At 64.7% G+C, this 41,451-nt stretch carries 30 protein-coding genes and 2 pseudogenes; 4 read left to right on the forward strand and 28 right to left on the reverse strand.

Annotated elements, in window-relative coordinates:
• On the reverse strand, positions 1 to 2,331 hold a 2,331-nt coding region (locus E3T49_RS12310; protein WP_241972811.1), incomplete at its 3' end, for a N,N-dimethylformamidase beta subunit family domain-containing protein.
• A gap of 1,153 nt (positions 2,332 to 3,484) precedes the next feature.
• On the opposite strand from E3T49_RS12310, the gene E3T49_RS12315 reads away from it, so the two are divergent.
• On the forward strand, positions 3,485 to 3,808 hold the full coding sequence (locus tag E3T49_RS12315) for a hypothetical protein (RefSeq protein ID WP_241972812.1): 324 nt from the start codon (positions 3,485 to 3,487) through the stop codon (positions 3,806 to 3,808).
• A gap of 265 nt (positions 3,809 to 4,073) precedes the next feature.
• Here the strand turns inward: E3T49_RS12315 and E3T49_RS12320 are convergent, their stop codons facing one another.
• Positions 4,074 to 5,483, reverse strand: a complete 1,410-nt coding sequence (locus tag E3T49_RS12320) for an IS3 family transposase (protein WP_420898554.1) — start codon at positions 5,481 to 5,483, stop codon at positions 4,074 to 4,076.
• A 154-nt stretch (positions 5,484 to 5,637) separates the two neighbouring features.
• Here E3T49_RS12320 and E3T49_RS16395 point away from each other — a divergent pair.
• Positions 5,638 to 5,814 (forward strand): annotated as a pseudogene (locus tag E3T49_RS16395) (tyrosine-type recombinase/integrase); the annotation flags it as partial.
• A 416-nt stretch (positions 5,815 to 6,230) separates the two neighbouring features.
• Here E3T49_RS16395 and E3T49_RS12330 read toward each other — a convergent pair.
• The 26 genes and pseudogenes from E3T49_RS12330 to E3T49_RS12465 all read right to left on the reverse strand — a co-directional run bounded on the left by E3T49_RS12330 (position 6,231) and on the right by E3T49_RS12465 (position 39,187).
• Entirely contained in the window at positions 6,231 to 6,476 is a 246-nt protein-coding gene (locus E3T49_RS12330; RefSeq protein ID WP_134425206.1) for a helix-turn-helix domain-containing protein, read from the reverse strand.
• Positions 6,477 to 6,595: 119 nt separating this feature from the next.
• A pseudogene (locus E3T49_RS12335) lies at positions 6,596 to 7,739 on the reverse strand (IS3 family transposase).
• 185 nt (positions 7,740 to 7,924) lie between these two features.
• A complete protein-coding gene (locus E3T49_RS12340; RefSeq protein ID WP_166785537.1) occupies positions 7,925 to 9,088 on the reverse strand; it encodes an acyltransferase family protein in 1,164 nt (387 codons plus the stop codon).
• Between the two features lie 929 nt (positions 9,089 to 10,017).
• Complete coding sequence (locus E3T49_RS12350) at positions 10,018 to 11,322, reverse strand: lipopolysaccharide biosynthesis protein (protein WP_134425208.1); 1,305 nt, start codon at positions 11,320 to 11,322, stop codon at positions 10,018 to 10,020.
• On the reverse strand, positions 11,319 to 12,461 hold the full coding sequence (gene wecB, locus E3T49_RS12355; protein WP_134425209.1) for a non-hydrolyzing UDP-N-acetylglucosamine 2-epimerase: 1,143 nt from the start codon (positions 12,459 to 12,461) through the stop codon (positions 11,319 to 11,321). The genes E3T49_RS12350 and wecB overlap by 4 nt, the downstream gene beginning before the upstream one ends.
• Positions 12,458 to 13,555, reverse strand: coding sequence for a polysaccharide biosynthesis C-terminal domain-containing protein (locus E3T49_RS12360; RefSeq protein ID WP_134425210.1), 1,098 nt, complete (start codon positions 13,553 to 13,555; stop codon positions 12,458 to 12,460). The genes wecB and E3T49_RS12360 overlap by 4 nt, the downstream gene beginning before the upstream one ends.
• Before the next feature lie 3 nt (positions 13,556 to 13,558).
• A complete protein-coding gene (locus E3T49_RS12365) occupies positions 13,559 to 14,590 on the reverse strand; it encodes a polysaccharide biosynthesis protein (RefSeq protein ID WP_420898555.1) in 1,032 nt (343 codons plus the stop codon).
• A 4-nt stretch (positions 14,591 to 14,594) separates the two neighbouring features.
• Entirely contained in the window at positions 14,595 to 15,842 is a 1,248-nt protein-coding gene (locus E3T49_RS12370) for a glycosyltransferase family 4 protein (protein ID WP_166785538.1), read from the reverse strand.
• Positions 15,839 to 16,549, reverse strand: a complete 711-nt coding sequence (locus E3T49_RS12375; protein WP_134425213.1) for an HAD family hydrolase — start codon at positions 16,547 to 16,549, stop codon at positions 15,839 to 15,841. Before E3T49_RS12375 ends, E3T49_RS12370 begins: the two co-directional genes overlap by 4 nt.
• On the reverse strand, positions 16,540 to 17,520 hold the full coding sequence (locus tag E3T49_RS12380) for an ATP-grasp domain-containing protein (protein ID WP_166785540.1): 981 nt from the start codon (positions 17,518 to 17,520) through the stop codon (positions 16,540 to 16,542). Before E3T49_RS12380 ends, E3T49_RS12375 begins: the two co-directional genes overlap by 10 nt.
• Complete coding sequence (locus E3T49_RS12385) at positions 17,507 to 18,145, reverse strand: sugar transferase (RefSeq protein WP_134425215.1); 639 nt, start codon at positions 18,143 to 18,145, stop codon at positions 17,507 to 17,509. The genes E3T49_RS12380 and E3T49_RS12385 overlap by 14 nt, the downstream gene beginning before the upstream one ends.
• Positions 18,142 to 19,278, reverse strand: coding sequence for a DegT/DnrJ/EryC1/StrS family aminotransferase (locus E3T49_RS12390; protein ID WP_134425216.1), 1,137 nt, complete (start codon positions 19,276 to 19,278; stop codon positions 18,142 to 18,144). Before E3T49_RS12390 ends, E3T49_RS12385 begins: the two co-directional genes overlap by 4 nt.
• Positions 19,275 to 21,122 carry a polysaccharide biosynthesis protein gene (locus E3T49_RS12395; RefSeq protein WP_338145430.1) on the reverse strand — a complete coding sequence of 616 codons (1,848 nt, stop codon included), beginning with the start codon at positions 21,120 to 21,122 and terminating at the stop codon, positions 19,275 to 19,277. The genes E3T49_RS12390 and E3T49_RS12395 overlap by 4 nt, the downstream gene beginning before the upstream one ends.
• The gene (locus E3T49_RS12400; RefSeq protein WP_134425217.1) at positions 21,119 to 22,105 is read right to left on the reverse strand and encodes a hypothetical protein; all 987 of its coding nucleotides are present in this window, start codon (positions 22,103 to 22,105) and stop codon (positions 21,119 to 21,121) included. The genes E3T49_RS12395 and E3T49_RS12400 overlap by 4 nt, the downstream gene beginning before the upstream one ends.
• A gap of 8 nt (positions 22,106 to 22,113) precedes the next feature.
• Positions 22,114 to 22,719: an arsenate reductase/protein-tyrosine-phosphatase family protein gene (locus tag E3T49_RS12405; protein WP_134425218.1), complete on the reverse strand. Its 606-nt coding sequence runs from the start codon at positions 22,717 to 22,719 to the stop codon at positions 22,114 to 22,116.
• Complete coding sequence (locus tag E3T49_RS12410; RefSeq protein ID WP_134425219.1) at positions 22,719 to 24,161, reverse strand: tyrosine-protein kinase domain-containing protein; 1,443 nt, start codon at positions 24,159 to 24,161, stop codon at positions 22,719 to 22,721. Before E3T49_RS12410 ends, E3T49_RS12405 begins: the two co-directional genes overlap by 1 nt.
• Positions 24,162 to 24,769: 608 nt before the next feature.
• A complete protein-coding gene (locus tag E3T49_RS12420; RefSeq protein WP_134425221.1) occupies positions 24,770 to 27,040 on the reverse strand; it encodes a sensor histidine kinase in 2,271 nt (756 codons plus the stop codon).
• A 17-nt stretch (positions 27,041 to 27,057) separates the two neighbouring features.
• Positions 27,058 to 27,711, reverse strand: a complete 654-nt coding sequence (locus tag E3T49_RS12425) for a response regulator (protein ID WP_134425222.1) — start codon at positions 27,709 to 27,711, stop codon at positions 27,058 to 27,060.
• Between the two features lie 260 nt (positions 27,712 to 27,971).
• Positions 27,972 to 28,601, reverse strand: a complete 630-nt coding sequence (locus tag E3T49_RS12430) for a thymidine kinase (protein WP_134425223.1) — start codon at positions 28,599 to 28,601, stop codon at positions 27,972 to 27,974.
• Between the two features lie 75 nt (positions 28,602 to 28,676).
• Positions 28,677 to 30,077, reverse strand: coding sequence for a hypothetical protein (locus E3T49_RS12435; protein WP_134425224.1), 1,401 nt, complete (start codon positions 30,075 to 30,077; stop codon positions 28,677 to 28,679).
• Positions 30,074 to 31,426 (reverse strand): sensor histidine kinase, encoded by a 1,353-nt coding sequence (locus E3T49_RS12440; protein WP_134425225.1) that lies wholly within the window; start codon positions 31,424 to 31,426, stop codon positions 30,074 to 30,076. The genes E3T49_RS12435 and E3T49_RS12440 overlap by 4 nt, the downstream gene beginning before the upstream one ends.
• Positions 31,427 to 31,962: 536 nt before the next feature.
• A complete protein-coding gene (locus tag E3T49_RS12445; protein ID WP_134425226.1) occupies positions 31,963 to 33,432 on the reverse strand; it encodes a malate:quinone oxidoreductase in 1,470 nt (489 codons plus the stop codon).
• Between the two features lie 88 nt (positions 33,433 to 33,520).
• Positions 33,521 to 33,973 (reverse strand): DUF1801 domain-containing protein, encoded by a 453-nt coding sequence (locus E3T49_RS12450; RefSeq protein ID WP_134425227.1) that lies wholly within the window; start codon positions 33,971 to 33,973, stop codon positions 33,521 to 33,523.
• On the reverse strand, positions 33,970 to 36,471 hold the full coding sequence (locus tag E3T49_RS12455) for a putative bifunctional diguanylate cyclase/phosphodiesterase (RefSeq protein WP_134425228.1): 2,502 nt from the start codon (positions 36,469 to 36,471) through the stop codon (positions 33,970 to 33,972). Before E3T49_RS12455 ends, E3T49_RS12450 begins: the two co-directional genes overlap by 4 nt.
• Before the next feature lie 88 nt (positions 36,472 to 36,559).
• Positions 36,560 to 37,621 (reverse strand): aspartate-semialdehyde dehydrogenase, encoded by a 1,062-nt coding sequence (locus tag E3T49_RS12460; protein WP_241972813.1) that lies wholly within the window; start codon positions 37,619 to 37,621, stop codon positions 36,560 to 36,562.
• Positions 37,622 to 37,849: 228 nt separating this feature from the next.
• Positions 37,850 to 39,187, reverse strand: coding sequence for an aspartate kinase (locus E3T49_RS12465; RefSeq protein ID WP_134425230.1), 1,338 nt, complete (start codon positions 39,185 to 39,187; stop codon positions 37,850 to 37,852).
• A 202-nt stretch (positions 39,188 to 39,389) separates the two neighbouring features.
• Here E3T49_RS12465 and E3T49_RS12470 point away from each other — a divergent pair, with 202 nt between their 5' ends.
• On the forward strand, positions 39,390 to 40,052 hold the full coding sequence (locus tag E3T49_RS12470; RefSeq protein ID WP_134425231.1) for a TetR/AcrR family transcriptional regulator: 663 nt from the start codon (positions 39,390 to 39,392) through the stop codon (positions 40,050 to 40,052).
• A 70-nt stretch (positions 40,053 to 40,122) separates the two neighbouring features.
• On the forward strand, positions 40,123 to 41,121 hold the full coding sequence (locus E3T49_RS12475; protein WP_134425232.1) for a DUF5692 family protein: 999 nt from the start codon (positions 40,123 to 40,125) through the stop codon (positions 41,119 to 41,121).
• Positions 41,122 to 41,451 lie beyond the last annotated feature (330 nt).

Genomic DNA, 41,451 nt, shown 5'->3' on the forward strand with positions numbered 1-41,451 from the left:
AATAGAGGATGCGAGCACGGCCTGATCAAATACCGCTGACAACACAGTAGTGACAGGCGCGCCGCTCGCCCCAGAAGCAGGGCTTGTCGAGACCACCACAGGGGCAGCCAGGACGCTGGGAACACTGTCGGCAGGCATGAAGACGACGTCCACCCAATAGTTTTCCGCACGGACGCTATCGACAGGGAAGGCACTCGCCGCCGAGTACGTGTACAGCCCGTTTCCGGATGTCGGGGTGTTGCGCGCCGCATGGAGTGGCGCACTATCGACATTGGCATTCCCCGCAGGCATCGGAGAGGGGTGGGCATACATATATCCCGGGGTATGCGCGTAGTGGCCCTTCGGCGCGAAATATGACACCACGTGTGTCGTGTTCGCTTCGATTGCAACAGGGGTGGAAAAAGTGACGGTTTGCCAGCCGAATTCCGTTTCCCCTGAGAATTCCGCCGTCGCTAGTCGCTGGCCTGTCGCCGTCCACAGGCTTCCGGAGTGCGTGCCCGTATTGTTTGTCGATTTGAAGAAGCGGACGCCGGTCACGGTTCCGGCCTTGTCCGAGGAGAACCTCAGTCCCAGCTCGACGCTGGCGGTGTCACCCGAATCAGCGATGTCCGGAGCGACATTGGTGCCCCAGATCGAGCAGGGACAGGAGATGTTCACGCTGGCCCCGGCGTCGGGAGTCTCCAGGTTTCCGCTGTCGTCAACGGCGCGGGTTTTGATGCTCGCGGAAGGGCTGCCGTGCGCAATCCAACTCAAAGTCCATTTGTTTCTTCCCGTGGCTGGGCGCCAGGTCGCGCCGCCGTCGGTAGAGACTTCGACACCGGCGACGACGCCTGCAGCGTCGGCCGCCGTGCCGGTGACGGTGACTTTCGTCCCATCGGCCAGAGATTGACCGTTCAGCCCGGACGTGATTACGGACGTCGGAGCCGTTCCATCCGTCGACTTCGCGGCCGCTACCAGCCCCGTCGTCAACGCGGCCGGCTGAGCCCCCATATCTGCCAATAGGTTAACCGTGGCCTGCTTCATGTTCCGGTCGGGCGCCCGGCCTGTCGTGTAGCCATCGAGACCGTACGACCACTGAACAGTGCCAGCCCCAAACACCAGGGCACCACTAGCTGCGCGGTACATCGTCAGATTGTGGGTGACCCTCCCAGGTGCCACGTTGGATCCGTAGTCGGTGAACACCTCGCGGGAATCAATCGTGGTGGACGACAACTTGAATGCCCCAGCGGGTCTGAAGCCATTATCGGCATCCACATCCCATTCATACCCGAGGGTGTCCAGACCGGGGCCCAAAATCAAGGACTGGTTACCCGTTAGGGCAGCCGCGTCGGTGTTTCGCCAGAGCCTCATGTTCGCGTACTCGGCGGGAACCCTGATGTCGGTGGACCCCGCATTCACCAGAAAGAACTGCCCGGTCAGCGAGTTCTCCGGATTGCCACCCCCGCCGGCAGTTCCGAACCTCGGGTCGCGCCAAGTCCCTGTCCACGACACGGGGTCGGTGGGGGCGTTGAAGTGAGTGTCCTTGTAACAGACGAGCGTGCGGTTTGCTGTCAATGATTCGTCAGCGCTCGGTTCCCATCGCGTTTTCCAGAACATTTCGTTTCCGCTAAAGAACGCTAGACTCACTCCGGCGTCCCGAGCCGTCTCGACGTTGGTCCGCTGCGAGCCGGCCCAGTACTCGTCATGGCCGGTCGACAAGAATACCTTGTGGTTGAGCAGAAGCGGGCCCCGAATGGACGTGTCCACCCCGCTCAGGTACGTCACGTCGTATCCGTTAGCCTCCAGGAATCTGATCATTGGAAGCTCGGAAGCCATGAGCCAGTTGGGCGATGCCGCATCATGGTTGAACGGTCGATTGTACGAGACCTTGAAAGCCGCCCGGGGTGCCTCTGCGGGTACCGCTGAGGGACAGTCAACCGCGCAGACGTATAGGCTGTTGCCGCCATAGTCGTTGTAAGCCTGCCACGTCTGATCAGACGTTTGAAAAACGATACTGCTCGTGCTCGCGTCATTTCGCACAACGAATGGGATTAAACTTCCCCCTCCTGTGTCCTCACGCACCAGGTGGGCAATATAGACACCCGACACGGCAGTTTCCGGGACAGCCCATGACGCTGATACCGCCCAGTTCCCGCAGTCGATCAATCCGGTGTCGGAAAAAGTCAGACAAGAGGGCTGCTCTTGTGGCAACGGCACTGAGGGAAGTACCGCGGGAGCGATTTTTCGTGCGCCATTTCCTTGGTAGTACCCAAGGCGCAAAATGTCGATGTGGTACGAGACAGCAGGCGTCAGAATCTTGAACTCTACGGTTTCGCCCACATTGACGCTCATCGCCGTCGCAAACCCCTGGATGCTCGGGTCACCCGATCCGGATTCCCCCCAGTCGCTCTCTGGCGTGCCAGGTAGTAGGTTCTCGCAGGCGATGGTGTTCGAAGACGGAGGCGCGCAAGGGGCCGTTTCAGCCGAGGCCCGGGCATCGAAAGAAACTACGCTGAACCCCACCAAAGATAATGCGATGAGAGCGCACACGATGGACCGAAATGCCGAGTGACGGCTCGCGACTATGGGCGCAGACGCACCGAGGCCCCGCTTGAGCTGGTCCCGGGCCGTTCGCCCTCGGGCGGATTTCGCGCGCGGGTGATTCTTCGTAGCACTTTCTGCGCGGTCAACAGGCGCGCCGGACAAGAAAATCTTCATTAGGGCATTCCGTCCAATAACGACTTGTCAATCTCGGGTGTCATATGGGGCGAATCGGGTGCTCTTGAGACGGCGAGGACGTCGATGCAGAGACGCACGAGTCATGTCCTCATTTATGAGGACAAGATACCCGGACGAAACTCGCTGGCACCCCCCACTTCGGGGCGGCATTCGGCGTACGATCCAATGGCCCCCTGGTGCGGGTACGCAGACGCATCGCGCAGGTAGAGCCGGTTCTGGATGCTTTCGGGCCCCTGCCGGCGAGGCGGCCTGAAATTCGGGGCCTAATGTCGTGGTAGTCGCCGGTGACAGCGACCGCGTCTTCCTCGTGCGTCCATTTCGATCAAGCGTCGGTACGAGACCCTTGCGGTTCCCATGGGGTTCGGCGAAAACGATCCGATCGCGCTCAACTCAGCCGAGGCCGCTCCGTGAGCCGTAGGTAAGCGTGAGCTGCTGGAGGGCGCCAATTTCCGCGAGCGCGTCGGTCAGGCCATGTCGGCGAGTCCGGCGGTGACGGCGCTCACTGAAATTCCCCACTCGGGGTCGCTCCCGCACATAGAAGCGGGCCTTTCTCGAAACTGATGGTCACGCCGACCACACACCAGCTTCAAGAAAGGCCCTGCTCCTATGCTTTCAGAGGAGGACGACGTGGACATCCACGCGCTCAAACGGCAAGGGATGACGATCAGTGAGATCGCCCGCCGCACCAACTACGACCGCAAGACCATCCGCGCCGCCCCGGACCCGTGCGACGCGTTCATCGCCGACGTCACAGCCCGCCTCACCGATGACCCGCACTTCTGGTGCGGCGACGCTGCTGGACGAGCTGGTCCCGCTGGGTCTCGAAGGGTCGTATCAGACCCTGACTCGTCAGATCCGGGACCGGGGCTTGCGGCCGGCCTGCACCGCCTGCGCGTACGTGACCAAGCGGCCCAACGCGATCATCGAGTACCCGCCCGGCGAGGAGACCCAGTTCGACTGGGTCGGGCTGCCCGACGCCCCGGCGGACTGGGCGTTCCCGACGAAACGCGCCTACGTGTTCGTCGGGTCGCTCGCGCACTCGGGAGTTTGGCGGGCGGTAATCTCCCCGCCGAGGGGCCATAGTGGCTGACGTGCAGTGCGGTGGTGTCCACTGCTGCGGGGGTGCTCTTGGGGCCGGGGTGGTTCGGGTTGGGCGATAGCTGCACTACCTCGTGGGAGCCGCGGCAGACGCGAGAGCAGGGGGTAGCGTCCCGTTCGGTCTTTGCTGCGTGCGCTTCGGCTTCCGTGGGGTACTGCGTGATGGCGGTGAGTCCGCAGCGGGTGATGAGTGCGAACCGTCCGGAGCCGTCGATGCGTGCGCTGAATTTGTCAAGGTGAATGAGGCCAGCGTGAGTTTAGGCGGCTAGTTTTGGCTCTTCTTCTTGAGCGGCTGGTTTGTTGATCCAGGCCGCGTCGGGGGTGGCGAGGATCTTCGGGTCCGCAGCGGTGCTGAAGCGTTCCGGGTTCCGGGCCCGCGCTGTGGCAAGGGTCGCCGCCCGCTCGGCGGCCTTGCCGGCGGCGAGGCCATAGTGGACGTCAGCGGGGGCGTTGAGCCCGATGCCGTTGTGCCGGTGGCTGTGGTTGTGGTTGTAACCCTCGACGAAGGTGTCCATGAACCGGCGGGCGTCGCCGACGCTGCCGAAGCGTTCCGGGAACACCGGGGCGAACTTGAGCGTCTTGAACCACGCCTCCGAGTATGGGTTGTCGTTGCTGACCCGGGGTCGGGAGTGCGACTTGGTGACCTCGAGATCCGAAAGCAGAACGGCGACGGTCTTGCTCGTCATCGACGTGCCCCGGTCGGCGTGGACGACCTGCGGGGTGCCATGGATGCCGAAGGTCTCCGTCATCATCTCCGCGGCGAGGACCGCGGACTCGGCCGGATGGACCTTCACGCCGACGATGTAGCGGGAGTAAATATCGATCATCACGTAGGCATCGAAGTACTTGCCCTTGATCGGGCCAGGCAATTTCGTGATGTCCCACGTATAAACCTGGCCGGGTGCGGTGGCGACCAGTTCCGGGATGGCGCGGGCCGGGTGGCGGGCCAGTCGACGGCGTTCCTTGACCTGTTGGTTCTCGGCCAACACCCGGTAGATCGTTGAGATCGACGCCAAATACACGCCCTCGTCCAGGAACTGCGCGTAGATCTGGATCGGCGGCAAGTCCACGAACCGGGCCGAGTTCACCACGGCCAGAATCCGGGCCCGCTCGAGGACATCGAGCCGATTCGCCGGCACCACCACAGGCCGGGCCACCTGCGTGCGGGGCGTCCGGGTCGCGGTCGCCCGCGGTAACCCGACCAGGGTGGCGGCCGTCCGTGTCGGAATGCCGCGCGTGTGCGGTGTTTCGTCCCGCGAGCTCTTCGAAAGAATTTCGAGTAGCTCGTGCATTTTTGACATGATCTCCAACGCCACCCCCGTCGTTTCCAGGCGCCGTTCGGTCAACTCCAGTTGGCGGCGGAGCCGGGCGATCTCGGCCTGCTCGGGCGTGAGCCGGCCGATCTTCTCCCCGGGTTTCTTGCCCTGCAGCACCCCGGCGTCGCGCAGTTTTCGCCACTCCGTGATCTGCGAGGAGTAGATGCCCTGCTCCCGCAAATACGCGCCGCCTCCGTTGCGGGAGATGGCGTCCTCGTAGGCGGCGAGGCGATCGAGTTTCTGCTTCGGGGTGAACGACCGCCGGGGCGTGGGGCCGCCCGCGCGGGGGCCGGGACTGCTGTTGTTCATGGGACTATCGTCGCGCACGGCGATCAACGATGGGCTGGACATGGTGGGACTTCCTGATTCTCGAGGACTTGCTCTGAGCTACTGGCCTCAACTCACCCTGACACGTAGGGCGGGGCTGGCTCATGTGCGCTTGCCTGACTCGCGGCGGGGCTGTTTCGTCTCGGCAATAACTAAGTGCATGGCCGCTGACAAGACCTTCCAGCGCGTGACGATTCACGACCTGAGACACACGGCGGCGAGCTTGGCTCTTTCAGCCGGCGCAAACGTCAAAGCGGTCCAGAGAATGCTCGGCCATGCGTCGGCGGCCATGACGCTCGACACCTATGCGGACCTGTTCGACGACGACCTAGACGCGGTAGCAATGGCACTCGATTGGCGAGTAGCGCTTGTTGGTAGCGGTAGTCCGGCGAGTTGGTGTGTAACCTCGGGACATCGTGGACAGTGGATCTCATCACTTCGTGGACGCTGGGTCTCATGGCTTCGTGCACCACTTGCCTGGACTGGCGCTACCATCTGGTGCTACTTGCCAACTCGATCAGGCTAAGAAAGTTTCGGGTGTTGTCAAACCGTTGTCAGGCGAGGCATCCGGGCAATGAAAAACCCCCCACTTCCCAGTGAAACAAAGGGAAGCAAGGGGGTTTCTGTGGCGGTACCGGTGGGATTTGAACTCTAATTCGACCTGCGGACTAGTCCTGCTCTCCCCCAACTTCCCGGTATTTACGCGGTTCTTCAATCACATTGACCTCTATGAAATCGGACCGTTTGTTCCGGCCTATTGTCAAACCGTTGTCACGCTTTATACACAGTGCGCAAAGCACCAGGAGTGAGTCCCCACGGGTTCGGCGGAGGCGTTGGCAGATTGGTGGTGTTCGTTTGCACGTACGCCTGGAGTGCGGCACGCGGGAAGGTGAGCGTGTGACCTTGCTTGAGGAATGCGATCGTCCGCTGATGCACCAGGCGTCGAAGCTTGGTCGGCTCGATCTTCAGGTACGCGGCTGCCTGCTCAAGCGTGTTGATGTCTTCAAGTTCGCTCACGGGATCACTCTAGACGGCCTCGCACGCGTGCTTGGAGCGTGCGAGACTCCGCGCATGGAAGACCTCGACACACCTAACGGGACTGCCCCGAGTTCAGTTGACTCAAAGGGTTAGTGGTTTCAGGCGGCCTTGATGGCCACGTTTATTGTCTCAAACTCGATCGGGGTGAGCTTGCCGAGGCGGCGTTGCCGGCGCTTGCGGTGGTAGGTGCGCTCGATCCAGATCACCATCGCCAGGCGCAGTTCCTCCCGGGTTGACCACCGCTGCGGTCGAGGACGTTCTTCTGCAGCAGGGCGAAGAACGACTCCATCGCGGCGTTGTCACCGCATGCGCCGACGCGGCCCATCGACCCGGTGATGCCGTTGTTCTTCAGCACCCGCAGGAACGCGTTGGAACGGAACTGCGAGCCTCTGTCGGAGTGCAGGATCGTGCCGTCGATGGTGCGCTGGCCGATCGCGTTCCGGGCGGCCGCGACGGCCAGGGACGCCTTCATCCTGGAGTCGATCGAGTACCCGACGATCTTGTTCGAGTAGACGTCTTTGATCGCGCAGAGGTAGATCTTGCCCTCGTCGGTTCGGTGTTCGGTGATGTCGGTGAGCCAGAGCTGGTTCGGGCGTGTCGCGGTGAACTTCCGCTTGACATGGTCGTCGTGGACGAGAGGGCCGGCCTTGCGCGTGAGGCCGCGTTTCTTGGCGAACACGGACCAGAGCCGTTGCTCGGAGCACAGCCGCCAGACCCGGTTCTCACCCGCGGCGAGGCCGGCCTGGCCGAGCTCGTCGGAGATGAACCGGTAGCCGAACGCGGGGTCGTCCCGGTGGATGGCCCAGGCAGCGTTGGTGAGGTGGGCATCGTCCCAATCGCGCTGGGAGATGGGGTCGCGCTTCAACTGGTAGAACGCCTGTTTGGAGAAGCGCGACACCCGGCAGGTCACCGTGACGGGCACACAGTCGACGGCCAGTTCACGGACCAGCGGGTACATCATTTTGGGTTGACGTCCCGGGACAGATAGGCGACAGCACGGCGCATGACCTCGGCTTCCTGCTCGAGCAGCCGGATGCGCTTCTTGGCATCCCGCAGCTCGACGGATTCCTTCTCGGTCAGGCCCGGCTTCACGCCTTCCTCGACGTCGGCTTTCTTCAGCCAGTTCGCCAGGCAGGACTCCGAGATCCCGAAGTCCTTCGCAATCTGATTCAGCGGCGCTTCGTGCTTCCGGGCGACCGCGACAACATCGTGGCGGAACTCGGGTGGGTAGGGCTTGGGCATGATGACATCCTTCCAGCGAAGACGAATCTCCACAGGTCAGGAGTCAACCAAACCGGGGGCAGTCCCAACTGCCTGGCGCGAATGGCTGCTGTCGAGCGATGCGGCGCAATGTTCTGGGATGCACGCCAACGAGACAAGCCGAGGATCGGGGGCGCCGTTTACTGCGATCTGAGTCCGTGTGAGGACTATGCTTCTGTCGGCTGCCGAGGGCGTCTCGGCGCGTCAATATTTGAAACACGTCGGGACTGGATAAGCCTTTCGACCTTCTGCGACAGCTTATGGCTTGGCCGTTCCACGAGGAGATGGAACACCCAAGCCATGACCAATGAGCCAATAATCGACAGTGGGATTGCCAGCCAGGACAGTGTCGGCCCCAGCAGGACCGCCGCCAACATGATGATCGGCACGTGCACCAGATAGAGGCTAAAGGATATGAGTCCAAGCCACTGCGCCACTCGACTGTTAAGCGGCCGCGCGGCTTTGTCCCAAAAGGCAGAAAGGAGAACGAAAAGAACCGCTCCAGCGAAGACAACTGGGAGCATCGCGTTAGCGGTTAAGTAGCCAGGGGAGAATGGCAGGACGAGCCAGTACGACATCAACAAGATCAGCGAGACTACGCACAGGCCCCAGTACGCTAGCGAGGAATGACTCAGTGCTGAGATCCTGATCACAATCGCTTGCAGTCGATCCATCTCGGTGGCGATGAGCGCCCCGACGGCAAACATCGGCACGTACACCAGCCACCCTTGGTGTTTCAAGGCACCGCCCAGTATCGCGACCGCAAGTACTGCCAGTTTGACCCACTGCAGATGAGGCCGGGTCTTTGCTCCCCAGACGAAAGCTGGAAGCAGAAGCGAGAACCAGACCTCATACGAAAGGGACCAGAGCACGCCGAGCACACCGGATACTCCAAAGATGAGTGTGAAGTCCTGGAGCACTCCGAACGCGCTCATACTACTTGCGACGATCCTGTCCTTGAGCCAAATGCTTGCTTCCTGTGGTGCCTCTGGTCGCAGCAGAAGGAATAGCAGCATGGTTAAGAGCACGGCGGCGATGACCGGTACGTAAAGGCGGATCAGGCGTTTGGGATAATATGCCGCCCAATCGAATCGATCGCGCCGGACAACGGGCAGGGTTAGAACAATCCCGCTGATGATGAAGAAGACGTACACCGCCTCCGGTCCGGCCCAAAGCAAGTGCAACGGCGTATGCACCATCATCCAGGCAATGGGATCGTCCGATGAAACGGGTTTGACGGTGTACGCAGCCGAAAGAGCGGGAATCAGGGACAGCGAGTGATGAATCAAGACCACTAACGCTGCGATTCCCCTCAGCCCGTCAAGCGGCATTAGTCGCATGCACGACGCACCCGCAGTCGTCTTCACCAAATCGTCCCCCGTTAAGTCTGATGCGAGCATAAACGAAATCGGGTCGGGTCCGCCGGAACTGACGCAGACGCACGCCTCGGGCATCCGCACCGCCTCGTCCGGCTCCTCTTCATTAGGGCCTTCGCCTCACCAATAGGTCTGACGAGATGAAGCAGGCTGCCGAGGGCACGGTCGAGGCGTGGGGCGCGCGGTCGTGTGGCTGCGCCCAGGGTGCGGGCTGCGGCTCTAGGCTCGACTATCTCCCCGGCACGGGCTGAGAAGCCTTGGGCGGCTGTCAGGGGGTCGTGAGCGCGTCGGGAGCGCTCGGCGTTGCGGCTGTGTGGCTCGGCGGCTCTTGGCCTTAGTGGGGCGCGTGCGGACGCTGAGCAGCGGGCGAGATTCGGTGCCGGCCTGTGCCTGTCACGATCCCGTAACGCGGAGTCCTGGTCACCTAGCCCCGGAGACCCGGGAGGGCACCGGGAAGGGGTACTCCCCCTAGGGGCCTCGGTGCAGATTCGAGGCCCCCTGTGCTGCCTTGTGCGGGTCGTGCGGCGTGCTGCTAGAGCACGCGGCAGAAGGAGCCTACGAACAGTGGCGCTCAACCCGAATATTCAGTGGCGCTGAAAGACGCGACCCCGACAGCGAACAAGTGGCGCTCAACCGCAATACTGGTGGCGCTCAGGAACGCAAATACTCACCCGCTGCCACCGCGCCGCGATCGAGGGCAAGTGGCGCACGATGATGCGGTTCTTCGCCGGCCCAATGTGTACCCGCCGGCGGTCTTCTCCACCAGAATCAGTTCGAACGTTTGGCCTCGGTATCCGACAGGGGTCGAGTCCAGGCAGGCGTCACAACGGTCGATTAGCCAGAACACACCTCGCACGCCACACGGAAGATGCCTGCGAAGCCGCTCAGAAATCTGGGCGACTGAGCGCGAGGTACGAGCGGATCCCCCGGGATTGAAGCAGCCACGCAGCAACCACTGCGTACGACGTATTCACGGTGGCGCTGAACCACGCGACTCCTACCGCGCCAAATTCTCCAGCTGTCCACAGGCCGCCTGTGGCCCACAGGGCTACTAGCAGAACGTTGAGGGCAAGGGCGTGTGACTCGAGGTTGCAAAGGAGCATCAGTGGATTGACGTGCCCCGCCAATGCCATAACCAAGGAGCCAACCGCGAGAACTGCGAGAGGGGCCGCGGCGGGCTCGAACTCCGCCCCGTACAACAGGGTGATCACTGGAACGGCACCGATGGTCAGTGCGCTCACAGGGAACAGCAGAAGCACGCCGGCCTGTCGCACCGCCCGTGCGCTCATCGCGTTCAGCGACGTAAGATCGCCGCTGTGAAAGAGACGAGCAAATGCTGGGGCCAGATAGGCAACCTGAAGCGCAGGAACTAACGAGACCAGATTCGCAAGCCTGGCCGCGGTCGTGAAATAGGAGACGCTGGCGAGGGATCCCATCAACGAGAGCGCATAAAGGGGAGACCAGGTGAGAACGAGAAACAGAAGCGACGTCCCCATCATGGAAGCCAGCGGACGGAACCGCGAACGCACATATCGGCAGAAGCCACCGATGCTTGGCCCGTTCGATGACCGTTCTTCTCCGGCCAGGGAGACCAGGGCAGTCGGAACCGCCCACAGTGCCGTCAGCCACGAGGCAGCGGCCAGGGATAGCAAAGCCGTCGTCAGGTCCAGGGCTCCGATGCTGCGAAGCATCAAGAGAAGGAGCATGGCCAGAACGGGGATGGAGCCAAGTTCTGCGACGATCCCTTTCGCGAGATGACCACGCCCGCGGAGCACCGCCCCGGCGATCACGGCGAATGCCTGTGCCAGGACCGCTGAGAGGAGGCCGAGCGTCAAGCCCGGACTGAAGCCGGGAAGGCGATAATCTACGACGATCATGGCAAGGTACACGAATCCCACGCCCACGAGGCTGGCCAGGGAGGCCAGCGCTACGCCGTAGCCCAGTTCAGCGAAGATATCCTTCGAGTCACCGCCACAGATCTTCAGCGCAAGATTGTCGGTTCCGAACCGGCCGAACGTGGCGACTACGGCAAGGCTCGTGAAGACGAGAAAATACGAACCCGCAGCTTCAACCCCGAGGAGTCGAGCAACCGCGACCGTGAGCAAGAAGCTCGCGAGGATTGAAACCGCTCGGGCCAGAACAGCGCCGGCCGCACCTCGTTGTCGTCCCGCCAGAAATCGCCCAATCATCTGCCCGGGATCTGTCGTATTGCGTTTCTGGCGTGGTGCGTCCTGGCAGTAGAAATAATGAAGCTGACAGCGCGTCGAGAGGCATCACGGATCTGGTACTCAACGGGTATCGCCGCCGGCCCATCCTCCGCGAACTGTTGGAGCGTGACGGCAACGGCGCCGAGAACGCTCTCTGCCTCGACCCCCGACGTGATCGTCACCCCCGTGTCGATGGCTTCAGGCCGCTCAACTGCATCTCGAAGTGAAATACCAGGGAACCCAAGAATCGACGACTCCTCACTGATTGTCCCGCTATCGGAGAGCACAAGCTTGGCGGACTTCTGCAGTCTCACATAGTCATTGAAGCCAAACGGTGTGTGGAAGGTGAGCTTCTTCTTGAGATCGTCAGACTGGGCTTCGAGGCGCTTCCGAGTTCGGGGATGCGTCGAAACCAGAACAGGCACCTGATACTCGTCCGCAAGCCGCCCAAGCGCGTCGAGCACCGCTGCAAGTCTGACCGGGTTGTCGACGTTCTCCTCCCTGTGCAGGCTGACCAGGAAGTAGCCGCCCTCGGCAAGTCCCTGCTGGGACAAAATTTCACTCGAGTTGATGGCGTTTGCGTTGGCCTCAAGGACTTCCCGCATCGGGGAGCCGGTCAGGAGAATACGTGCTGGGTGGATTCCTTCACCGAGCAAGTTTCGTCGAGCGTGCTCGGTATATACCAGGTTGTAATCGGAGACATGATCGACCATGCGTCGGTTGGTTTCCTCCGGCACGTTGTCATCGAACGACCGGTTTCCAGCCTCCATGTGGTAAACGGGGATTTTCATGCGCTTTGCCATCAGAGCGGAGATGCAGCTGTTCGTGTCTCCGAGCACCACCACGGCGTCGGGCATCTCCGCCAATATCACAGATTCGATCTTCGTCAAGATAGAGCCGAGTACAGCACCCAGAGAGGACGTGTCCGCGTTGAGAAAATGATCGGGCTGGCGAAGCCCCAAATCCTCAAAGAAGACCTCATTGAGTGCGTGGTCGTAGTTCTGCCCGGTGTGAACCAGAACGTGATCGGTGAATTTGTCCAGTCTTTTGATCGTCGCGGCCAATCGGATTATCTCCGGGCGCGTGCCCACGACCGTGAGCACCTTCAATCGGTCCTTCATTTCTGCACTGCCTCCGCAATCGTGTCGGGTACCTGTGGGTTGAAGATGTCGTTTGTCCAGAACGAGGTGTACAGCGGGTCAGGCCCCGTGTTCGTGATCTTGTGCGACCACATTGTGGGCATGTCGACGGCGACGGGCTCGTCGCCCGTTACCCGGAATTCAAAGACCTCGTCGGTGAACAGTTTTCGCAATGAAATGGTCGCAGTCCCCGCCAGAACAGTGAATCGCTCTATCTTGCGCCGGTGGAAGTGATCGCCGCGGCTGATTCCAGGTTCAGTGGTCGAGAACGACGACTGGCCACAGCCACCGTGGGAACGAATGATCTCAAAGAATGAACCGCGGGAGTCCGAATGACGGGTGAGTCGCACCGGCGCCTGTTCGGGGAAGGCGTAGGAGCGATACGTATTGAATAGGTCGCGCTCGAACTTGCGCGAGACATCGGGGATCTCCCCACGCCTGTAGACGGCGTCAATGTCCGTGAGTCGAGCCAGCAGCCCGCCGACGGATTCGTGAACCTCCGTGTCACCCTCACAGGTGTCGCCACCTGCGCCAATGAGAAGATCGGCTGCATCCTGCGCATGCATGAGTGTCAGGTGCTTGTCATCGGCCACTGTCGGCGATTGTCCGTGCGCCAGCATGTGGCTGAAGGTCGCGGTGACCGCGTTGTAGAAGGGACGCCCATGCTCACCGAACAAGTTGGGGAGGCACACGTCCAGGAACTCCGCGCCGACCTTCGCTGCTGCGGCCTCCAAGATACCCGCGGCCTCAGCCTTGGCATTCCCGTAAACGCTCCCATTCGTTGCTTGGGTCGAGTTGGCGAACACCACGACGGGCGGAGGTGCGTCGGCCTGCAAAATAGTCGAGGCCATTTGGGTGGCAAATCTGACGTTTTCAGCCTGCACTTCGAGGTCCGAGCCGCGGTTCACACCAGCAATGTGGATGAGTCGGGCCGAGCCGTTCAGTGCAGATAGCGCTTTAGCCGCATCAAAGCCATCGCCAACGGGAATCGAGCGAGACTCCCCACCGAGTTCACGGAGGGCACCGCGGGTGTGCCACCCGAGGAAACCATGTGCCCCCGTCACTGCAACTTGCACCGCCTAGACCGCCCGTTCCGTGCGAATCCCGGCAGCGGCCAGTTCAGCGCGCACCTCAGGCAGGGTCAGGAGCAGGTCCTCAACTTCGCGCAGGCTCATCCGGGAGACGGTATGCGAGTCGTAGTCCTCGTACTGTACCTGTTCGATGTCCCCCCGTTCGACGTAGATGCTGTAGTTGAGATCACGGTTGTCGGCCTGAATGCGGAAGTAGTCCCCCATATCCTGGGCCCGGGCCAGTTCCTCGCGGCTGGCGAGCGCCTCGGAGAGCTTCTCCGCATGTCGAGTCCCGATGACTTCGACCCTGGCCGGCGACTGGAAGAGGACGATGAGCGCTTGGGCGAGGTCGCCCATCGTGCAGGCCTTCGCCTTGCGAATGAAGAGGTCACCCTGCATCGCGTTATGGAAGGCATACTCGACCAAGTCCACGGAGTCTGCCAGAGACATCATGAACCGAGTCATGTCAGGGTTCGTGACAGTGAGGTTCTTTCCAGCCTTCAGTTGCCGAATAAACAGCGGAATGACAGACCCACGCGAGTACATGACGTTGCCGTACCGCACACACGAAACGGTTGTTTCGGCATTCGGGTTGTTCAGGCCGTACGACTGCGCGACCTTCTCCATCATTGCCTTGCTCATACCCATGGCATTGACGGGGTAAACGGCCTTGTCGGTGCTGAGGCAAACAACAGACTTAACTCCGGCCTGGTCAGCAGCTCGCACCACGTTCTCGCTACCCAGAACGTTCGTCTTGACGGCTTCCATCGGGAAGAATTCGCACGACGGAACCTGCTTGAGGGCCGCCGCGTGGAAGACGAAGTCCACATCGCGAATGGCTCGTTCCACGCTCAGATAGTCCCGGATGTCTCCCACGTAGAACCGCAGCCGCGGGTCAGCGAGTTCATTGCGCATGAGGTCTTGCTTCGCCTCGTCACGGCTCAAAATTCGAACCTCTTCGACCCCGCGCGAAAGGAGTTTCTCCGCCACCGTGTGACCGAACGATCCGGTTCCACCCGTGACGAGGATGCGCTTGCCCAAATATTCATTCTTCATTGCAACGATTACCCCGTTTATCCTCTTCAATAGTTGCCGCTTTCAAAACCGCTTCGATGGCATCGACACCTGCCCTCGCTGACATGGATCGAAGGTAGAGTTCCCTTCCGCGACGCCCGAGATCCCTGCGCACTTCAACCGACATGGAGTGGGCCTCACGAAACGCCTCCGCCAATGCGTGTGGGTTTTCGGGTGGCACAGTCAAACCGACACCCTCCTCGCTAACGATTCTCGTTACGTCTCCGGCAACGTTTGTAATGATGGGCACCCCCTTGGCCAGGCTCCCCTGCAGTTTGGACGGAATCGTTCCCCTGAAAATCGGAAGATCCCTCAGAGTGACGAGTTGGAAATCAGACTCTTCGTAAACCGCATCCATATCAGCGGGATCAATGCGACCGCGAAACTCGACGTTGCGAATGCGGGCATCAGACGCGCTCTTCCTGAGCCGTTCCTCTGCAACGCCAGTCCCGACAACGATAAGGCGAAATCCTTCAAGATCCTGCACTAAGCGCGCTGCCTCCAGCGCTGTGTCGAGGTCCTGAAGCTCACCTATGTTGCCCGCGTACACCACGCACAGGCCATCGGCATATTCGGTTTCGATCGGACCTCTGACAACGTCAGCTGAGTCAGCGGCCCAGTTGAGCACGGTGTGCAGTTTCTTCTCAGGAACCCCCCTGTCCGCGAGCATGCCGTGCATTGTCGGCGCGATCGCTATCACTGCTGCCGAGAGCCGATACACGGAAGAAAGCCAGGGACCTAATAGACGATTGACAAGGTTCTCGATAAGGCCGGACCTGACTATCGAAGACCCCGTAACGGACTCTGGCCAAAGATCCTGAACGTGCAGGACGTAGGGAATACCCAAAAAACTTCGCCACAGCTGAGGAGCTGCTGCCGCGGTCATTTGGGTCGCATAGACATAAACAACATCAGCGCCGCGTGCGAATCTCGTTGCCATCACAGTGCCAAATGCGAATGAGAGATAGTTTCCGACTCGAGCGAGGCCGTTCTGGGAGTGATCGATAAACATGGGCACCCGCCTAACCGCGACGTCTCCCTGAAACTCGATGTGCCTCCACGATTGCTTGAACCCCGCATAGAGCCTGCCCTGCGGATAGTTAGGGAAACCGGTCAGCACGCGAACGGAATGCCCGCGAGCGGCCAAGATCTCTGCAAGCTCGGACGGGATGATCGCGAACTCTGGCGGGTAATACTGGCTAACGATAAGGATCTTCAATGGGCGCATTTCATTTCATCAGCCACGAACCCGAGACAGTCGATCATGGCCAAGGATTCCCTCGTCAAGTTGGGAACTTCGAACTCAGCATCATCCGGTGTTTCGAGGCTTTCGTGTAAGCCACCGGGGCGTCGCACACGGACAGTACGCCATCCGAGTTTTCGCGGTGAGATGAAGTCCTTACGCGGGTTGTCGCCAAAGTAGACGCATTCCCCTCCCCTGACGCCAAACCAGTCCTGGAGAGACTCGTAAGCAGCAGGCGCAGGTTTCGCCCAGTCGCCTTCTCCGTGCTCATCCGTGACCACTACCCGCTCGATGAGCGCATCCAAGTTCAAGCTCCGGACCTTCGCCCGTTGACTCTTCCTCGGACCGTCGGTGATCAAGCCGGTACCCACCAGTGGGCGACAGGCGACCAAGAAATCGTGGGCGTCTGCAAGGAGCTCAATGTTCGGTTCGTGACTTCGATATCTGCTGACGCAGAGTTCGACGATGTCGGACGGCAGCCTCTCCGCCGAACCCTGGAGGACAGCGTTGAATATGTCGCCGCGCCGACCTGATACGAACTCGCGCCATGCACGTTCGAAGAACGCCGGGTACTGATGGTCAACGGCCAGCATGTCACTCACCGCTCGAAATCCGCTTTCGACGTAAGAGCGCTCCAAGAAGAGAGTGTCATCCATATCGAATACTAAGAGGCTCACGACCATGGACTCAGCACGAATTCCTGATCGGCATAGAATTTGGCTTCATCGTATCGAAGCATTACCGTGCCTGGTCTCCAGGTTTCCGACGCGGTGTCACCCGTCTTGCTGCGTAGCATGGCACCAATGAGGTCGCCACCCGCGGCGTGGCTCAATGGGTATCCCCCACCGAATCGCGGATTTATTTCCAGAATTTTCGGAGAATTCGTCTCCGGGTCATATATGACCTGAACATTCAGAACTCCATATGCACCTGGCAAGGACGTAACCATATCCCGAACCAGTAGCTCAATTTCCGGAACATGAATCGTCACTCCCTTGGAGACCTCACCTGCGCGCACTTCCAGACGACGCCTGGGAACCGTCGCTAATACCGTCCCGCGCTCATCTACCGCGACGTCCACGGTCACTTCGATGCCCGGAGCAAAACGCTGGAGAATGTAGTCGTCTGTCAGAGCCGACACGCGAAGAGATTCAACATTATCCACGATCAGAACGCCAATCGAGGACGAGCCTGTTCTCGGCTTCGCAACAACCCTCCCGGCAAATGGGACGAGCCTGGATTCTGCGATTTCCTGTGTGTCGATGGTCGGATATCCGGCTTCAATAAGCCATCTGTAAAGGTCCCACTTGTCCCACCCCAGTTCTGCAACCTGAGGACTTGAGACCCAGATATCCACTCCATGCTGCCGAAATTGTGCCCGTGCGCGGGCAAGAACCGCAATTTCTGGGTCGATGGTCGGCACGATGGTCGAACAACCGTGCTTTTTTGAGATGCGCAGAGTCTCAGAGAGAAAATTGTCTGCGCTGATTCTGGGCACGAGTTCAAATTCGTCCGCGTGTTGGCCGGCCGCGGAGAGTCGAGAGACATCCGTAACCACGACTCGACTTCGAACCGGCGAAGTGGACTCCCGGAATAGGTCCACAAGCGCGCCACGTCGCCCACCACTTGAGATCAACCAGTTATTTGCCTGCATGCTCTGACTCCTCACCGAACTCGGGCATGGAAGCATGCCCCTCAGCGGTGACTCCGTCTCGCGCGAGAACCGCCCTGAGCGTTCGCGCGATGATCATGGCGTCCAGAAAGAGAGATCGGTTCTCAACGTATTCAACATCCAGCTGGAACTTCGTCTCCCAAGCCAGAGCATTACGTCCACTGCACTGAGCCAAACCGGTCACTCCCGGTCGCACCTCATGCCGTCGCGACTGTTCAGCCGTGTACCTGTCCATGTAGCGAACGAGCAGGGGTCGCGGCCCAACCAGACTCATCTCGCCCCTAAGTACGTTGGCTAGAGTCGGAAGCTCATCCAAGCTCGTCGCTCTGAGTACACGGCCGAATGGCGTGAGCCGCTCCTCGTCCGTGATCAGCCCCCGCTCCAAATCCACGTTCTTCATGGTGCGAAATTTGTAGAGGCGAAACACGCGCCCATTTCTTCCGGGACGATCCTGCTGAAACAAAACGGGCCTGCCGAGGTTTACGGCTACCAGCCCCCCGATCATGACTAGTGCGGGTGACGCCACAGTCAAGGCTGCGGCGGCGACCGAGAAGTCGAGCACCCGTTTCGCCCTGTCGTAGCGGCGGAGTGATGCCGCGGTTCTCATACCGTCGCTCCGCTGAAAGTCCGGAGTTTAGACAACACACGGTCAATCTCTGAGGAGCCGAGGGCGGAGCCACTGGGAAGGGTCAGGCCTGTCCCAAAAAGAAGTTGGGAGTTGCCATTGGTCACTGCACGGGCGCCGGAGAAGACCGGTTGTAGGTGCATGGGCTTCCAGATTGGTCTGCTCTCGATGTTGTCGGTCAGCAAATTCGCACTCAAATCCGCAGCCGACCATCCTGTCTTCGCGGAGTCGATGACGATGGAGGTAAGCCAGAAGTTGTCTGAAGCATCGTCAATGCCGCCAAAAATCTCCACCCCCTCGACCATGGCGAAAAGCTCTCGGTAGCGTTCACGCATGTCACGACGACGCGCGATCATTTCGTCGAGACGGGACAGCTGCGCTCTGCCGAGAGCGGCCAACAGGTTACTGAGTCGGTAGTTGTAGCCAATCTCAGTGTGCTCGTAGTGCGTCACGGGCTGTCGTGCCTGCGTGGCCAGATAGCGCGTGTGCGCGGCAAGGTCAGAGTCGTCGGTCAGCAGCATTCCTCCCCCAGACGTGGTCATGATCTTGTTCCCATTGAAAGAGAAGATAGACGCTCGGCCGAAAGACCCAGCGGGGTTGCCCCTGTGACTTGCTCCCAAAGATTCGGCTGCATCAGACAAAACGGGAATCCCGTATTCATCTGCAATGGCGCAGATCTCTGTGTAATTGACTGCTTTGCCCAGCAGGTCAACCGGGACTACTGCCGCGACCCTCTCGCCGCCTTCGATAAGTTGCTCCAGCGCCTGTCGGAGCAGAGCCGGATCCATATTCCCAGACTCAAGCTCGCAGTCAATGAAGAACGGCTCAGCCCCGGTGTAGACGATCGCGTTCGCCGTCGCAGCAAACGTGAGAGTTGACGTGAGAACGACATCGCCCGGTCCGACTCCGAGCCCTAGCAGCCCGAGGTGTAGCGCGGCTGTGCCCGAGCTCAGGGCTACGGCATGGTCGACGCCGACGCGCTCCGCCATCTCGGTCTCGAAGCCGTTGACGTCGGGTCCCAGGGGCGCAATCCAGCCGGATCTGATCGCGGCAACCATGTACTGCTCTTCGAGATCACCGACGTCGGGGGACGACATGTAGATGCGTTCACTCATAGTGGTATTCCTGTTCCGGCCATCGCGGTCTGGGCCTGGGCAGGCCGGTTTGTGGGATCTTGACGGCAGCGTTCATCCCAACCCGGTTTGTTCAGGTTCTCAGGGCGAATTGGGGAGATGGACGCGTGAGTTATCTTCGGGTGGACCGGCCGTGCATCCGTTTCATGGTCGCCGATGAGTTCTTCGTGCAGCTTCTCCCCGGGGCGCAGGCCGGTGTAGATGATCTCAATGTCCTTGCCCGACATTCCGATCATTCGCTCGGCCACATCGAGAATTCTCACGGGCTCGCCCATGTCGAGGATCAGCACCTCGGCGGGACCACCGATACCGCCAGCCTGGATGACGAGCTGGCACGCCTCGGGAATAGTCATGAAGAATCGGGTGACGTCAGGGTGGGTGATCGTCAGCGGTCCACCGGCCTCGATGAGGGTGGTAAAGGTGGGCAGCATCGAGCCTCGGCTGCCGATGACATTGCCGAACCGCACCGAGAGGTAGGCGCGCTGGGATTCCTGGGCGGCCCACGCCGTGAGCTTCTCGGCAACGCGCTTGGAATGACCGAGCACGCTCGTGGGGTTCGCGGCTTTGTCGGTGGAGATGTTCACGAACGTGGTCACCCCGACCGCCTGGGCGGCTTCGAGCACATTCAGCGTGCCGAGCACATTGGTCTTCCACGCTTCGTCGGGATACTGCTCCAGCATTGGAAGGTGTTTGAGGGCAGCAGCGTGAAAAACGACCTCGGGGCGACGCTCGGCGAAAATGACCTTCAGTGCCTCGGCATCGCGAATGTCCGCGAGCACCACGTCCTTCGTGTCGAGAAGCCCGTGACCGAGGATTGAGATCTGGGTGCTCTGAAGGCCGGTCTCATCGCGGTCGAGCATGATCAGTTCGCTCGGACCGAACTTGGTGATCTGACGGCACAGTTCGGAGCCGATGGAGCCACCCGCACCCGTCACCAGAACGCGTTTGCCCGCGAGATAACCCGCTATCGACTCAACATGGGTGTCAACGGGATGGCGACCGATCAGATCTTCGATCGAGATATCCCGCAGGTCATTGAGGCGTGACTTGCCGTTGAGCAGTTCTTCAAGGGGAGGAAGAACCAAGACCTTGAGGTGCGCAGCCTTGGCAGCATCCGTGATCTCACGCAGCAAGGAGGCATCGGCCTTGGCGATCGCCACGACCAGCGAAGTTGCCCCGGTGGCCTGAGCTGCTTCAGAAAGGGAGGCGCGCGAACCGACCACGCGAACGTCATGCAGCCAGAGATTGCGCTTGCGTGGGTCGTCGTCGATGATCCCCACCGGCAGAAAGGGTGAGTTGCGGTCGGTGGTCATGCGCCGGGCGATCGACGCCCCCATGTAGCCGGCACCGAAGATCAGTGCCTTCTGAATGTCGTCTTTGGGAACGACCGACCGTTCCACCAGGAGACGCTTGACGTAGCGCACGCCGCCCATCAAAACGAAGGCCATGGGCAGGGCGATGAAGACCGTGCTGCGGGGGATACCGACCACCGTGCCGGCGACGGCAACCGGGATGCCGAGGATGATGGTCGAAGCGAGAACGACCCCGAGCAGCGCCCGCACCTCAGAAAAGCTCCCATAGATGTGGCGCCCCTGATACAGGTGGTTGGCACCGCCCGCAATGAACTGGACCAGGCAGGCAGCCGCGCACAGCGCCAGCAGCGGAGCTAGGTTTATCAGCTGCAGGTCGAACTCATAGCGGAGAATCTCGGCCAGGAGCAGGGCGACGGTCCAGGCTACCGCGTCGAACGCAAACTGAGCGCCGAACCGCACCAGCGGCACCGACCCGTGCAGTTCCCGCATTCTCGTCGTTGCAAAATCGCTCACTGCCATGTTGTGCCCCCATCACTCGATGTGCTCACTGAGTCCCCTGCCCACAGCCAGACAATCCCACCGGCGCTGGTCACCGCCAGATCGCTCGGCGTGACCGCCTCCTCGCGGCATCCGGTCGGGGTCAGCGCCCCATCGGGCTCTTCAGACGTCGCGAGCAGCTGGGCGCCCGCGCAGTCGGCCTGATCGGTGGCCACGATGATGTAACCGTCGTCGCTGACGGTCAGATTGGCGGCACCGGGAAGAGCGACTCCGGGCCCGAAAGTCGCGGCGCCTTCGCTGGTGCGGAAGAGCGTGCCGTCTGAGCAGAGCACAGCGGCCGTCGAGTCGGTGCGGGGGGCAAGGGCGATCACCGAGGAGCACGGCGCGGCGAAAGACCCTGCCGGGCTGTTCACGGTGGCTCGGTCGGCCGGGTCGACATACCAATCGGCCGCGACGCGATCAGGGTATTCCTGCCACTGGTCGCCGGCCACGAAGGTGGTGACGCGTTGCGGGGCGCAGTCCGCGGCCGTGAGCGTGACCATGGAGGCTTCGGACTCGCTGTCCACGTAGATCGACAGGATGGAGGAGGAATCGGTGTCGGCCGAAGCGTCGCGTGCTGTCCAGGTGGCGCCGGCGTCGGTGGAGAGCTCCGGGGTCGCGGTGGCGGCGGGGCAGTCACCGGTGGTGGCACGCCAGAGAGTGGTCGCGTCTAGGGCGGTGAGGATGCGGGTGGGGGGTAGGGAGGTTAGGGCGGGGGTCTCGACGGGGTCGGCCGCCGGGGGGTCGGTTGGCGTGGTCTCGACAGGCTCGACCACCGGGGGCTCGACCACCGGGGGCTCGACCGCCGTGCCGGCTTTGGCTGTGGGGTTTTGCGCGGTGAGCGCGTATGAGACCAGGGCGACGTCGAACAGCAAGAACACGGCCAGGCCAGCGACGAGCAGGCGTCGGCGCAGCACGCTGTTGCGGTTCTTGCGACTCTTAGGCTTCTTTTCCCCCACGGCTTTCACTATTTCGGCTGCACCGTCGCGGCTCTATGGAACAGGGCGGTGACAGCGTTGATGGCCGGAACGAGCTGCTGGGCAGACTCCACGTAGACCTCGTCACTGCGGCGATAGGGGTCGACGACGTCATCGTCATCGGCCGATACCAGGGGGGCGACGGCGCCTCGCTGAGAGGCAGCCAACCCGATCAGGGTGCTGAGGCGCCCGACAAGGTCATCGATGGGCAGGGCAGCGGCCTCGTCGAGGTCGTCGTCGGTGAGGTCTGCAACGAGACGCGCGAATTCGCGGATCGTGAAGGTGTAACGGATGGCGCGCGGCACCAACTCGACGATGGCGCGCCGGTGCTCGCGGGACATCGCGAACACCAGGTTGGCACTCTGCACGTGCTGCTCGGTGAGTTCCTGGGCCACGTGGGCGCTCGGGTCACCGCCGAAGTGGCGCGAGAGGTCGGCGGCCTGCGCGGGCATGCCCTGACCGGTCAGGCCGATGGTTCCGGCACTGGCCAGCTGAATCTGCGGCCACGACGCCAGGCCGACGCGCAACAGCTGTTCGGCCAGCGGTGAACGGCAGATGTTGCCCGAGCAGACCGTGAGGATGGAGAAGGTGTGCATTACGCGGTTCTCCGTCGAGCCTTGCGGATGACCCGCCCGGCAGGCGCTGCCGCCCCGGCAGTGGCTTTCTCTTCCTCGTGGATCGTGCCGTAGCTGTACTGGCCGTAGCCGTAGGAGTCGGGCCCTCTCGTGGGCAGCATGGTGATGACCATGCCCACGAGGCGGCTGCCCGCGCGTTCCAGGGCCTTCACGGCACTGGTGAGCTCGTTGCGCTTCGTGCGCCCGGAAGCCACCACCATGATGGCGCCGCCGCAGAGTTTGCTCAGCACGGCGGCATCCGTCACCAGCAGCAGCGGCGGGGCGTCGATCAGCACCACGTCGAACTCCTCGGTGAGGGCGCCGAGCATGCGCGCCATCGCAGCGGAGCCGAGCAGTTCGCTTGGGTTCGGGGGAACGCGGCCGCTGGGCAGAACGAACAGTTTGTTCTTGCCCCACTTCTGCAACACGTCGGCGAGCTCGGCGCGACCGATGAGCACGTCGGTGAGACCGACGCCTCCCTCGATGCCCATGTACTCGGCCACGCGCGGCAGGCGCAGGTCGCCGTCGATCAAGGCGACGCGGGCGCCGGTCTCGGCGAGGGCGATCGCGAGGTTCGCCGTGGTCGTGCTCTTGCCCTCGCCGGGCACGGAACTCGTGACCACGAAGCTGCGCGGGCCACCCTCGATGTTCACGAACTGCAGGTTGGTGCGCAGGCTGCGGAATGACTCGGCCCGCGGGTTCTTCGGGTCGGTGTGCACGACCAGAGGGCGAAGGCTCGCACCGGGATCGTTGGTGATGCCGCCGAGCATCGGTGAGTCGGTGACCAACTCGATGTCGTGCAGGCTGTGGATCCGTGTGTCGAGCACGCTGCGCAGCACGGCGAGGCCGATACCGACCGCGAGACCCACGAGCAGGCCGAGGGCGATGTTCTGGGGCACGTTAGGGCTGGCGGGCGCGGTGGGCACGATGGCCGGCTGGATCGTTTCGATCTTCACGGGGCTGGCGGCGTCGCCATCGGGCTTCTCGAGGCGCTCGACGACGATCTTGCTGAAGTTCTGCCCGACGGAGTTGGCGATCTGCGCCGCGAGCTCGGGGTCACTGTTGGTGACCGAGACGTCGATCAGCACGGTGTTCAGAGGGGATGTAGAGGTGATTGTGGAGGCCAGCTCGGCCGAGGTCACGTCGAGGTTCAGCTCCTTGATGACCTCGTCGAGCACGACGGCGCTGTTGACCACGTCGACGTACGACGTGACGGCCTGCCGGGCAAAGCTGGTTCCCTGAACCAGGTCTCCAGTCACCGCGCCGGCGGAGGCCTGCACTGCAACGTAGAGCTGCGTGTTGGCGATGTACGTCGGGGTTGTCGCGATGGCCGCTCCGGCTGCTCCGGCGATGCCGAACAGGGTGCAGGCCAGAATCAGGATCCAACTTTTATGCAAGATCCTGAGGTAATCCTTGAGTTCCACGCGCGCGTTCCTCCGCTAGTGCTTGACAGAGGAATGTGTTCAGTATGAAACGTCCCCACGGCAATCGTCTCACATGGGGAGAGCCGGGCTCCCCCCATCGAGGGGACGAGGAATCCTCCGGTACCGAGGTAAATCTCGGGTGGACGGGGATTTTTGAGCGAGAATTCGGATCGGGATTTGGCCCGCGAACTGGTTACACGCCGATGGTTACACCCTGATCAGAGGGGAAAACCAGCGGGCGGGTTTCGGGGGGATACCGCCCGCTGGTCGGTCTTGATTGAGAACGGATTCGCCGTTGAATGTTGTCCTCACTACTGGGGACACGTGTCCTCATAAATGAGGACACTACGGGATGAGTGGATGGGTGCGCAAGGGTGTGTGGGGACCCCGTTTGGGTGGGGGTGGGGGGCTCGGGTCTCGGGTCTCGGGTCTCGGGTCTCGACAGGCTCGACCACCGAGGGGTCGACCACTGGGGGTCGGGTCTCGACAGGCTCGACCACCGGGCGGGGTCTCGACCACCGGGCGGGGTCTCGACCACCGGGCGGGGTCTCGACCACCGGGCGGGGTCTCGACAAGCTCGACCACCGGGCGGCTCGACCACCGGCGGGTCAAGGGTGGTGGAGGCGGCCGTCGGGGGTGACCGTGAGCATGCGGGGGTCGCCGGCGTCGACCACGATCGAGGCGATCGTGGGACGGTCGGCGGGGAGGAGCCGGGCGATCAGATGACCGTGCGCGAGCGCGTCGAGCTGAGCGGCGACGATCGCGGCCGCCGCCTGCACCTGCAGCGGCGGGCGGTCGGCACTGTCGTCGATCAGGGTGACGTCGACGCCCCGCAGGCGCGCGGCCCGGGCCGCCGTGATCACCGGCTCCACGAAGAGCGACCGCCCCCGGATCGCGTCGCGCAGGGTGGCCTCGGCCAGCCGGGCACCGGCGCGCAACTCCTCGTCGAGCTGCTCGGCGGCGGCGAGCTGCTCCAGGGTGGGCCGGGCCAGATTGTTCACCCGGGCGAGCTGCGTCTCGCGCTCGGAGATGGCGGCGGCTGCGGTGGCCACCGCGGCCGCGTTCAGGGCGCGCTCCCGGTTCAGCCGGGCCAGCGCCTGCGTGGACCGCCTCAGCCCCACCGCGAAGAGGGTGCCGGCAAGCAGCGTGCCGGCATGACGGATGGCCAGATTCACCCCGTCGAGCACCGTCAGCCCGTTCAGCACCGCCCACACCACCCCGATCACCGTCATCATCAGGTAGCCGTACCAGGCGAAATCGGCGCGGCCCCGCACCGCCAGGGCCACCAGCACCATGGTGATCGCGCCGAGATACCAGTGCGCGAACGGAGTCGACCCCGTGGGCGGCACCGGGAACGAGGTGGCCGCGGCCGCCAGCGCGCACAGGGCGAGTACCACGACCGCGCTGCGCTGCGGCACCGGGTCGGGCACCCGGAGGGTGAGCCAGGCGGCCGCAGCCGACGCCGCGAGGAAGCCGACGATCTCGAACGGAAGCCCCGAGAGCGGCTCGCCGTCGGCGAAGGCGAGAACGGCGTGCACCGCGATGAACGCCACGAGGATGCCCGTGGACAGGGGCTTCGGCAGGCGGCTCGCGCCCGGCCGCAGCGGGGCGGCCTCGACGTTCAGGGCGCTGGGACTGGAGCTGACGCTGGGGGTCGGGGGCATGACGGCGTGCTCGGGGGTCCAGGAGACCACGACCTCCGTGCCGGCGCCGGGCCGGGACCGCACCGCGGCGGCGCCGCCGGGGAGGCGCTCCATGCGCCCGATGATGCTCTGCGCGATGCCCAGACGTTCGGGTGGCACGCGGGCCGGGTCGAAGCCCACGCCGTCGTCGTGCACGGCCACCCGGATTCCGGCCCGGTAGGCGCTGACGGTGAGGGTGCGGGCCACCGGGCCCGCGCCGGCCGAGGTCACCGAGTTGCGCAGGGCCTCGCCGACGGCACCGAGCAGGGCGGTCACTGCCCGCGCGGGCACCGTGAGGGTGTCGGTCAGGGTCGAGGTGAGGCGGGCATCCGGTGCCAATTCGCCGACCAGCTGCTCGAGGCGACGCGCCACCTGGGAGCCGGGCACGTGCTCGTCGGGGCGCGGGCTGCGCAGGGCGTCGAGCCGCCCCAGGGTGTCGGTCGCGTGCCGGGACAGCACCTCGATCGGGGTGCCGGCGCGCCCGGCCATCAGCAGGGTCGAGATGACACTGTCATGCACCAGCGCATTGATGGTGAGGCGTTCGCGGGTGCGGGCCAGGCGGTCGGCGCGGTCAGCAAGGGTCGCGCGGGCCACCTCGGCGGCGAGGTCGACCGCCTTCTCGCCGCGGCGGGCCATGGTGGTCAGACCCAGGAGCATGCTGAGCAGCAGCAGGGAGTAGAGGGCGTCTTCCACGCCCACCAGCACCGGGTGCGGATCGGCCGAGGTCACCGCGCGCACCAGCCCGCTGAGCGTGCAGACCAGGGCCAGGTAGGCCCAGGCCGTGCGATCGCGGGTCGCCACCGCCATGGCGATCACGGGCACGCCGGTGAAGGTGATCACCCAGGGGATGTCCGCGCCCGCCGGCAGCGGCTCGGCGCGCGCGACCAGCCAGAACAGCATCAGCACGACGACGATCACCCCCTCGGCCAGGGCCAGCTGGCGCAGCAGCCCCAGTGGCGCGCGCTGCGAGAGCAGCCCGAGCATCAGGGGCAGCCCGAACACGACCAGCCAGGCGATCAGCGACGCCGGCCGCGCCGGCTGGTAGGCCTGCTCGAGGTAACTGCCGAGGCAGAACAGGCCGAAGACCAGCGCGGTGGGGCCCATGGCGGCGTAGAGCAGCCGGGCAAGGCGTTCGGTCGCGGGCCGCGGCAACGCCGGCGACCGGATGCCCGCGGCCGGGCGCCTCCCGCGGCTCACCCATGCGGCCGGGGCTGTCACGGCTGGCCGGGGATGGGCAGGATGCCGTCTTCCAGCGCCCGCTTGTACAGGTCGATCTTCGTGTTCGCGGGGCGGCCGACGCGCTCGTACTTGGAGCGCACCCGGCGGATGTAGTCGATCACCGTGAGCTCGCTCAGCCCCATCCGGGAGGCCACCAGCGGCGCCTTCGCCCCGGCGGCGTACAGCGAGAGCACCTCGCACTCGCGCACGCTCAGGCCGGCGTCGGAGAGGTCCGGGTCACCGTCGAGGGCCGCAGCCCACTCGGTGGAGACCACGGCCTCCCCCGCCGCCGCCCGGGTCACAGCGTCGAGCAGCACCGCGGTGGGCTCGCTCTTGCGCACCACGCCCAGCACTCCCCCGCGCGCGGCGGCCCGCATCAGGCCGGCGTCGTCGCCGCCGGTGAACGCGAGCACCGCCGCGCCCGCAGCCCGCAACCGGTCCACGTTGCCGGTGACGGTGGAGCCGTCGGACAATCGCAGGTCGAGGATGACGAGGTCCACGGGCGTGGTCTGCGCCGCCGACTCGAGCAGCTCGGTCACCGTGGTCACGGTGGCCACCACCTCGATCTCGGGGATCGTGGCGAAGAGGTCCGCGAATCCGCGGGCTACGATCTCGTGGTCATCGATCAGGGCTACGCGAAAGCGGGACATCGTCGTTCCTTGGTTTCATGGTGCAGAGGGCAGGGTCTGGGCCGGATCATGCTCCGGCGCGGGGCCGGTGAGGTGCTGCGGTCGTGCTGCGGTCGTGCCGTGATCGAGTTGTGGTCGTCGTGCCCCTCGTTGTGGTGCCACAAGAAGTAACGGCTGTTCAGAGCGACGAGCGCAACCTACGTTTATAGACGGGGATACCTGCTGGGGGGCTGGTGGGGCGCTCGCGATCTACGATCGTTGAGCGCCCCTTCTCACCGCTCTCATGCGGGTTCGGGCCGGCTGCGATTGTTCAGCACCCCGCCGCTCTCCTCGAGGTAGCACGAGCCGCAGAGCGATTCGTAGGTCACTTCGGCGCCGTCGATCGCCACCTGGTCGCCGTCGAAGACGAAGACCCCGTCGATCTGGCGCCCGTTGAACACGGCCTTGCGGCCGCACCGGCAGATGGTCTTGAGCTCCTCGAGGCTGTGCGCCACCTCGAGCAGACGCCGGCTGCCCGGAAACGCCACGGTCTGAAAGTCGGTGCGGATGCCGTACGCCATCACCGGGGTGTTCTCCAGGATCGCGATCCGCAGCAGGTCGTCCACCTGCTGCTCCGTGAGGAACTGGGCCTCGTCGACGAGCAGACAGCTCACATCGAGGCCGGACTCGGCCAGCACCCGGGCGCGGTGCTCCTGGAAGAGCGCGAAGGCATCCGCGTCGGGGGTGAGCAGGAAGTCGACTCCCCGGGTGACGCCGAGCCGGGACAGCACGCCGCGGTCGCCCTTGGTGTCGACCGAGGGCTTGGCCAGCAGCACGTGGTGGCCGCGTTCCTCGTAGTTGTAGGCAGCCTGGAGCATCGAGGTGCTCTTGCCGCTGTTCATGGCTCCGTAGCGGAAATACAGTTTCGCCATAGCTCTTCCGGTTGCCCCCTCGGCTGCTCGCGCCGGTGCTGAGAGCGGCGCTGAATCCTGCGGCGCCGTGTGCGCCTAGCCCAGCGTACTGGGCGCGCGCGGCGGGCGCTTGTCGCCGAATTCCAGCGTCAGACGCGGCCGACGGATGCTCACCCGCACCCACGGGAACACCACCCGCAGCACGGCGAGGTAGGAGCGCAGCAGCCGGCGCACCCGGCGCGGCGGCAGGTCGAGGCCGACCTGGATGATGAAGGTGTCGATGCCGGAGTGCCGCTGCTGGCGGTCGCTCGTCGGGTCGATCTGGGTGTCGGGCTCGGATTCAGGTTCGGTGTCGGCCTGCACCACGAGGCTGCGCGGGTCGAAGCCCGGGGCCAGACAGAGCATGCGGATCAGCGCGGAGGTGGCCGCGCGCTGCTGCACGCCGAAGTGGGCCGCGCGGTGCTCCGGGTCGGACACCACCAGCAGCGGATCCACTCCGCGGGAGGCCAGAGCGGCGCGCTCGCGAGCGATCACGGCGTCGAGCCAGGTCTCGTCGATGTGCGCCACGAGCGCCCGGCGCACCCCGGCCGCGAGCTCGTTCGCCCGGGCCACGTCGGCCTTGGTCACCTCGCCGCGTTCGAGAACACCGTCGAAGAGGGGGAACACGCCGGGGGTCAGGGTGGCGAGCTGCTGCTCCATCACGGAGCGCACCACGCTGCCGCGGGACTCTTCGGTGCGGCGGGCGATGGCGCGCTGGGCATCCGTCTGCCAGGCCACCAGCAGACGCACCATGCGGCGGGAGTAGGCGGCGGCAGCCAGAGCGAGGGCGAGCACCTGCGTGACGGCCACGATCACGTAGACGGCCGGCGACACCTCGATGACGCGCGCCGCGGACTGGGGCAGCGTGACCGCGCCGATGACGACGGCCGCGAGCACACCGGAGAGGGCGAGCTCGCGCCACGGACGCAGCGGGGCGAGAGCCACGAGCAGGAGGCCGACGCCGATCGGACCGAAATCGTCTTGTACCAGGGCGTTGCCGCCCCAGCGGGCGGCCTGGTCAACCAGGTGCGCGGCCAGGCCGAGGCCCACGATCAAAAGCAGCGCCTTCTGCCGCACCGGAGAGCGCGACGGCAGGCCCACGACCACGAGCGTCGCGCACGCGGCGGCGATCAGAACGAGCGCCAGCGCGGCCAGCCACGGATGCCGGATCTCATCACCCTGCGCCACCGTCGTGAACACCGCGTAGCCGAGCACCACCGTGGCGATCCCGGGCACCATCGGCCAGGTGGTCAGGGCGCCCAGCGGGTCGAGGCGCTGCTGGGACTGGGTGCGCGGCGTGGGCGTGGTGAGCGACGGCGCCGCCGGGATGTGCGACTCGTCGACGGGAATCGTGATGGTGGAGGTGGCGGGCGGGGTGTGGCGGGTGTGGGGGGTGTGCGCGGGCGGGGTGTGCGCGGGCGGGGTGTGCGGGTTGTGCGCGGGCGGGGTGTGGGTCATCGGGGCACCCGCTCGGGGTCGGGGGTGTCGGTGGGGGTGGGGGCGGCTCCGGGGGCACCCTGCGGGTCGGGGCTCGGTTCGTCGGACGGCACGGGAACACTCAGCAGCACGGAGGTTCCCGCCCCCGGCCGGGTGAAGACGCTCACCGAACCGCCCAACTGCTCGATGCGGCGGCGCACGGCCTGGCGCAGGCCGAGGCGGTCGGCGTCGGTCTCGGACTCCGTGAAGCCGCGGCCGGCATCCATCACCATCAGCGAAATGCTGGTCGGCTCGGACTCGATCACAACCTCCGCGGCGGCCTTGCCGGAGTGGAGGATCACGTTCACGAGGCACTGCTGCACGGCAAGGCCCAGCTCGCGGTCGCTGGCCGGGCTGAGCCGGCAGAGGGCCGCGCGCTCCCCCGAGACCTCCACCACGAGGCCACGATCGCGACTGCGCTCGATGGCGGCGTAGACCTCGCTGGTGAGCCAGGCATCCGTGCCCCGCGACGGCTCCACACTCTGCGCGTCGACGTCGGTGAGCCAGTCGGTGCCGCGCAGGGTCTGCAGCGAGTCACGGATGCTGCCGGCCAGCTGGTCGCTGAGCGGACCGGGATGCGCGCGGGCCACGGCGACAAGCTGGTTGAGGGTGGTGTCCTGGTTGAGGGCGAGGGCGCGCAGCTCGAGGTCATGGCGCAGCAGACGGGTCTGGTCGGTCTGCATGGCGCGGTGCAGCGCGGCCTGCACGGCGCGCTGGCGGCGCACGAAGGCGGTCAGCAGCAGCATGGCGACGAGGAAGAAGTAGGTGGAGATGGTGTAGACGTCCTCGCCGTAGGGCACGCCGGTGCGCACCGCGGCGAAGACCGTGACGGCTTCGGCCAGGACGAACCCGGTGGTGCCCCAGAGCACGCCCACCAGCGCGGCCGTGCCCGCGCCGCCGACCATGACCAGGGCGAGCTTGGGCAGGGTGACGAGGAAGATGTTCGAGCTCGGGAAGACGTCGGGCATGCCGAGCACGGCCATCGTGTAGAGGTAGGTGGCGACGCTGCCGACGACGAGATACGCGACGGAGAGAACGACGGTGCGGCGCAGGGACAACGCCACGAGTACGGCCGCCATCAGGAGGAGGGCGAGGGCTGCCGCGATGGTTGCGGTGTCGGCGTCGGCGAGGGCTGCGGCAGTTGCGTTGTCGCTCGACACTTCGGCAGTGGGACCGACTCCCGCATCTCCGGCCGCAGTTGTGGACAACCGGAGGATGATCAGCGACGCCAGGGCTCCGGCCAGGCAGGTGAGGGCGAACCAGTGCGCGGCCCGGGCGAGGGCATGACTGAGTGTTCTCTTCACCAGGTGATCGGGTAACCCGAGCGTCATGCGTTCCCTCTCTGCTCGGTAGATTCTCTCACTACGTTCGGGTGATTCTGAGCCGCAGAGGCAAACCCGCATCCGTCAGCACGGAGATGCCCTGAATTGTGCACAATCGTGGCGGCCGGCACCCCCTTCGCGCCGACTTTGTGCGAGATCGCCACCCCATCCACTCGCTGACCCCCCTGTCCCTCCGCCTTTGTGCATAACTCCTGCAATTTGATCGAAACAGGCCGGATTCGGCCCCGAATCGGCCTGTTACGCAGAATTTGCAGGAGTTATGCACGAGGCCGGGCGGCACTGAGGCAGCCGGGAGCACCGGGAAGCGTGCGGGCGGCGCAGCCGGCGGACGTGCGGGCGGAGCCGGCCAGCGCGCGGCCGGCGCGGCTGGACAGCTGCATAACTCCTGCAATTTGATCGAATCAGGCCGGATTCAGCCCCGAATCGGCCTGTTTTGCAGAATTTGCAGGAGTTATGCACGTGCTGGCCGGGAACGAGCCCAGCGAGCAGCGCGGCCAGCGAGCAGCGCGACGGGCGGCGTCGCCCTAGGCGGTCAGGTGCAGGGCGGCGGCGGTGGCAGCCAGGGAGGCCGCGGCAGCGGCGGGATCGTCGGAGAGCTTCGTTCCGAGGCTCGGGATCATCTCGCGCAGCTTGGGCTCCCAGGCCGGGTACTGCTCGGGGAAGCAGCGCTTGATCAGGTCGACCATGATCGGGGCCGCGGTCGAGGCTCCCGGCGAGGCGCCGAGCAGCCCGGCGATGGTGCCGTCGGCCGAGGTGATGACCTCGGTGCCGAACTGCAGCACGCCGCCCTGCTCCGGATCCTTCTTCATGACCTGCACGCGCTGTCCGGCGGTGATCAGTTCCCAATCCTCGATCTTGGCGGTGGGGATGAACTCCTGCAGCGCCTTGAGCTTCGTCTTCTTCGACGCGAAAACCTCACCGATCAGGTACTTCATCAGGCCGAAGTTATGTGCGGCCACGGCCAGCATCGGGCCGATGTTGTGCAGCCGGATCGAGAACGGCAGGTCGAGCCAGGAGCTCGACTTGAGGAACTTGGGCGTGAAGCCGGCGTACGGTCCGAACAGAAGCGAGGTCTCCCCCTCGACCACGCGGGTGTCGAGGTGCGGCACCGACATGGGCGGCGCACCCTTGGCAGCCTTGCCGTAGACCTTCGCGTGGTGCTGCGCGACGAGCTTCGGGTTGGTGGTGCGCAGGAACTGTCCGCTGATCGGGAACCCGCCGAAACCCTTGATCTCGGGGATGCCGCTCTGCTGCAGCAACGCTAGGGCGCCGCCACCCGCGCCGACGAAAACGAACCGGGCGTTGACGCTGCTGGGGTAATTGCCGACCAGGCGGCGCAGATTGAGCTTCCACGTGCCATCCGTGAGCTGTTTCAGGCCGGTGACCTGCTGGTTCACGTGCACGCCGACGCCCTGCTCGGCGAGGTTGTCGAACAGGTACCGGGTGAGGGCGCCGAAGTCCACGTCGGTGCCCGACACGATGCGGGTCGCCGCGATCTTCTGCCCCTTCGCGCGCTTCTGGGTGAGCAGCGGGGTCCACGTGCCGATCACGGCCGGGTCCTCGCTGTACTCCATGCCTTGGAACAGAGGCTCGCCCTTGAGCACCGCGAACCGCTTGCGCAGGTACTCGACGCTGCTCTTGCCGTGCACGAAGGTCATGTGCGGGGTGGAGTTGATGAAGTTCGTGGGTGCGGGCAGCACGCCCGTCTGCACCAGGTGCGCCCAGAGCTGACGGCTGATCTGGAACTGCTCGTTGATGGCCACGGCCTTGGCGGCGGTGACGGAGCCGTCCTTCGCCTCGGGCATGTAGTTCAGCTCGCAGAGGGCCGCGTGGCCGGTGCCCGCGTTGTTCCACGGGTTCGAGCTTTCCTGGGCCACTTCGCCCAGACGCTCGTAGACCTCGACGGTCCAGTCCGGCTGCAGTTCCTTGATCAAGGTACCGAGGGTGGCGCTCATGATGCCGCCACCAATAAGAACGACATCAATCTTCGCCATTGGATTCACTCCTCCACCATATCGGTGGTAACGGATGCTTCCCGCCGGAACGCGGGCCGCTCAGGTCACGGTTGGCCCCGAAAGGGCCTCAGTCCTGGTGCTTCACCCGCTCGTAGTGGGCAATGAAATCCTGCACGGAGACGCTCGCGACCTCGCGGGCGATGAGGTCGAGATCGAGGTCGGCCAGCGATTTGAACCGCACACAGCTCTTCCCCATGTTCAGGGCGCGGCCGGTGGCGGCCCAGTCGGCGCGGAAGGCGGCATCCTTCTCGGGAAAGCTGTACAGGCTCATCAGGTAGAGCGAGTTGTAGTTCTTCTGCGCGGCCAGGCTCACATAGGCCAGGGGCTGCTTGTTGTACGTGTTCGGGTAGGTCTCCAGCGGCACCACCCAGCCGAGGATGCCGTTGTACACGCCGAGCCGATAGCCCTCGGGCATGGCGTCGCGCACGGTGTCGAGCACCGGGTAGAGCAGGGCCCGCCGGTCGACCTCGAGGTCGAGCACGAGCGTCTCCACCTCGAACGGAATCGGTTCTTTGCTCATGAATTCAAGGGTAACGCGCCCATCGGCGCAGCCGGCGCTGCCGACAGCGCAGCCGGCGCTGCCGACAGCGCGTCCGGCGCGGCCGGCTGCACCTCGTCGCGGGGCACGACCGCGCGGGCGCCGAACAATTCCAGCCGGGACAGCGTCTTCTCGAAGCCCTCCGGCACGCCGTAGTGGAACCCCTGCGCCGAACGGATGCCGAGCGCCGACAGGTGGTTCGCCATCGCGTCGTTCTCCACGCCCTCGACGATCATCGAGTACTCGAGGTTGTCACCGAAACCCTGCAGGGCCGTGAGCACCTCGCGCTGGCGGATGTCGTCGAGGTCGTCCACGAGGCTGCGGTCGATTTTGAGGATGTCCATCGGCATCCGCACCAGGGAGTCGACGGACGAATCCTGGGAGCCGTAGTCGTCGAGCGCGATCATGATGCCGAGGTCGCGCAGGCGGTCGGCCTGGGCACGGATGGCCGGGGTCACCTTGGTCATCGACCGCTCGTTCAGCTCGAGGCAGAGGGAGATCCCGGGGTAGCGCCCCGCGAGGTCCTCGATGAAGTCGCCGACGCGCTCGGGCAGGATCTGCCCGGCCTCGACGTTGATGGTCATGCAGATCACGCTCTGTTCGACCAGGCGGAAGTCTGCGGCCGCGGCCATCGCCTTCACCGCCACCTGGCGGGTCATGGCGTCGAGCCGGCCGAGGCCCTTGGCCTTCTCCACGATCGACGGCGGCGACAAGCGGCCCAGGTCGGGGTGGGTGTACCGCACAAGTGCCTCGAAGGCCCAGATCTGGCCGGTGACCAGGCTGACGATGGGCTGGAAGGCGACCTCGAGCTGGTCCTCGTCGATGGCGTGGGCGATGATGTCGTTCATCTGCGAGGAACGGTGACTCGAGATGTTGATGCTGCTCTCTTTGGACGGCCCACCGCGCCGCCGGGACTTCTTGATGGCGAGCATCGACCGGTCGGCGTCCTGAACCAGCTGGTTGACGTCGGTTTCCCGGTGCGCCGAGTAGGCCAGGCCCACGCTGATGATCGGGCTGTACGTGGTCTGACCCACGGGCATCGGCTCCCCCGTGACCACGATGATGCGCTCGGCGATGGTCTTGGCCTCACCCAGCGACGCGAGGTGGGTGAGGATGACGACGAACTCGTCGCCGCCAACCCGGGCGACCACATCGCTCGGGCGCACCACGGCCCGGAGGCGGCGGCCGAGTTCCCGCAGCACCTCGTCGCCGGTCTGGTGGCCGTACCGGTCGTTCAGGCGCTTGAACTCGTCGAGGTCGATGAACAGCACGGCCAGCGCCTCGGAATAGTCGCGGTGGTCGTTGATGTTGGCCAGCGCCTCCTGGAACGCGCCGTAGTTGGGCAGGCTCGTGAGCGGATCGGTGTTGGCGCGCAGGGTCAGCCCGGCGATATTCCGGCGCGACCGCACCACCATCTCCGCGGTCGCGGCGAGAGCCTGCAGGGCGCGGCGGTCGTTTCCGGTGAAAGCGCCGTCCATGATGTCGCGCCGGGCGACGATGAATTTCTCCGGGCCGGCCACCCCCGGCATGGGCAACAGCATGCTGATTTCACCAGCGCGAGCGGGCTCGCCGCGCACGACGACGGACTCGGCGCCGATCGCATCCGCCACCACGCGCCGGAGCAACTCGGAGGTCGCCGCCGGAGAGGCCGGTTCGTGGGCCGGATCACCGTCGGGTGCACCGCCGGGCATGGTGCCGATGACGCTGCCGATCGCCGTGCCGATCGCGGTGCCGGCGTCGATCGGATCGACGCCCAGCGCCGTCGCGGCGGCAACCAGGCCGGCCAACCGGTGGCGCATGCCGACGACGACGGTCGCGACCTTCGCCACCAACGCGACGATCATCAGCGCGCCGAGAACGATGATGGCATCGGCGGTGGTGGTCAGGCGCACCAGGAACGGCAGGCCCTCGACGCTCCACAGGGCGGCCACCACACAGATGACGGCGGTGCACAACAGGGTCACGGCCACTCGCAGCGGCGACAACATCGGCCGCGCGCCGCTTTCGAGAGGGTCGCTGCGCCAGTACCGGCGCAGCACCTCGACCACGATGACGAAGGCGACATAGCCCACGGATGCCACGGCCACGGCCACCAGACTCGGCATGCCGCCGGTGCTGAACCAGGTGAAGAGTCCCGCGGCCGCCAAAGCCCCGGCACCCTGCAGCCCGGCACTGTACAGAGCGACGTTGAGCCGCCCGGACTCGACCAGGATCGCGAGCAACACGCCCAGCGCAATCACGCCGGCGCCGGCCGTCAAGCCGACGGTCGGGGCCAGCGCGGGCAGGACCAGCACGGGCAGGCTGATCAGCGGGCTGCGGTGGGCGAGGGAACCGACCCGCACCCAGGTGAGCTCCAGAATGGCGGCACAGAACACGCCCACCCCGGCGATCAGCCAGTGCTGGATCGGGTCGGTGACGAGCAGCCCCAGCGACAGGAACATGAGGACCACGGCGATCCCGGCGAATACCCCGAATGCCATGCGCGTCACGCCACTTGAATTCCGAATCCTGCCCACGGAATCTGACCTTAGCGGAGTGGGCAGCCCGGCGTTCACCACAACGCTCAGGTCAGCGAACGAGCAGGTCCGCCGCAACAAGCTCCGCGATCTGCACAGCGTTGAGAGCCGCACCCTTGCGCAGGTTGTCACTGGTGATGAAGAGGGCCAGGCCGCGCCCGTTCGGCACCCCCGGGTCCTGGCGCACGCGACCGACGAAGCTCGGGTCCTGACCGGCTGCCTCGAGGGGTGTGGGGACATCCGTCACGACCACGCCGGGCGCCGTGGCGAGCAGTTCAAGGGCGCGGGCGACCGTGAGCGGGTTGGCGAATTCGGCGTTGATGGAGAGGGCGTGGCCGGTGAAGACGGGCACGCGCACGCAGGTGCCGGACACGAGCAGGTCGGGCAGGCCCAGGATCTTGCGGCTCTCGTTGCGGAGCTTCTTCTCCTCGTCGGTCTCGAACTCGCCGTCGTCGACGATGGAACCGGCCAGCGGGATCACGTCGAACGCGATCGGGCGGGCGTAGACGATGGGGGCCGGCATGGCCACGGCGGACCCGTCGTGCACCAGCTGCAGCAGGTTGTCGCTCTGCGCGGCGGCCCGCACCTGGCTGGCGAGTTCGCGGGCGCCGGCGAGTCCGCTGCCGGAGACCGCCTGGTAGGTGCTCACGATCAGACGCTCGAGGCCGGCCTCGTCGTGCAGCACCTTGAGCACGGGCATGGCCGCCATGGTGGTGCAGTTCGGGTTGGCGATGATGCCCTTGGTGGCGAGCTTGATGTCCTCGGGGTTGACCTCGCTGACGACCAGGGGCACGTCGGGGTCCATCCGCCAGCCGGACGAGTTGTCGATCACGGTGACGCCCGCCGCCGCGAAGCGGGGAGCCTGCGTCTTGGAGAGCGTGGCACCGGCGGAGAAGATGGCCACGTCGAGCCCGGCAGGGTCGGCGGTGGCGGCGTCTTCGACGACGATCTTCTGGCCCTTGAAGAGCAGCATCGTGCCGGCGGACCGGGACGAGGCGAAGAAACGAATGCCGTCGACCGGGAAGTCCCGCTCCTCGAGCAGGCGGCGCACGACGGCTCCGACCTGGCCGGTGGCTCCGACGACGCCGATCTGGATTCCTGTGCTGCTGGTCACTGTGTTTTCCTCAATCGGTTGGTGGTCGACCCTACTTATGTGCATAACTCCTGCAAATTCTCCCGTTCGAAGCCGAAAAGGGCAAAAACAGGGGGTTTCCGAGCAAATTGCAGGAGTTATGCACGATGCGCTACTCGGAGGGGCGACGGGCCGGGCTGCGCGCCCGGCTGAGCGCCGGGCTGAGCGCCGGGCTGCGGGCCGGGCAACGCGCCGGGCTGCGGCTGCCGGTTAGCGGCCGGTGCCGCCGTGCACGATCGCGTTGTCGGTGGCGTCGAGGCCGAAAGCGGTGTGCACAACCCGCAGTGCCTCGTTGATGGTGTCGGCCCGCGTGACCACGGAGATGCGAATCTCGCTGGTGGAGATCATCTCGATGTTGATCCCGGCCTCGAACAGGGCCTCGAACAGCTTCGCCGAGACACCGGTGTTGGTGCGCATGCCGGCGCCGACGAGCGCGAGCTTGCCGATCTGGTCGTCGTACTGCAGCCCCGCGAAACCGACGTTGACCTGCTCGTTCGTGAGCGCGGTCAGCACCTGCTGGCCCTCGGACTTGGGCAGCGTGAAGGAGATGTCGGTCAGGCCGGTGGACGCGGCCGACACGTTCTGCACGATCATGTCCACGTTGGCGTTGGTCTTGGCGACGATCTTGAAGATCTGCGCGGCCTTGCCCGGGATGTCGGGAACGCCGACGACCGTGACCTTGGCTTCACTCAGGTCGGCGGCGACCCCGGCGATGATTGGCTCTTCCACTGTCTCTCCATTCGCGGGTGCGTTATTGGGATGCGTGCGCTCTGCTGCCGACGAGTTCGGAATCGCGACATGCGGGCTCGTGGTGTCGGGGTTGTAGACGATGGTGCCGACGTTGTTGTTGAACGAGGACCGCACATGCAGAGTCACACCGTGACGCCGCGCATATTCCACGGCCCGAATATAGAGCACCTTCGCGCCCGCGGCGGCGAGCTCGAGCATCTCCTCGCTGGAGATGCGGTCGAGCTTGTGGGCGAGGGGAACGACGCGCGGGTCGGCAGTGAAGACGCCGTCGACATCCGTGTAGATCTCGCAGATGTCGGCATTCAGCGCGGCAGCGAGTGCGACGGCGGTCGTGTCGGATCCGCCGCGGCCGAGGGTGGTGATGTCCTTGGTGTCGCGGTTGAAGCCCTGGAAGCCGGCGACGATGGCGACGGCACCCTGGTCGAGGGCGTCACGGATGCGCCCGGGAGTCACGTCGACGATGCGCGCGGCGCCGTGCTGGGCATCCGTGATCATGCCGGCCTGGCTGCCGGTGAAGGAGCGGGCGTCGTAGCCCATGCTCTTGATCGCCATGGCGAGCAGCGCCATCGAGATGCGTTCACCGGCCGTGAGCAGCATGTCGAGCTCGCGCGGCGCCGGAATCGGGGTGACCTCGTGCGCGAGGTCGAGCAGCTCGTCGGTGGAGTCACCCATCGCGGACACGGCGACGACAACCTCGTTGCCCGCCTTGCGCGTGTCGACGATGCGCTTCGCGACACGCTTAATGCTTTCAGCGTCGGCAACGGATGATCCGCCGAACTTCTGCACGATCAAGCTCACGTGGCACTCCTGGGGTTCGGGTACGCGGGCACAGCCAAGCTCCCATCATAAATGCTGTTGTATTCGGCAGCGGCCATGTGACGCCGCACGGCATCCGTTGACACAGTGTCATTGACACAGTGTCAATCGTGGTCCTAGGATCGGGGCAGAGGGCGGATCCCGCCCCACCACACGCTTCAACCCAGTTGCCGAGGAGGCTCCGATGCCCGACGAGTTCACATCGAAAGCGACCGTGCCGGCTTCTTCGCCCGTGCCCGGTTCTTCGCCCGTGCCCGTGCCCGTGCGCCAGAGCAAGCAGCCGGACGAACGCCGGGACGACATTCTGCGGGCCGCCCGGGAACTGGTCGCCGAGCGCGGCGTGGCCCGGGTGAAGATCACCGACATCGCCGCCCGGGTCGGCGTCACCCGCGGCCTGATCTACCACTACTTCCCGGACAAAGACGCGATCATCGACCTCATCTGCGAGGACCACATCGCGGAGTTCGTGACCGACCTCAACCTCTGGGACGCCGCCCGCATCCCCGGCGACATCGACCGCGCGCTGGTCGACTGCGTCGCACTGTTTCGTCACCACCTGCATCGCACCGACCTGTTCCGCGAGGAACTCGGCCGCACCGAGTACGCGGGCCTCTACAACGAGTTCGTCGACCGGGCCGTCAAGGCCGTCGTCGACCGGCTGCAGGTCACCACCGTCGAGGCGTACGCACGGCGACACAAGATCCGGATCGACAACGTCTCCGAGGTGTTCTACGTGCTGGTGTTCGGGCTGATCGGGCTCGTACGCTCCACGCCCACCGTCTCGGACGACGTGCTGGTCGCGATTGTGCGCCAGACGCTCCACCTCGACCGCAACGCGCCGGCCTAAGGCTTTTCCTTCAGCATCACCTCTTCACCCAGTACGAACTTATTCACCCAGTACAAAGGAGTATCCGCATATGTTCCTATTCGATACGATCCCCTGGTCGTCGACCCTGATGTGGGTCGCGGTCGTCGCGGGGCTGATGATCGCCAACGAGGTCGCACGGTCGAGCAAATGGGCGTCGCTGGCGCTGTTCATCGCACTGCCGGTGGCGCTGACGATCTTCGTCTGGCCCACCACCGCCGGTGCCGGGTCCAGCACGGGCACCTGGTTCCACTGGGTAAAGGTCTACTCAGCACTCGCCGGATGTCTGGGCTTCATGGCCATCCGTTTCATTCCGCGTCTGGCCAAGAACCGGTACGCGCTGATGTTCCCCGCGTTCATTCTGGCGCTGAACATCTTCGAGGCCGTGATTCGCGACTTCCAGGTCTACGGGCTCAACGGGATGGTCGACGGGGTGTTCATGGTGGGCGGACCGTGGAACATCATGAACGGCATCGCCGGGCTGCTGAACCTGCTCACGATCTGCGGCTGGGCCGGGATCATCATCAGCCGCGGCCCCAAGAAGGACATGATCTGGCCGGACATGCTCTGGTTCTGGATCATCGCCTACGACCTCTGGAACTTCGCCTACGTTTACAACGCGGTCGGCGACCACTCGTTCTACGCCGGCGCTGCCCTGCTCGTGTCGTGCACGATCCCCGCCTTCTTCATCAAGCGCGGCGCCTGGCTGCAGCACCGCGCGCAGACCCTGGCGTTCTGGATGATGTTCACCATGGCCTTCCCGACGTTCGTGTCGAGCTCGCAGTTCGCGGTGAAGTCCTCGCACGACCCGGTCGCCCTGTTCTGGGTCAGCGCCGTGGCCCTCGCGGCCAACATCGCCGTCGTGATCTACCAGATCTACACGATCGTGAAGAGACGCCGCAACCCGCTCACCGACGAGCTGTTCACGCACCTGCCCGCCTACCACGCGGTGCTCGACGCGAACAAGCCGCTGGCGCCGGTGGCGGCGGCCGCGGCGGGTGCGGGTGCGGGTGCCGGTGCGCAACCGCGGCCGACTGCCAGCGCGAAATAGAACACCGTAACTGCGGAGAATTTCGCGACACGCGGCATCCGTCGCCCCGCCACACGGCGAGTCTCGAAATTCTCCGCAGTTGGCGTTGCCCGCACATCAGCGGGGCAACGGATGCCGCGGGTTGGGTCTCTCCCGGCCCGTCCCGGCCGCTCCCTGGCCGCCCCTGGCCACCCCTGGCTGCCCCTGGCTGCCCTTGGCCGCAACTGTTGCCCGAGCGGACAACTGTTGCCCGCACACCGGGCACAAATGTCCGCTTCGGCGACAGTTGCGGCAGCGGGCGGGCGGGCGGGCGCGCGGGCCGGGCGAGCGGGCCGGGCGCGCGGGCGAGCG

The sequence above is a fragment of the Cryobacterium cryoconiti genome, assembly GCF_004403065.1.
GTDB lineage: Bacteria > Actinomycetota > Actinomycetes > Actinomycetales > Microbacteriaceae > Cryobacterium > Cryobacterium cryoconiti.

Bases quoted from the DNA above. Each gene is read 5' to 3' on its own strand.
- E3T49_RS12385 (WP_134425215.1), bottom strand. From the start codon at position 18,145: ATGAGAACCGCGGCATCACTCCGCCGCTACGACAGGGCGAAACGGGTG.
- E3T49_RS12380 (WP_166785540.1), bottom strand. From the start codon at position 17,520: ATGCAGGCAAATAACTGGTTGATCTCAAGTGGTGGGCGACGTGGCGCG.
- E3T49_RS12430 (WP_134425223.1), bottom strand. From the start codon at position 28,601: ATGGCGAAACTGTATTTCCGCTACGGAGCCATGAACAGCGGCAAGAGC.
- E3T49_RS12340 (WP_166785537.1), bottom strand. From the start codon at position 9,088: ATGCCGCTTGACGGGCTGAGGGGAATCGCAGCGTTAGTGGTCTTGATT.
- E3T49_RS12320 (WP_420898554.1), bottom strand. From the start codon at position 5,483: ATGTCCAGCCCATCGTTGATCGCCGTGCGCGACGATAGTCCCATGAAC.
- E3T49_RS12450 (WP_134425227.1), bottom strand. From the start codon at position 33,973: ATGAGCAAAGAACCGATTCCGTTCGAGGTGGAGACGCTCGTGCTCGAC.
- E3T49_RS12425 (WP_134425222.1), bottom strand. From the start codon at position 27,711: ATGTCCCGCTTTCGCGTAGCCCTGATCGATGACCACGAGATCGTAGCC.
- E3T49_RS12375 (WP_134425213.1), bottom strand. From the start codon at position 16,549: ATGGTCGTGAGCCTCTTAGTATTCGATATGGATGACACTCTCTTCTTG.
- E3T49_RS12440 (WP_134425225.1), bottom strand. From the start codon at position 31,426: ATGACGCTCGGGTTACCCGATCACCTGGTGAAGAGAACACTCAGTCAT.
- E3T49_RS12455 (WP_134425228.1), bottom strand. From the start codon at position 36,471: ATGGCATTCGGGGTATTCGCCGGGATCGCCGTGGTCCTCATGTTCCTG.
- E3T49_RS12435 (WP_134425224.1), bottom strand. From the start codon at position 30,077: ATGACCCACACCCCGCCCGCGCACAACCCGCACACCCCGCCCGCGCAC.
- E3T49_RS12445 (WP_134425226.1), bottom strand. From the start codon at position 33,432: ATGGCGAAGATTGATGTCGTTCTTATTGGTGGCGGCATCATGAGCGCC.
- E3T49_RS12315 (WP_241972812.1), top strand. From the start codon at position 3,485: ATGACCCGCACTTCTGGTGCGGCGACGCTGCTGGACGAGCTGGTCCCG.
- wecB (WP_134425209.1), bottom strand. From the start codon at position 12,461: ATGAAGGACCGATTGAAGGTGCTCACGGTCGTGGGCACGCGCCCGGAG.
- E3T49_RS12405 (WP_134425218.1), bottom strand. From the start codon at position 22,719: ATGCACACCTTCTCCATCCTCACGGTCTGCTCGGGCAACATCTGCCGT.
- E3T49_RS12350 (WP_134425208.1), bottom strand. From the start codon at position 11,322: ATGATTGGGCGATTTCTGGCGGGACGACAACGAGGTGCGGCCGGCGCT.
- E3T49_RS12470 (WP_134425231.1), top strand. From the start codon at position 39,390: ATGCCCGACGAGTTCACATCGAAAGCGACCGTGCCGGCTTCTTCGCCC.
- E3T49_RS12390 (WP_134425216.1), bottom strand. From the start codon at position 19,278: ATGAGTGAACGCATCTACATGTCGTCCCCCGACGTCGGTGATCTCGAA.
- E3T49_RS12475 (WP_134425232.1), top strand. From the start codon at position 40,123: ATGTTCCTATTCGATACGATCCCCTGGTCGTCGACCCTGATGTGGGTC.